The sequence below is a fragment of the Micromonospora sp. NPDC047756 genome (assembly GCF_055587245.1).
Genome location: NZ_JBVJGQ010000006.1, coordinates 1 through 56,915, shown reverse-complemented (window position 1 = coordinate 56,915; position 56,915 = coordinate 1). Strand labels below are relative to the sequence as shown.

General features: G+C 69.0%; 49 protein-coding genes and 1 pseudogene (1 of these 50 running past the window's edge). 23 read left to right on the top strand and 27 right to left on the bottom strand.

What is annotated here, in order from left to right; translation table 11 throughout:
• Both ACZ6NZ_RS20225 and ACZ6NZ_RS20220 read left to right on the top strand, forming a co-directional pair.
• A protein-coding gene (locus ACZ6NZ_RS20225; RefSeq protein ID WP_465859535.1) for a DUF418 domain-containing protein crosses the window boundary here: on the top strand, positions 1-757 show its 3' portion. It extends 431 nt beyond the left edge of the window; only the last 757 of its 1,188 coding nucleotides appear in the window; the start codon falls outside the window, past its left edge; the stop codon is at positions 755-757.
• Positions 758-766: 9 nt separating this feature from the next.
• On the top strand, positions 767-1,858 hold the full coding sequence (locus tag ACZ6NZ_RS20220) for a winged helix DNA-binding domain-containing protein (RefSeq protein WP_465859534.1): 1,092 nt from the start codon (positions 767-769) through the stop codon (positions 1,856-1,858).
• On the opposite strand, the gene ACZ6NZ_RS20215 is transcribed toward ACZ6NZ_RS20220, so the two are convergent.
• The 4 genes from ACZ6NZ_RS20215 to ACZ6NZ_RS20200 form a co-directional block, all read right to left on the bottom strand.
• Positions 1,855-2,313, bottom strand: a complete 459-nt coding sequence (locus ACZ6NZ_RS20215) for a DUF5990 family protein (RefSeq protein WP_465859533.1) — start codon at positions 2,311-2,313, stop codon at positions 1,855-1,857. The two genes, ACZ6NZ_RS20220 and ACZ6NZ_RS20215, sit on opposite strands and share 4 nt — an antisense overlap.
• Positions 2,314-2,327: 14 nt before the next feature.
• A complete protein-coding gene (locus tag ACZ6NZ_RS20210) occupies positions 2,328-2,978 on the bottom strand; it encodes a TMEM175 family protein (protein WP_465859532.1) in 651 nt (216 codons plus the stop codon).
• A 20-nt stretch (positions 2,979-2,998) separates the two neighbouring features.
• Positions 2,999-3,457: an MBL fold metallo-hydrolase gene (locus tag ACZ6NZ_RS20205; RefSeq protein ID WP_465859531.1), complete on the bottom strand. Its 459-nt coding sequence runs from the start codon at positions 3,455-3,457 to the stop codon at positions 2,999-3,001.
• A gap of 199 nt (positions 3,458-3,656) precedes the next feature.
• Positions 3,657-4,061, bottom strand: a complete 405-nt coding sequence (locus tag ACZ6NZ_RS20200; protein ID WP_465859530.1) for a nuclear transport factor 2 family protein — start codon at positions 4,059-4,061, stop codon at positions 3,657-3,659.
• A 67-nt stretch (positions 4,062-4,128) separates the two neighbouring features.
• On the opposite strand from ACZ6NZ_RS20200, the gene ACZ6NZ_RS20195 reads away from it, so the two are divergent.
• The 5 genes and pseudogenes from ACZ6NZ_RS20195 to ACZ6NZ_RS20175 all read left to right on the top strand — a co-directional run bounded on the left by ACZ6NZ_RS20195 (position 4,129) and on the right by ACZ6NZ_RS20175 (position 9,639).
• Complete coding sequence (locus ACZ6NZ_RS20195) at positions 4,129-4,665, top strand: TetR/AcrR family transcriptional regulator (protein ID WP_465859529.1); 537 nt, start codon at positions 4,129-4,131, stop codon at positions 4,663-4,665.
• 109 nt (positions 4,666-4,774) lie between these two features.
• The gene (locus tag ACZ6NZ_RS20190) at positions 4,775-5,476 is read left to right on the top strand and encodes a DUF4396 domain-containing protein (RefSeq protein ID WP_465859528.1); all 702 of its coding nucleotides are present in this window, start codon (positions 4,775-4,777) and stop codon (positions 5,474-5,476) included.
• Between the two features lie 176 nt (positions 5,477-5,652).
• On the top strand, positions 5,653-8,268 hold the full coding sequence (gene rph / locus ACZ6NZ_RS20185; protein ID WP_465859527.1) for a rifamycin-inactivating phosphotransferase: 2,616 nt from the start codon (positions 5,653-5,655) through the stop codon (positions 8,266-8,268).
• A gap of 120 nt (positions 8,269-8,388) precedes the next feature.
• Positions 8,389-8,595: pseudogene (locus ACZ6NZ_RS20180) on the top strand (serine hydrolase); the annotation flags it as partial.
• Positions 8,596-8,754: 159 nt separating this feature from the next.
• Entirely contained in the window at positions 8,755-9,639 is an 885-nt protein-coding gene (locus ACZ6NZ_RS20175; RefSeq protein WP_465859526.1) for a S41 family peptidase, read from the top strand.
• 89 nt (positions 9,640-9,728) lie between these two features.
• Here the strand turns inward: ACZ6NZ_RS20175 and ACZ6NZ_RS20170 are convergent, their stop codons facing one another.
• Positions 9,729-10,733, bottom strand: a complete 1,005-nt coding sequence (locus ACZ6NZ_RS20170; protein WP_465859525.1) for a hypothetical protein — start codon at positions 10,731-10,733, stop codon at positions 9,729-9,731.
• A gap of 185 nt (positions 10,734-10,918) precedes the next feature.
• Positions 10,919-11,251 (bottom strand): hypothetical protein, encoded by a 333-nt coding sequence (locus ACZ6NZ_RS20165; RefSeq protein WP_465859524.1) that lies wholly within the window; start codon positions 11,249-11,251, stop codon positions 10,919-10,921.
• 134 nt (positions 11,252-11,385) lie between these two features.
• Here ACZ6NZ_RS20165 and ACZ6NZ_RS20160 point away from each other — a divergent pair, with 134 nt between their 5' ends.
• From ACZ6NZ_RS20160 to ACZ6NZ_RS20135, 6 genes are all read left to right on the top strand, one after another.
• Positions 11,386-12,462: a glycoside hydrolase family 43 protein gene (locus ACZ6NZ_RS20160; RefSeq protein WP_465859523.1), complete on the top strand. Its 1,077-nt coding sequence runs from the start codon at positions 11,386-11,388 to the stop codon at positions 12,460-12,462.
• 110 nt (positions 12,463-12,572) lie between these two features.
• On the top strand, positions 12,573-13,106 hold the full coding sequence (locus ACZ6NZ_RS20155) for an RICIN domain-containing protein (RefSeq protein ID WP_465859522.1): 534 nt from the start codon (positions 12,573-12,575) through the stop codon (positions 13,104-13,106).
• A gap of 229 nt (positions 13,107-13,335) precedes the next feature.
• Complete coding sequence (locus tag ACZ6NZ_RS20150) at positions 13,336-13,713, top strand: DUF2089 domain-containing protein (RefSeq protein WP_357351411.1); 378 nt, start codon at positions 13,336-13,338, stop codon at positions 13,711-13,713.
• Positions 13,714-13,787: 74 nt separating this feature from the next.
• Positions 13,788-13,970, top strand: coding sequence for a hypothetical protein (locus ACZ6NZ_RS20145; RefSeq protein ID WP_465859521.1), 183 nt, complete (start codon positions 13,788-13,790; stop codon positions 13,968-13,970).
• Between the two features lie 13 nt (positions 13,971-13,983).
• A complete protein-coding gene (locus ACZ6NZ_RS20140) occupies positions 13,984-14,406 on the top strand; it encodes an SHOCT-like domain-containing protein (RefSeq protein ID WP_465859520.1) in 423 nt (140 codons plus the stop codon).
• Positions 14,407-14,665: 259 nt separating this feature from the next.
• Positions 14,666-15,337: a hypothetical protein gene (locus ACZ6NZ_RS20135; RefSeq protein ID WP_465859519.1), complete on the top strand. Its 672-nt coding sequence runs from the start codon at positions 14,666-14,668 to the stop codon at positions 15,335-15,337.
• On the opposite strand, the gene ACZ6NZ_RS20130 is transcribed toward ACZ6NZ_RS20135, so the two are convergent.
• Entirely contained in the window at positions 15,287-16,537 is a 1,251-nt protein-coding gene (locus tag ACZ6NZ_RS20130; RefSeq protein ID WP_465859518.1) for a DUF418 domain-containing protein, read from the bottom strand. The two genes, ACZ6NZ_RS20135 and ACZ6NZ_RS20130, sit on opposite strands and share 51 nt — an antisense overlap.
• On the opposite strand from ACZ6NZ_RS20130, the gene ACZ6NZ_RS20125 reads away from it, so the two are divergent.
• Together ACZ6NZ_RS20125 and ACZ6NZ_RS20120 are read left to right on the top strand one after the other, a co-directional pair.
• A complete protein-coding gene (locus ACZ6NZ_RS20125; protein WP_465859517.1) occupies positions 16,538-17,359 on the top strand; it encodes a TetR/AcrR family transcriptional regulator in 822 nt (273 codons plus the stop codon).
• Between the two features lie 160 nt (positions 17,360-17,519).
• Positions 17,520-17,753 carry a hypothetical protein gene (locus tag ACZ6NZ_RS20120; RefSeq protein WP_465859516.1) on the top strand — a complete coding sequence of 78 codons (234 nt, stop codon included), beginning with the start codon at positions 17,520-17,522 and terminating at the stop codon, positions 17,751-17,753.
• A gap of 33 nt (positions 17,754-17,786) precedes the next feature.
• On the opposite strand, the gene ACZ6NZ_RS20115 is transcribed toward ACZ6NZ_RS20120, so the two are convergent.
• Entirely contained in the window at positions 17,787-18,134 is a 348-nt protein-coding gene (locus ACZ6NZ_RS20115) for a GlsB/YeaQ/YmgE family stress response membrane protein (RefSeq protein WP_465859515.1), read from the bottom strand.
• Positions 18,135-18,274: 140 nt separating this feature from the next.
• On the opposite strand from ACZ6NZ_RS20115, the gene ACZ6NZ_RS20110 reads away from it, so the two are divergent.
• Positions 18,275-18,928 (top strand): hypothetical protein, encoded by a 654-nt coding sequence (locus ACZ6NZ_RS20110; RefSeq protein WP_465859514.1) that lies wholly within the window; start codon positions 18,275-18,277, stop codon positions 18,926-18,928.
• A gap of 4 nt (positions 18,929-18,932) precedes the next feature.
• Positions 18,933-20,171: a DUF6357 family protein gene (locus ACZ6NZ_RS20105; protein WP_465859513.1), complete on the top strand. Its 1,239-nt coding sequence runs from the start codon at positions 18,933-18,935 to the stop codon at positions 20,169-20,171.
• 213 nt (positions 20,172-20,384) lie between these two features.
• Here the strand turns inward: ACZ6NZ_RS20105 and ACZ6NZ_RS20100 are convergent, their stop codons facing one another.
• The 4 genes from ACZ6NZ_RS20100 to ACZ6NZ_RS20085 form a co-directional block, all read right to left on the bottom strand.
• Entirely contained in the window at positions 20,385-21,707 is a 1,323-nt protein-coding gene (locus ACZ6NZ_RS20100) for a TolB family protein (protein ID WP_465859512.1), read from the bottom strand.
• Between the two features lie 119 nt (positions 21,708-21,826).
• The gene (locus ACZ6NZ_RS20095; protein ID WP_465859511.1) at positions 21,827-23,071 is read right to left on the bottom strand and encodes a helix-turn-helix domain-containing protein; all 1,245 of its coding nucleotides are present in this window, start codon (positions 23,069-23,071) and stop codon (positions 21,827-21,829) included.
• On the bottom strand, positions 23,058-23,219 hold the full coding sequence (locus tag ACZ6NZ_RS20090) for a hypothetical protein (protein ID WP_465859510.1): 162 nt from the start codon (positions 23,217-23,219) through the stop codon (positions 23,058-23,060). Before ACZ6NZ_RS20090 ends, ACZ6NZ_RS20095 begins: the two co-directional genes overlap by 14 nt.
• Before the next feature lie 124 nt (positions 23,220-23,343).
• Positions 23,344-24,534: a helix-turn-helix domain-containing protein gene (locus ACZ6NZ_RS20085; RefSeq protein WP_465859509.1), complete on the bottom strand. Its 1,191-nt coding sequence runs from the start codon at positions 24,532-24,534 to the stop codon at positions 23,344-23,346.
• A 255-nt stretch (positions 24,535-24,789) separates the two neighbouring features.
• Between ACZ6NZ_RS20085 and ACZ6NZ_RS20080 the strand changes: the two genes are divergently transcribed.
• The gene (locus ACZ6NZ_RS20080; RefSeq protein WP_465859508.1) at positions 24,790-27,102 is read left to right on the top strand and encodes a hypothetical protein; all 2,313 of its coding nucleotides are present in this window, start codon (positions 24,790-24,792) and stop codon (positions 27,100-27,102) included.
• A gap of 174 nt (positions 27,103-27,276) precedes the next feature.
• On the opposite strand, the gene ACZ6NZ_RS20075 is transcribed toward ACZ6NZ_RS20080, so the two are convergent.
• From ACZ6NZ_RS20075 to glgX, 6 genes are all read right to left on the bottom strand, one after another.
• The gene (locus ACZ6NZ_RS20075; RefSeq protein WP_465860104.1) at positions 27,277-28,467 is read right to left on the bottom strand and encodes a helix-turn-helix domain-containing protein; all 1,191 of its coding nucleotides are present in this window, start codon (positions 28,465-28,467) and stop codon (positions 27,277-27,279) included.
• A gap of 228 nt (positions 28,468-28,695) precedes the next feature.
• Complete coding sequence (locus ACZ6NZ_RS20070; RefSeq protein WP_465859507.1) at positions 28,696-30,084, bottom strand: ATP-binding protein; 1,389 nt, start codon at positions 30,082-30,084, stop codon at positions 28,696-28,698.
• Complete coding sequence (locus tag ACZ6NZ_RS20065) at positions 30,081-32,309, bottom strand: ATP-binding protein (RefSeq protein WP_465859506.1); 2,229 nt, start codon at positions 32,307-32,309, stop codon at positions 30,081-30,083. The genes ACZ6NZ_RS20070 and ACZ6NZ_RS20065 overlap by 4 nt, the downstream gene beginning before the upstream one ends.
• 897 nt (positions 32,310-33,206) lie before the next feature.
• A complete protein-coding gene (gene treZ, locus ACZ6NZ_RS20060) occupies positions 33,207-34,931 on the bottom strand; it encodes a malto-oligosyltrehalose trehalohydrolase (protein WP_465859505.1) in 1,725 nt (574 codons plus the stop codon).
• Entirely contained in the window at positions 34,928-37,234 is a 2,307-nt protein-coding gene (gene treY / locus ACZ6NZ_RS20055; protein ID WP_465859504.1) for a malto-oligosyltrehalose synthase, read from the bottom strand. Before treY ends, treZ begins: the two co-directional genes overlap by 4 nt.
• A 1-nt stretch (position 37,235) precedes the next feature.
• On the bottom strand, positions 37,236-39,353 hold the full coding sequence (gene glgX, locus ACZ6NZ_RS20050; RefSeq protein WP_465859503.1) for a glycogen debranching protein GlgX: 2,118 nt from the start codon (positions 39,351-39,353) through the stop codon (positions 37,236-37,238).
• Between the two features lie 317 nt (positions 39,354-39,670).
• On the opposite strand from glgX, the gene ACZ6NZ_RS20045 reads away from it, so the two are divergent.
• Entirely contained in the window at positions 39,671-41,134 is a 1,464-nt protein-coding gene (locus tag ACZ6NZ_RS20045; protein WP_465859502.1) for a glycosyltransferase family 4 protein, read from the top strand.
• Between the two features lie 275 nt (positions 41,135-41,409).
• Positions 41,410-42,054: a maleylpyruvate isomerase N-terminal domain-containing protein gene (locus tag ACZ6NZ_RS20040; protein ID WP_465859501.1), complete on the top strand. Its 645-nt coding sequence runs from the start codon at positions 41,410-41,412 to the stop codon at positions 42,052-42,054.
• Between the two features lie 213 nt (positions 42,055-42,267).
• Here the strand turns inward: ACZ6NZ_RS20040 and ACZ6NZ_RS20035 are convergent, their stop codons facing one another.
• The 4 genes from ACZ6NZ_RS20035 to ACZ6NZ_RS20020 form a co-directional block, all read right to left on the bottom strand.
• Positions 42,268-43,551: a citrate synthase gene (locus ACZ6NZ_RS20035; protein ID WP_355009019.1), complete on the bottom strand. Its 1,284-nt coding sequence runs from the start codon at positions 43,549-43,551 to the stop codon at positions 42,268-42,270.
• Between the two features lie 232 nt (positions 43,552-43,783).
• Positions 43,784-45,868, bottom strand: coding sequence for a sulfatase-like hydrolase/transferase (locus tag ACZ6NZ_RS20030; RefSeq protein WP_465859500.1), 2,085 nt, complete (start codon positions 45,866-45,868; stop codon positions 43,784-43,786).
• Positions 45,861-47,288 carry a class I SAM-dependent methyltransferase gene (locus ACZ6NZ_RS20025; RefSeq protein WP_465859499.1) on the bottom strand — a complete coding sequence of 476 codons (1,428 nt, stop codon included), beginning with the start codon at positions 47,286-47,288 and terminating at the stop codon, positions 45,861-45,863. The genes ACZ6NZ_RS20030 and ACZ6NZ_RS20025 overlap by 8 nt, the downstream gene beginning before the upstream one ends.
• A gap of 17 nt (positions 47,289-47,305) precedes the next feature.
• Positions 47,306-47,455: a hypothetical protein gene (locus ACZ6NZ_RS20020; protein ID WP_165947858.1), complete on the bottom strand. Its 150-nt coding sequence runs from the start codon at positions 47,453-47,455 to the stop codon at positions 47,306-47,308.
• 200 nt (positions 47,456-47,655) lie between these two features.
• On the opposite strand from ACZ6NZ_RS20020, the gene ACZ6NZ_RS20015 reads away from it, so the two are divergent.
• Positions 47,656-48,501, top strand: coding sequence for an arginase family protein (locus ACZ6NZ_RS20015; protein ID WP_465860103.1), 846 nt, complete (start codon positions 47,656-47,658; stop codon positions 48,499-48,501).
• Positions 48,502-48,605: 104 nt separating this feature from the next.
• On the opposite strand, the gene ACZ6NZ_RS20010 is transcribed toward ACZ6NZ_RS20015, so the two are convergent.
• From ACZ6NZ_RS20010 to ACZ6NZ_RS19990, 5 genes are all read right to left on the bottom strand, one after another.
• Positions 48,606-49,913 (bottom strand): bifunctional glycosyltransferase family 2/GtrA family protein, encoded by a 1,308-nt coding sequence (locus ACZ6NZ_RS20010; protein ID WP_366611318.1) that lies wholly within the window; start codon positions 49,911-49,913, stop codon positions 48,606-48,608.
• Positions 49,914-49,915: 2 nt separating this feature from the next.
• On the bottom strand, positions 49,916-52,150 hold the full coding sequence (locus tag ACZ6NZ_RS20005) for an ArnT family glycosyltransferase (RefSeq protein ID WP_465859498.1): 2,235 nt from the start codon (positions 52,148-52,150) through the stop codon (positions 49,916-49,918).
• Positions 52,151-52,194: 44 nt separating this feature from the next.
• Entirely contained in the window at positions 52,195-53,694 is a 1,500-nt protein-coding gene (locus ACZ6NZ_RS20000) for a sensor histidine kinase (RefSeq protein ID WP_465859497.1), read from the bottom strand.
• A complete protein-coding gene (locus tag ACZ6NZ_RS19995; RefSeq protein WP_465860102.1) occupies positions 53,672-54,412 on the bottom strand; it encodes a response regulator transcription factor in 741 nt (246 codons plus the stop codon). The genes ACZ6NZ_RS20000 and ACZ6NZ_RS19995 overlap by 23 nt, the downstream gene beginning before the upstream one ends.
• Before the next feature lie 119 nt (positions 54,413-54,531).
• Positions 54,532-54,762 (bottom strand): hypothetical protein, encoded by a 231-nt coding sequence (locus ACZ6NZ_RS19990; protein ID WP_091408172.1) that lies wholly within the window; start codon positions 54,760-54,762, stop codon positions 54,532-54,534.
• Positions 54,763-54,963: 201 nt separating this feature from the next.
• On the opposite strand from ACZ6NZ_RS19990, the gene ACZ6NZ_RS19985 reads away from it, so the two are divergent.
• Positions 54,964-55,911 carry a serine/threonine-protein kinase gene (locus ACZ6NZ_RS19985; protein ID WP_465859496.1) on the top strand — a complete coding sequence of 316 codons (948 nt, stop codon included), beginning with the start codon at positions 54,964-54,966 and terminating at the stop codon, positions 55,909-55,911.
• Between the two features lie 220 nt (positions 55,912-56,131).
• Positions 56,132-56,557, top strand: coding sequence for an OsmC family protein (locus tag ACZ6NZ_RS19980; RefSeq protein ID WP_124819422.1), 426 nt, complete (start codon positions 56,132-56,134; stop codon positions 56,555-56,557).
• The last annotated feature ends 358 nt before the right edge of the window (positions 56,558-56,915 follow it).

Here is a 56,915-nt window from a genome sequence, read left to right as displayed (position 1 = left end):
GCTCGCGGTCCGGCGGATCGAGCCCCGTACCGCGCTGATCGTGGCGGCGACCATCATCGGCGGCATCGCCGTGGTGGTCGGGGTCGCCGCGGTCCTCGGCGCGACCCTGGTTCCGGACGAGGCGGCCGCGCTCACCGCCGGCGCGCGGTCCACGCTGGCTCTGGGCGGCGGCTTCGACGACGTTGTCCTGGAGCACCTTCGGTCGATGCCGGCGATGCTCGGCGGCCTCGCCGTGCAGGGCCCGCTGGCGTTCGCGGCGTTCCTCGTCGGCCTTGCCGCCGGCAAGCACCGGTTCCTCGCCACCGTGCCCGCCCACCAGGACCTGCTGCGCCGGTGCGAGAAGGTGGGGTACCCGGTCGGTCTGGCCGGCGCCGTCGTGTTCGCGGTCGGTGGGTCTACGGCGAACCTCACCGGACTGATGGTCAGCATCGTCACCGCGCCGTTCCTGGCCGCCGCCTACGCCGCGACCCTGCTGCGCCTGTTCACCCGGCGGCCCCGCCTCGCGGACGCGTTCGCGCCCGCCGGGCGGATGGCACTGACCAACTACCTGGCCCAGTCGCTGGTGTGCGTGCTCGTCTTCACCGGCGTCGGGTGGGGCCTGGTCGGCCGCACCTCGCCGGCCCAGACACTGCTGATCGCACTGGTGATCTTCGCGGGACAGCTGGTGGTCAGCTCGTGGTGGCTGCGACGGTTCCGGTACGGCCCCGTCGAATGGGCGCTGCGCGCCTGGACCCACCGGGCGCGCCGACCCAACTAGGGTCCTGACATGGTCGATCGCCACCAGGTGTTGAACTTCCGGGTCCGGGCCCAGCAACTCGACCGCGACGAGGGCACGCTCGCCGACACAGCGGTCCTGGACCTCGGGGTGCAGAACACCGGTCCCGACGGCGCGAGGTGGGCGCTGGCGGTACGCGGGGTCGACGTGACCGCGGTGTCCGACACCGACCTGGTCCTGCTGTGGACGGTGCGGGGCGCTCCCCACCTGTACCGCCGGGCCGACGTTGCGAAGGTGGCCGCGGCGGTCGAACCCTTCTCCGAGGCCGACGCGGGCAAGCGCGTCTACGACGCCGCGAAACCGTTGAGGGCCGCCGGCATCGACACCCTCGCGGCCCTGGACGAGGTCGCCGACCGGATGCGTGCCATCGTCAGCACGCCGACGGTCAAGGGGGACGTCTCCGGTCGCCTGGCCGCCCTGCTGCCCGAGCCCTATCTGCGGTTCTGCCGGGCGTGCGACGCCACGCACCTCTACGAGATGCCGTTCCGGCTCGCCGCGGTGCGGGCCGGAGTGGAGTTGCAGCTCGACACCTCACCCCCGGTCCTGCGGCGCATCACCGGGTTCCGGAAGGCAGCCGCCGCGGGTGACCGTTTCGACCTCATCCGCGCCTACCTTCGCCTGCTCGGTCCGGCCACTCCGAAACAGGTCGCCGACTACCTCGACTCCTCCGTGAAGGACGTGAAGGCGCACTGGCCCGCCGATGTGATCGAGGTGACGGTCGACCGCGAGGTGCGCTCATTACTGGCTGCCGATCAGGAGGCGCTGGAGTCCGCCGACGGCACCGTCACCCGACTACTCGGCCCGTACGACCTGTTCCTTCAGGCCAAGGACCGGGCAACGCTGGTGCCGGACGCCGCCCACGCCAAGGAGCTGTGGCCGGTGTTGGGTCGCCCCGGCGCCGTCCTGGTCGACGGCGAACTGGTGGGCACCTGGCGGCCCCGCAAGTCCGGCAGGACGTTCACCGTCGCCGTCCAGCCGTGGCAGCGGTTGTCGGAGGCCACGCGTCAGGCCATCACCGCGCAGGCCGAACGCCTCGCCGCGTACCGCTCCGTCTCCCTCAGTGGCGTCGACTTCGGTGGTTAGGCGCCGGCTACTCGTTCCAGAGTCCACGAGACGGCGGGCGGGTGCACCCGAGCGCAGACGGGTTCACCGGCGGCGTCGGTCAACCCGACCCGGCCGACCAGCGTTGCGTCGCCCTCGTGGGCGGCGCGCAACAGCTCGGTCGGCACGTCGGTGAACATCAGCTTCGCTCGGCGGAACATGGCGAAGCCGTCCGGGGTCACCGCGCCCCAGCTCAGATAGAGAAACCGCGCCCCGGGGCGGCCGTGCACCCAGGGGCCACCGACGTCGAGCGCACCGTCGACCTCGCGGCTGGACACCTCGAAGGACCAGGTGGCGCTGGCCGCGTCGGCCGGCACCTGGTCAACCACCTCGGCCTTGCGCTGCACCCCGACGTGTACGTTGCCCCGCCGCAGCGCGTCGGCCTCCGCACCGGGACGCCGACCTGGCAGATCGCTGCCGTCGATCCGGATCCGCATGGCACCGACTCTAGTTAGCCGGCCGGCTGCCCGGTGGTGTCGTTCTCGCCGTACTCGCCCCGGATGGGCAGGTAGTAGGCGGGCAGGAACCCGGCGATGATGGCGACGCCAGCGATCGGCACGAACGCGCCGACGAGGATGCCGGAGCCGATCCAGACCAGGGCGAGCGCGAAGCGGCGACCGATGGCCCGGGCACCGACGGGACCGAGGCCGGAGTCCAGCAGTGTGGCGCGGCGAAGGTGCGCCCACACGATGTTGAAGAGAGCCGCTGCCGTCCACAGGGTGCCGCCGTAGACGACCACCGACGCGCGCAGCCCCTGCTCCGCGCGCAACGCCTCGGCGAGCAGGGACGTGGAGAACGGCAGGAACGCGATGACCATCAGGAGCAACGTGTTGAGGAACAGCACCCCTCGGTCGACGTGCCGGACGCGGTCGAACATGACGTGGTGATTCACCCACACCTGCCCGATGAGCAGGAAGCTCAACGCGTAGGCCAGGTACGACGGCCACAGCGCACCGAGCCCGTGCACGAGGCGCCCGAAGTCGTCGGGCGGTTGGATCTCCAGCACGAGGAGCGTCACGGCGATCGCGAAGACACCGTCGCTGAAGGCCAGCAACCGGCCCGGGCTACGGGTGAGCCGTGGACTTTCCCTTTTGGGGGGCACGCCCAGAATTATGCAATAGGTCAGCTTTCGGGAGATGCGGCGCTGGCAGCTGTCCTGCTCAGGTAGGTCTCGGCCAACTGGCGAAGGCGCGTGCGGTCGAAGCTGTCCCCGTGCCCGGGGTGGACGACGGACACGTCGAGGTCGACGAGGACCTGCATGCTTCGCCGGTACGCGGCCACGTCGGAGTTCGGCAGATTGTCGATCAGGGCACCCTCGTAGATGATGTCGCCCGAGTACAGCGTTCCGGTGTGTTCCTCCAGCAGGGCGATGCTCCCGGGCGTGTGGCCGGGAAGGTGCAGCACGGTCAGCACCCGGCCGCCCAGGTCGATCCGGTCGCCGTCGTCGAGCAGACGGCGCAGGGTCATCGATGCGACGCGGTAGGCGGCCGGGTCGTAGTCGGGATCGGGCAGAACATCGATCATGAGATCCGGGATCTCTTCTCCGGCGCCGTCGATGCCCAGCTTGTCGAAGAGTTCCACCCCGTAGAGGCTGGCCGGTACGCCCGCTGCCAGGATCTCCGCCTCGGCCGTCCCGATCGTTGCCCCGCAACCACCAGAAGTTCGCCGACAACAGTTCGTTGACGTGCGGTTCCGAGACCCGGACGACGTCGCCGTCCACCTCGGCCCGCGTGTACCAGTCGACCATGACCGAGAGTGTGCCAGCGCGGAGATGCCTCTTCTATCCCTGACCAACGGCCTGGGCGATGGCGAGGGTGTGCTGATACTCGCGCCAGTGGGCCAGTTTGCCGCCCCGGGTCCGCAGCACCCCGATGAACGGCGCCGAGGCGGTCAGCCCGGTCGCCGTGTGGGTGCCGACCAGTTCGTATTCGACCACGATCACCTCGGGGTCAGCGGTCTCGTGCAGGACCACGTTGCGGCAGTCGTCGAACCGGACCGGGAACATCGCGCGACCGGCCCGCGTGTGTTCGAGGACCCGCTGCCTGCCTTCGATACGGGTCGGGCTGCCGGGGACGGCAAACGGCGTCTCGAGCACCACGTCGTCGGCGAGCGAGTCGGCCTCGTAGGTGGGCAGGTTCGCGAGCCACCGGGCGCGCATGCTGTCGAAGATCTCGCTTGGTGTCACGTCGTCCTCCTGGATAATGAGTCATGACTCGACTTGTCCGTTCAAGAATAATGAGTGGAGACTCACTTTGATAGAGGGGACATCCCTGCGTGCTGACGCGCAGCGCAACCGGGCGCGCATCCTCGACGCCGCCGAGGCGATCTTCGCCGAGTTCGGCACCCGCGCGTCCACCGAGGAGGTGGCCCGCCGGGCCGGCGTCGCCATCGGTACGGTCTTTCGGCACTTCCCCACCAAGGACGACCTGCTCGCCGCGATCATGAAGCGGCTGCTCGCGCAACTCGTCGAGGAGGCCGGAAAGCATGACCTCTTCACGTTCTTCACCCACCTGGTGGCGCAGGCCGCCGCGAAGAAGACGGTGGTCGACCTGCTCGCCGGGTCCGGGGTGGACATCCGGCTTGCCGACGCGGTGAGTCACCTGGAGGAGGCGGTGGGCAGCCTGCTGGAGCAGGCGCGGGCTGCCGGAGCCGTCGCCGACTCGGTACGGCTACCCGAGACGATGGCGCTGCTCACCAGCCTGTGCCAGGGCGCTCTGCATGGTGGGTGGGACCAGCAGTTGCAAGCCCGCACGCTCAGTGTCGTCTTCGCCGGCCTGGAGCACGACTGACCGCAGCGGACGGGGCCGGCCCGCTCCGGCCCGAGGCCGGGAACGCCCGAACCGCCGATCCGGACGAGTACGACATGAAAGACTCGCCCGGCTGGCGGAAGGGGCGGGGATGCAACCAACCTGGCTCGTGGCGCTCTCCTGGGCTTCGCTCGCGGTCGGCGTCGTCAGCTTCGCGGTCGTGCTGTCCGACACCTATCTGCGCGGGCACCGTCAGCCGGTCCGGGTCATGGAGATCGTCTGGCTGGTGACCGTCCTCTACATCGGCCCGGCCGCCGTCCGCCTCTACTGGAACTGGGGCAGGCCCGAGGCGTTCACCCGTCGCCGGCAGGAGGGGCAACCGCGACGGCCCCGCCGGGGCATCGTCGTCACCCACGTGTCCCGCTGCGGGGCGCACTGCGCCCTCGGGTTCATCGTCGCCGAGGTCGCCCTGTACGCGGTGAGATTCGACCCGGCCGAGGACCCGCTGTGGGTCGGCTACGGCGGCGACTACCTGATGGCGGTGACGATCGCCGTGCTCTTCCGGTACTTCGCCGGGCCGGGTCGCAGCCTCGGCAAGGTCTGGCACGCGCTGTCGAAGGTCGGCAGGATCGAGCTGCTGACCATAACCGCGTTCGAGGTGGCGCTGTTCGCGTGGTTGACACTCGCGCATCGGGTGGTCCTGCCGGAGCCACCCCTGCGGCCCGACAGCGCCACGTTCTGGTTCGCCGGTCAGCTCGGGCTAATCGCTGGCTTCATCGCGGCCTGGCCCACCGCCTCCTGGCAGCTCGGCCGAGGGCTGGACGTCGAGCCGCGCCGACTCCCCCACGACTGAGCGCCGGTCCCGCTCGGCCGACCCGCCACAGACAAACGGCAAGGAGATCACTCTCCCTGCCACCTCTAACGTATATCGCACCTGGGGGCTTGCCGCAAGACCCCGGTCGTGGCGCAGAATCAGCGGCCGGACCAGCACAAACGAGGTAACGGGGGCGCGACGTGGGTGTGTTGTCGATGGACGGGGACCGCAGCGACCGGGCACCACTGTTGGACCTGCGAGAGGTCGACGAGACGCAGGTGTCGGTGGTCGGCGGCAAGGCCGCGCACCTGGGCGCGCTGTCCCGGATCGACGGCGTCCGGGTACCGGCAGGCTTCTGCGTGACGACGGCGGCCTTCCGGAGGGTCATGGCGCAGACGCCGTCGATCGACGATCGGCTCGATCAGCTGTCGCGGTTGAGCCCGGACGACCGGGAGGCCATCGGCACGCTCAGCGCGAAGATCCGCCGCAGCGTCGAGGAGACACCGGTTCCGAGCGACCTGGCCGCGGCGATCACCGGCACGCTCGCCCGGTTCGGCGAGCAGGCCGCCTACGCCGTGCGGTCCAGCGCGACGGCGGAGGACACACCCACCGCGTCCTTCGCCGGCCAGCAGGACACCTACCTGAACGTGGTGGGGCCGGAGGCGGTCCTGCGGCACGTCAGCCGGTGCTGGGCGTCACTGTTCACCGAGCGGGCCGTCATCTACCGCCTGCGCAACGGCATCGACCACCGCACCGTTCAGATGGCTGTCGTCGTACAGCGGATGGTTCTTCCGGATGCCTCCGGCATCCTGTTCACGGCGGACCCGGTGACGGGCAACCGGAAGGTCGCGACGGTGGACGCCAGCTTCGGCCTCGGCGAGGCCCTGGTGTCCGGTCTGGTGAACCCGGACGTCTTCACGGTACGAGACGGTGAGGTGGTCGCCAGCACGGTCGCCGCGAAGGAGCGTGCCGTCGCCGCGCTGCCCGGCGGCGGAACGCGGGAGGTGGCGATCGACCCCCAGCGGCGGGAGCAGCCGGCGCTGACGCAGGCTCAGGCGCTGCGGCTGGTACGGCTCGGGCGACGGATCGAGGCGCACTTCGGCCGCCCGCAGGACATCGAGTGGTGCCTGGTCGACGACGACTTCCAGATCGTGCAGAGCCGGCCGATCACCACGCTGTTCCCCGTGCCCCCGGTCGGTGACCAGGAGAACCACGTCTACCTGTCGGTCGGTCACCAGCAGATGATGACCGATGCCATGCGGCCGTTGGGGCTCTCGATGTGGCGGTTGACGGCGATGGCGCCGATGCTGGAGGCCGGCGGGAGGTTGTTCGTCGACGCGACCCGGTTGCTGGCCTCCCCCGCCAGCCGCGCCGGCTTCCTGAAAATGGCGGGGCGCGACGATCCGCTGATGCGCGACGCGTTGGAGACTCTGCTCGACCGCCGGGACTTCGTTGCGACGCTGCCGGACCAGGCCGGTCCGGTTGGACCGACGACCGGCGGCCCGTCCACCTCGGGCGAGGCCGACCCGGCGATCGTGACCGAGCTGACCGAGCGCAGCGCGGCGTCCATCGCCGCCCTGCGACGCGACATCGCGACGGTGACCGGTACGGCGCTGTTCGACTTCCTGGATGAGGCGTTCCAGGAGCACAAGCGGGTCCTGAGTGATCCGTTGAACATGCGGGCGATCATGGCGGGCATGGAGGCCACCTGGTGGCTCAACGACCGGCTGCACGAGTGGCTGGGCGAGAAGAACGCCGCGGACACCCTCACCCTCTCCGCCCCCGGCAACGTCACGTCGGAGATGGGGCTGGCGCTGCTCGACGTCGCCGACGTGATCCGTCCGCACCCGGAGGTGGTGGCGTTCCTGCACGGTGTCGAGGACGGCGACTTCCTCGACGAGCTGCCGAAGGTCGAGGGCGGGGCCGAGGCGCGCGCCGCCATCGAGGCATACCTCGACCGGTACGGGATGCGCTGCGTCGGCGAGATCGACATCACCAGGCCACGGTGGAGCGAACGCCCCGCCACGCTCGTGCCCGTACTCCTCGACAACGTCCGGCTCTTCGAGCCGGGCGCGGCCCGGCGGCGCTTCGAACAGGGCCAACAGCAGGCGCGGCAGCGGGCACAGGAGGTGTTGACACGCCTGCGGGCGTTGCCGGACGGGCAGCAGAAGGCCGACGAGACCGCGCGGATGATCGACCGGGTGCGGGCCTTCATCGGCTACCGGGAGTACCCGAAGTACGACATCGTCAGCCGCTACTTCCTCTACAAGCAGGCACTGCTGGCGGAGGCCGAGCGGCTGGCGCACGCCGGGGTGCTCGCCGAGCCCGACGACGTCTTCTACCTCACGTTCCACGAGTTCCACGAGGTGGTCCGCACACATCGGGTGGACGCCGAGCTGATCCGGCAGCGTCGCGACGAGTTCCGGGCACACCAGGCGCTCACCCCGCCCCGGGTGCTGACCTCCGACGGTGAGGTCATCACCGGGGCGTACCGGCGCGACGACCTGCCGGCGGGCGCCCTGGCCGGTGTGCCGGTGTCCGCCGGGACTGTCGAGGGACGTGCCCGCGTCCTCCTGGACATGGCGCACGCCGACCTCGAAGCGGGTGACATCCTCGTCACGGCCCACACGGACCCGAGCTGGACGCCGCTGTTCGTCGGCATCGCCGGCCTGGTCACGGAGGTCGGCGGGTTGATGACGCACGGCGCGGTGATCGCGAGGGAGTATGGCCTGCCGGCCGTCGTCAGCGTGCTCGACGCCACCCGGCTGATTCGCGACGGGCAGCGGATCCGCGTGCACGGCAGTGCCGGGTACGTCGAGATCCTGCCCTGACCGGCGGCACCCGCAGGAGGAATGACATGGCGGTCCTGGTCCGGCATGTGGCGACAGTAATGGCCACGGTGGCGACAGTGCTGTCGCTGGCGGGGTGCAGCGGCGGCGACAACCGCGCTGGTCCGCGCCGGGGTGCCGGCCGGCTGGGTGGTCGGGGACAAGACCGGGACCGGCGGGTACGGCACCCGCAACGACATAGCGGTGATCTGGCCGCCCGACCGGGCCCCGATCGTGCTGGCGGTGCTGTCCAGTCGTGACATGAAGGACGCCACCCCCGACGACGCGCTCATCGCCCAGGCCACCCGGGTGGTCGTCGCCCAGCTGTGATCGCGAGGGCGCACCACCGCCGGTACACCGTGCTCCAGCTCTGGGTCCTCGTGCCGCTCTCGCTCGTCGTCCTTTCCGTGCGCGACGCACTCGCGCGGCGCAGGGCGAGAGTGACAACTCCCTCGTCATCAGGCGGTTCGCGGCCTACCCTGACCTGCCGTGCCCTCACACGAACAGATCATCGGACAGGCCCTGGATCGGATCGGGGCAGGCTACGTCTTTCCCGAGAAGGTCGCCGACATCGACGCCGCGATCCGGCGTCGTCTCGCGGCCGGCGAGTACCACGGCCTGGACGGGCCGGCGCTCTGCGAGACGGTCACCGCACACCTTCAGCAGGTGTGCCCGGACAAGCATCTGCGGCTGTTGTGGTCGGACCAGCCACAGTCGCTTGATCCAGCCGACGAGGACGGCGGGCGGGCGGCGTTCCTCGCGCTGCTCAGGGCGGAGAACCAGGGCATCCGCCGGGTCGAGCACCTGGACGGCAACGTCGGGTTCATCGACGTGCGGCGCATCGCGTACGCCGACGAGGGCGCTGCCGCGATCGGCGCGGCCCTGCAACTGGTCGCCCTCAGCTCCGCGCTCATCCTGGACCTACGTGCCTGTTCCGGCGGAGCACCGGAGGGAGCCGCGATGTGGTGCAGCTACTTCTTCCGCGACGACCAGGTGCACCTCAATGACTTCTACGAGCGGTCCACCGGCGCGACCCGCCAGTTCTGGACGTCCGCGCACCTTCCCGCGCCGCGCTACGTCGACCGCCCGGTGTACGTGCTGACCAGCGCGACGACGTTCTCCGGGGGCGAGGACGTGGCGTACACCCTTCGGGCGCACGGCCGGGCCGTCGTCGTCGGTGAGACGACACGCGGCGGCGCGCATCCCACAGCCCGCCACCCCGTCACCGCGCACATCCTCGTGACGGTGCCGACCGCCCGCACCATCAACAGCGTCACCGGCACCAACTGGGAAGGCGTCGGAGTGGTCCCCGACGTGCCGGTCCCGGCAGACCAGGCACTCGACACCGCGCTCAAGGCCATCGCAGGCGCATAGGCGCGGCTGCCGTTCGCGCGAACCGTGGGGACGTCGTCGCCGCAGTTTCGTGGTCCCGGCCGGCCGCACGCCGGCCGGGACCACTCCTGTCAGGCAGTCGCCATTCCTCGGGTGGCCAGCTCGCTGAGGGACGCGACGCCGTTGTCGCCGAGCACCTTGCGAGCCACGGCCGGCTCGTTCAGCTCGAACACCTCGACGAGGAGGGTCGGCGATCCGGACCGGCGGCGGATCCCGTCGATCTCCTGCCGGTCGGGGTTGAACGGCAGCGCCGGCCACTGGTCCGCGGTCGCCTGCCAGTCGGACGAGATGGCCGCGACCAGGCCGTCGAGCAGGGTCGCATAGTCCTCCGGGCTGATCGCCCGACCCAGCCCGTACCGCTCACGCAGGGCGAGGATCCCGGGCGGGGCCTTCTCTCCGGAGTAGCTGTTGTTGAGCCCGAGCCACCAGTGGGCGAAGTAGGTGCCCTGGTAGCCCTGGGCCAGGTAGCGCGACCCGTCGCGGTGCACCTCGATGATGAAGTTGTGCACCTGCGGGAACTGGCAGTCGAGCAGCAGGACGGTAGCGTCGCTGGCGGGCGTGGCGAGGAGCGCCTTTCTGAGCGCTTCGCCGCCGCCAGCCCCGTAGGTGTCGTGCGACAGTCGGGCCGGCTTGCCGCCCGCGGTGCGCAACTGCTCGCGAATCTGGAACGCCGCCATTCCGCAGTTGGCCCACCTGCGGCTCTCGTCGCGCAACGCGATCTGCGGGTCGCCGGTCCTGCCCGTACTTCCCACCGCCGCGTTGAGCTTCATCAGGTCGACCCCGTCAGTGGCCTGGTCACGACGCCGCTGAGCGCTGTCGGTGGCACGCGCGGCATCGCGCTGCGCGTAGCCGATCGCCGCGGTGACGGCCTCGGCCCAGGTACCGAAGCTCTGATCGGGCTTCAACGCGCTCTCCGACCAGTTGATCAGCGCACCGACCACCTCCCCCCGAAGGTCGGCGGGCAGGAGCGGTTCGATCCTGGCCAGGATGTCGCCGCACGCCTTTTCGTCGGTCTCCAGGTTGGGAATCTGACCGTTCGGTGGGTAGGCGTCCTTCTCCTCCGCGATGATCAGCATCCGAGCCTCCACTGTCCATTGTGTACCGGCTGCCCCCACGGCGAGCCGGTCTCCAGATTGGACCCTGCGTGAGCGGGCGAACACGTAACGTCGGACTTCCGTCCCGGATCGGGGCGCGCAGCGCGCGGTCGGCGACACGCTGTCGGAGGAGTGACCGGGGAGCCCGTCGCCGCGGCCCGTCGCCGCTACCGGGCGGCCTTGCCAGAGAGGGATCGCGGGTACCGGAAGGCGCCGAGCAGGGCGGTGACGAAGCCCGCCACCAGCAGGATCCTCACCACGTGGAACACCACCGCGTCGCCCGTGGAATCCGGCGGGAAGACGTCCTTGACGAGCATGCCGCCGCCCAACCCCAGCCCCAGGCAGACATGCATCGCGGCCCGCAGGCGTGGCAGGGGCTGCGGGCGACCGAAGATCCGGGGCGCGGCCACGCCTCCGCGGCTCCGGACGAGCAGCACGGCGGCAATGGCCAGGTTGGCCGCGGCGCACACGACGGCCAGGACCACGACCACGGTTTCCATGAGGCCAGACGCTAGCGCACCGATGCCCGCGAGCGTCGAGACCGGCTGGCGGAAACACTGTGGCGCGGCACCCTTTGCCCTAATCTATGACTGTCGATCGTTACCCGCCAGCTCCATTCGAGGAGAGGTATCCGATGGTGAACGTCGATAGCCGAACCCTTCCGCAATCCCTCTCCATCCTGCTGACCGTTGTGCTCGCGGCCGGCCTGTCCCTGGTCGGCGTCGCACCGGCGGCGGCCGGGCAGACCGGCCTGCGCGCCGCCGACCCGAGCGTGATCCGCGTCGGCGGCACCTACATTTCCGTACAGTCGGTCAACGGCGGGATCGCCGTGCGGCAGGCGGCCTCCCCCGACGCGCTGGCCGCCGCGTCCGCCCGGCAGGTCTGGACGGACAGCCGCGACCTCGGTGAGGTCTGGGCCCCGGAGATCGTCACCGATGGCGGGCGCTACTACATCTACTTCTCGGCCGGACGCGGCGCCGCCCACCGCATGTACGCGATCCACTCGGCGTCGCCGGCCAGCGGCTACACGGCCGAACGGCAGCTCGCGCTGCCCGACGGCAGGTGGGCCATCGACGGCAGCCTGTTCACCTTCAACGGGCAGCGGTGGTTCGTCTGGTCCGGTTGGGCCGGGGACACCAACATCGAGCAGAACATCTACCTCAGCCGGATGAGCGACCCGCTCACCCCGACCGGCGGCCGGTACGTCATCTCCCAGCCACGCGAGAGCTGGGAGCGCGTCGTCGGCAACCCGTTCATCAACGAGTCCCCCGAGGCGATCCGGGACCCCAACGGGCAGTTGCACATCGTCTACTCGGCCAACGGCAGTTGGAGCGACCAGTACTGCCTCGCCGACCTGCGGCTGCGCGCCGGCGGCGACCCGACGTACGTGTGGGACTGGTACAAGTCGAACGGCTGCCTGTTCGGCTCCAACCGGGCCACCATGATGGCCGGCTGGGACCCCACCCTGCATGTGAACGGGCCTGGTCACCACAGCTTCGTGCTGCTCAACGGCGACATCGCGACGAGCCCATCCGCCGGGCCGAGGTTCCCGCTGATGTACCACGGGGTGCCCAAGGGCACCGCGTACTCCTGGGCGAACCGCTACTGGTACACCGGCACCTTCTGCTGGTGGGGCAACACCACCTACCGCCGCGCCAATGTGCCCGGCCCAACGGCCGACACCGGGTTCAGCATCAAGTTCTTCGAGTGATCCGGACGCGTGGCCTGGCCCTTCACTGGCCAATCGGGGCCGATTGGTGGGCGTCGATGGTGATCGTCTAGCCTTGGCGTCTATCCACTGTGGATGACGGAAGGCTCTACATGAAGCGCAAGACGATGACCGGCCTCATGGCGGTGCTCACCATGATCGCTGCGATGCTGGTCGGCACCGGCAGCCCGGCGGCGGCCGCCTCCTCGGGCCCGTGGGTGATCCAGCCCTACACGAACGACTACTGCCTGTCGCCGGAGGCCTTCTCGTCCTCGCTCAACATCGTGGTCGACCAGCACCTCTGCGAGGGCGGGCCGAGCCGTAACTGGACCTTCACCACGACCAGCTCGGGCTACTACCGCATCTCGTTCAACAACGGGGGACGGTGCATGGCCGTCCGCGGTGCCGTGACCACCGAACGGGCGAAGATCGCCACGCAGGTGTGCGGCGACGCCCGCCTCAACGACCAGTGGCTGCCGATCAAGCTCTTCACCTCGGGGGGTGCCGACTACTACCAGCTCAAGAACCGGGGCACCAACAAGTGCATGGCGGTGGAGGGCAACTCGAGGTTGAACGGCGCCGACATGATGCAGTTCACCTGCTACACGACGTCGGAGAACCAGGCCTTCACCTGGGACCTCTGGTAAGAATCGCTCTTCGACCGCGGCGGGGCCCCTCCGGGTCCCGCCGCGGTTCCGTTTTCGGGGTCGAAGTCGAGAGATCGACCAGGGTCCGTGACGTCGGGGCGTCCTCGGAGTCGGGATACCCCGACGTCCGTGAAGGCGAGTGGATCGCGGGCGGCCCAAGGCCCGCGATCTTAATAAAATTAAGATCGACTTCTTGAAAGTTGATTATCCTTGGGTTGGTACTTCAGTTATGACAGAGCAGGCGATGGACTGGCAGGAACTCACCAGCCTGACCCGGGGGCAGCCGTTCGTCGTCGAGCGGGTGCGCCTGGCGAGCAACGGCGTGGCGATCGAAGGCGAGTTCGGGTTACCGCAACTGGCTCAGCTCAACGTCGAGGACCAGGTCTTCGTGACGGCGTTCGTGCGCTGCCACGGCTCGATCAAGGAGATGGAACGCATCTTCGGGGTGAGCTACCCGACGATCAAGTCACGGCTCAACCGGATCACGCAGATGCTCGACTTCGTCGAGACCGACCCGGCACCGTCACGGGCCGACATCATCGACAGGCTGCGTCGCGGTGAGATCACCGCACAGCAGGCGTTGGCCGAACTGGACGGCCGGTCGTGATGCCGCAGTTGGTGACCGTCAAGGTCGACCGTCCTGATCGTCGGCCTGTCCGGTTCTGGGTTCCGGTGCTCCCCGTGACCCTCGTACTCCTGCCGGTCGTGGTCCTGGTCGTCCTCGCGGCGATCGTGGCCTGCCTCGTGTTCCGCATCCGTGTGGTGCGGGCTCTCGGCACCGGTTGGCGCGTCATCTCCGCGCTGCCCGGCGCCCGCTTCGACATCGAGCAGGGCCGCACGGCCGTGCTCGTGGCCATCAGATAGGAGAGGTTCGCATATGACCGAACAACGCAAGGACATCCTCGACATGCTTGCCGCTGGCAAGATCACCGCGGATGAGGCGGAGCAGCTCATCGCCGCCCTCGAACGGGCCCAGGCACCGGCGGCCGCAGATCACGACGCCCGGCCGAAGGGCACGGTGAAGTACCTGCGGGTGATGGTGGACGCCACCGACAACCTCGAACCGTCACGGGTCAACGTGCGGGTGCCTCTGCAACTGCTGCGGGCCGGCGTACGGCTGGCGGCCCTGGTGCCGCCACAGGCCCTGGTCAAGGCCAACGCCTCGCTCAGCGAGTCGGGGGTGCCGATCGACCTGACCCAACTGAAGCCCGAGCAGTTGGAGGCGCTCGTGGAGCACCTCGACGACGTGACGGTGGAGGTGGACTCCCCCGATGCCACCGTGCGCGTCTTCTGCGAGTAGGCGCCGTCTGACGAAGACGGCCCCTCGAGAGGGTGCTGGAACACCCTCCCGAGGCTGCGCCCGCCGCAGCAGAGCACAGGTGAACTGCCAACCTGAAGTCTAGCCACGCCGGCACATCAGCGGAGGGACCACCCGGACGGGTGGTCCCTCCGCTGCGTCCCGCCGAACGGCTCGCATGTCGGCAATCCGTCGTTGTCGCGGCGTCGGGCAACTCCGTAGCGTCGCGACTACGAATCGATGCCCAGCGGAAGGACCCCTCGTGTCCGAACTCGTCGCTCCGCAGCTCGTCGTGAACAGCAGGATGATCTACTTCGGGTGGCTGCCGGCCGACCCCGGCGCGGTGGCCGCCCTGGTGCCCGACGGCCTCACGCCGGCACCGAACCACCAGGTCTTCATGAACCAGTACGTCGTCGACGACGCTGGGCAGACCTCCGGCTTCGGCGCGTACTCCCTGACGTACCTCGGACCGGATCTTTCCGGGGTCGACGCCCCCGACGGTGTCACGCCCGGTCGCTGGTGGACCCACTACGTCAATTCCAGCCCGACCGTCCGGGCCTACGCCGCCGCCCGCGGCGTGCCGGCGACCCCGGGCACCACCACCATCGAGGTACGCGGACATCGGCTGATCGCCACCACCGAGGCGGACGGTGTACCCGTGATCAGGACGACAGCCCGCGTCGGGCGCACCGGCGACGCCGTCAACCGGGGTCAACTGCGCTACCTCACCCGGCTCGACGGCAGGCTGCACAGCGGCAACTACCCGTTCGTGGCGAAGCCGGTCGACCCGTTCGCTGTCGAGTCGCTGGAGTTCCTCGAACCCGACCACCCCGTGTACGCGCTGCGCCCGGCCGACCCGCTGACAGTCGTCTGGGGTTTCTACTCACCGCACGCGTCGTTCGCCTACCCGGGCGGCGAGTCGGTGCTCGACTGACGGGACGCCGGCCTCTGCCGCCCGTCCGTTCGTCACCCGCCGTAGCGCCCACTCGGCCGGCCCGTACCGGTGATGGCGCAGCCACCACGCGCTCACCGCGAGCTGCGCCGCGAAAATCAGCAATGCCAGTCCGGTCGTCCCCGCCGGCGACACGCTCCCGGCCAGACCGAGCCCGATCCCGCTGAAGATGAGCAGCCCCAGCAACGACTGCCCCAGATAGTTGGTGAGCGCGATCCGCCCCGCCGGTGCCAGGGCCGACCGCACGAACCCGAACCGCGGGCTGTGCATCATCCGCAGCAGCGTGGCCACGTACGCGGCTGTCAGCAGCGGCGCGGTCGCCGCACTCACACCCACGGCCAGTGACTCGCCGTTGCCGCCGCCGAGCGCGTACGCGAGGCCGCCCGCGATACCCACGGGGAAGCCGATGAGCTGGATCCGCCGCAGCACCGGCTCGTGACCGCTGACGCCGGCGAGGAGCCGCCGTCGGCCGGCAACCATGCCGAGCAGGAACATCGCCAGCGCCGTCGGCCCCTGGAACGTCGCGGACTGAAGCACCAGCAGGGGGAGCCCGGAGAGGTGGTGACCGATGACGTCGCCCCATCCGCCGAGCATCGCGGCGGTCGCCTTCTCGGCGTTGGCCAGTGCCTCGGCTCGGGTGGGCAGGAACGTTGAGGAGTTCACGAAGAGCCCGCTGGCCAGCAGGCTCAGCAGCACGAGCCCGTAGAGCACGCCGGCGACGCGCAGCGCCGTGCGGTCGCGGACCCGGCGCATCGCGAGCAGGACCAGGCAGACCACCGCGTACGTCATCAGGATGTCGCCGCCGTACAGAAGCGCGGTGTGCAGGGCGCCGAGGACGAAGAGGCCAGCGGTCCGGCGCAGCATCCGCGGCGCGAACGCGGCGCCCGCGCGCCCCGCCGCGTCCATCTGCAGGGTGAAGCTGTATCCGAACAGGAACGAGAAGAGGATGTAGAACTTCATGTCGACGAACACCGCGGACAGGAACCGCGCCGCGTCGTCGAGGACCGACGAGAACGCCGGGTCCGTGATCAGGTTGCCCGGGTAACCGGAGGCCATGAAGGTGATGTTCACGACGAAGATCCCGAGCAGCGCGAAGCCGCGCAGCGCGTCGAGGTCGTGGAGGCGTTGCCCGGCGCACGGCCGGCTCGTCGTGGCGCCCATCGCGCCCGCTGACACGTCCATATGCTTCTTCTCCCCGTCCGGCCCGACGACAGCCTTAATATACAGGAGATACTATCCATGGGACACAATGCGCCGTCAATGGCCGACGACGTGCCCGCCGACCTGGCGCGGCTCTGGCGACTGCCGACGTCCGCACGCCGCGGCCGGCCCGCCGAACTCGACGTCGAGCGGGTCGTCGTCGCAGCGGTGGACCTGGCGGACCACCAGGGGCTGGACGGGGTGACCCTGCAGAAGGTCGCGCAGACTCTCGGCTTCACCAAAATGTCGTTGTATCGGCACGTGGGGTCGAAGGAGGAACTCGTCGAACTGATGACCGACCACGCCACCGGGCCCGTCCCCCGGCTGGACGCGAGCGTCTGGCGTGACGGCGTGCATCGCTGGGCGGAGGCGATCCGCGCCCGGTACGCCGAACACCCGTGGCTCGTGGAGGTGCCGATCGCCGGCCCACCCCGCGGGCCGAATGCCGTCGGCTGGATGGACGCGTTCCTGCGGGTCCTGCACGACACCGGCCTGGATCCGAGGACGAAGGCAGGCGTCCTCGTCGTCGTCAGCGGTTACGTGCGCAACGCGATCCTGCAGGGCCGGCAGATGGCGGCGGGCCGCAGCGGCACCGGGCTCAGTCAGGCCGACGTCGAGCAGAACTACGGGCGCGCCCTCGCCGCGCTCGTGCACCCGGAGCGATTCCCCGAGGCCGCGCCGCTGTTCGCGGCGGGCGCGTTCGAGAGCGAACCGGGCGAGGACCCGGAGGACCAGGATTTCACCTTCGGCCTCAACCTGATCCTCGACGGCGTCGAGGCCGCCATCGCGCGGCGCACGCCCTGAAGCGCATCACGCGGGGGCGGGCACTCCAGGACCTCGATCGAGTTCCCGGCGAACAGCTGAAAGAGCGCGAGGAATCTGCCCATCCGCGCATCGCAATGGCGGCCTGGTCAGGCCGCCGCGGTCCGCGCACGGGTTGCCCGCCGCTTGCACCGTCGTTGTGGTGAACGGCCTGTGGCTTGTCGGCGCGGGCCTCAACTACGCGCCACTGTCCCTGTACGCGATCGCACTGACGCGGCCGGGCGCCCTCGACGCCGAGCTGGCCGGCGTCGACATCAGCGGGGACCTGCGCCGGTACACGGTGCTTCAGCTCTGGGTCTTCGTGCCACTGTCGCTGGTGGCCTTCGCCATCCGTGACGCGTTCACCGGGCGTAGGACGCGGCCGACCTCCCCCTGACCGCCCGAGCGGGCGGCGGGCACGACCCGGCGGTCAGGACTCGCGCTTGGCCTTGGTGCGACGGGTCCGCCGGCGCGGGGTGTCGTCGCCGCCGGCCAGCCGGGTGAAGGTGAGCATGTTCGCCAGCGCCACGGCGACGACCGCGAGGCCGACCTGGATCGCGAGCACGACCCAGTCCCAGCGCAGCACCCACACCTGCACGTTGGCTTCGTCGTCGATGTCGAGCGCCCTGGCGACCACTGTGCCCAGCACCGCCGAACCGACGCCGATGACGAACGTGGCGAAGACACCGATCCGCTGCCGCCCCGGCAGGATGAGTCGTCCGAGCAGGCCGACGAGGGCGCCGATGAGCACCGCGCCGAGATAACCAAATACCAGCATTGCTGTCTCTCCCCTCCAGCAGTGCCGAGATACATGCCCGGATCTCACGTTGCCGGAAACCCCGCCCCGATCAGGGCCGTAGGCATGTCACCCCGACCCACTACGCTGGCGGAACTTTCACCCCTGAACGAAGGAAACTCATGGCTCGCCCCTACAAGCCCGGCCCGAAGCAGTTCGTCTTCGCTGGCGGTGACGGCAACGATCAACACGTCTCGGTGGGCGACCCGCAGGAGGCGTACGTGGCGTTCTCCGCGTTCTTCCGGGGCCGAGAGTCCGACACGTACACCATCACCGACGAACCGGCGAAGCAGCGTCTGGTGCTCATGCCCAGCCTGGGGGTGATCTCCCGGATCACGGAGGCGGACCACCAACGGTCGGAACACCTCCGGGTCGACCGGCCCAACCGCTACCTGCCGAGCGCGATGCTGTTCTTCGAGCGCGGATTTGCCGGCCTCGACCACTTCGGCCAGTGGCTTCCCGATCTCGCCGACCTCGACGCGTCACCGGAGGCTCGGGGTGCCGCCCGCGCCGCCACCATCACGACGGAGGCAGCGGCGATCGACGAGGTGGGCCGGATCTGGGCGGATTCCGGCTACGTCGACCCGACCGACAGCTACTACATCTTCTTCGACTCGCAGGACATCGACGACGACCGGGCCGACCGAGCCGAACTGCTCCAGTTGATCGAGTTCCTCGGCCTCGAACGGGTCGACGCCCCGGCCGAGGCCGCCGGGGGCGAAGTCTGGGTGCGCGCCGACCCACGCCTCGACGCCCAATGCGAACAGTGGTCGTGACGGGATGAAAGACATCGTCTTCACACGGCACAGCGGCTGGATCCCGACCGTGATCCGCGAGGCCGATGAGCTGAAGCTGATGCTCGGCGCCGGGGCCGACGCCAACCACGAGCCCCGCACGTTCACGATCCCGATCACCGAAGCCCATCTCGCGGTGATCCGGGAAGACCTGGCCCGGCACCTGCTGCTGTGGAGTGCGGTCCTACCGCTGTGCCATGCAGCGGGGACCCGGGGCCAACTCGACCAGGACGCCGCCGTCGCACTCCTGAACCCGATCCTGCTCGCCCCGCCCGCAGACGTCGACGCGCTGTTTCGGCGCATCCCCTGGGACCAGAGCCGGCTCGTCGCCCACGGTGCCACCATCCGTCTCCTGGAGCGCGGTCAGGTCTGCGAGGCGATGCGCACGGCGACGGAGGCGGCGAACGAGAAGCGTGCCCAGGAGCATCACGCGGTCCGCCGCCGTGCCGAGCGGGGGATGGTCCTCGGGCCACTCGACGCGCAGATCCTGCGCTACACCGGCCAGTACCTGCACGGCGCGACGATTCCGCGGCGCAACCCCGATGCCGTCGACCCCGCGCTGCTGCCCCAGGTCATGCGGGTGATCGCCGCCGCCGAGCAGGCGTGCGCCGGGATGCGGATCGGTCTCGACCCACGACGGGGACACCGGGCCACAGACAAGCGCGACTGGAAGCGGATGGAGGCGACCGTCGACGCGGCCGTGCGCCGCGCGTACCCGGAACTGGTTGATGACGCGGTGCGGACGGTGACCTTCCTGATGTGCTCGGAGGCCGCGGGCCGCGCCAGGAGCGCGCCGCCGGAGGACGACGACTCTGGTGCGGGTGCGACGAAGGCGGCCCTGACCTTCACCGACGACAAGGGCGGCGAGAAGAAGTGGCTACGGGACGGCCCGCGCAGCGCCTCCGCCGAGTTCTGGGAGTTCGTCGCCGACCGCTCGGCCGGCGACAACGAGGTGTTCACCATCGAGGACGAGGAGATGGGCGAGGGGATCCAGCTGCAGTTCTACTCGGACTGCATCGCCCGGATCACGACCGTGCGACAGGGTGAAGCCGGGGCAGACCCGGAGTACCGGGTCGAGTACAGCCTGGTCGACGGGATGGTTGGCTACCGGCACCTGGTGAGCCTTTTCGTCAGCGGCGGTTGCGCCGCACTCGACCAGCACAGTCCCTGGATGTCAGATGCCGCCGAGTTCGAACGCGCGCGTCGTCAGCGCAAAGCCGGGTAGCCCCAGGGCCCCCGAGGCACATCACGAAACCTGGTGTGCACCGTGATCGCTATTCAATCGAAGAACCCCCGCCAGCTCTCCCTTGCCAAGGAATTTCGATCTTGTGGGAGGGCGATCCTTCACAGCACGCAGAGGGTGCGTCGGGCATGCCACCGACCGGGACCGCACGGTCGGCAGTGACCGTCGTGGTCCGAGGCAGCGAGCTCTTGTTGGTCAGCAGTTGCGCAGGCAGCGCACGAAGAGGTGTTCGTGACCGTCGCCCGGGTCGACCCCCAGGTCGGTCGCGCTGGACCTGAAGACGATCCGGCTGCCGTTGGCAGAGGTGACTCCGTCGAAGCTCTCACCGTTGCCGGTCGCCCCGGCGGCGGTGGTGCTGCTCACCGCCGTCGTCCGACCGGTGTTGAGGTCCCGCACGAAGACGTCGCTGCCGACGCCGTTGCCGTCGCGGGGAACGAGGTCAGAGGCGGAGGAGTAGAAGGACACGTAACGACCGCCGGCCGCCAGTCGACCGGACGTGCTGTAGTTGTTGCCCGCGCCCGCGCTTCCGCGGCTGGCGCTCACCAGCACTGTGGCGTCGGCGATCAGGTCGCGGACGTAGACGTCGCCGGCCTCGTTGGTGTCCGCCAGCACGTACGGCTCGTACGACTCCCATGACACCTTGGTGCCGTCCCTACTGATGCTCGGGCTCGATCCACTGCGGAATTCGCCCTCGGTGGCCGGCAGGTTGGCCCGGACCGTCTCGCCGGATGACAGGTCGTGAACGAAGACGCCAGCGTTCGTGCCGCCATCGCCGACCCAGTCGCCGTACCCGCTGAACGCCACCCGCCGCCCGCTGCCCGAGATGACGACCTGGAACGCCGAGAGGTTCGTGCCGCCGTCGGCCTGCAGGCTGACCCGTGTGGTCCTGCCGAGCTGCGAGTCGTGGACGTACGCCACCTGCCCGTAGAGCCGGAGGCCCTGGTCGTCCAGGTCGCCGGTGAACGAGGTGACGATGAACGCGGCGTAACGGCCGTTGTCGGAGATGGTGGCACTGCTGCTGATGCCCCGAATCTGCCGCCCACCCGCGAACTCGCTGGCCCGACTGGTCAACAGGGTCTGGCGGTCGTGCACGAAGACGTCGACTTCGTTGTTGGTGTCGCCGGGCACAAGGTTCGACGCGTACGACGTGAAGGCCACGTACCGGCCGTTACCGGAAATCGCTGCGGTGTAATCGGCCCCGTTGTTGGCCGGCTGCCCGTCCAGGCCACCGCTGACCAGGGTGGTGGTGCCGGTCTCCGTGTCGCGGACGAAAATGTCCGTGTTCTCGTTCGTGTCCCCAGGGACGAGGTTGTCCGAGGTGGAGGCGAAGGCGACGTACCTGCCGTCGTCGGAGATGTCCGAGCCGCCGACCCCGCCGTTGCCGGGGGTGCCATCGGTTGCCGCATCGACCAGGGCGATCGCACCCGGCTCGGCCGCGACAGCGGGCACCGGCATCAGAAGCAGGGCGGACACGCCGGTGACCGCCACCAGGGCACGGACCGATCGAAGGGTACGCATGGCCGCAGAGCCTAGCGAGCCAGGGCCGCCGATGATGTCCCGTGACGGCATCGCGGTGAACTGACAGCACCCTTCGGCCGGTTGACGCGCACCGGTCAGGGCCGCGCTCCTCGGGACGGTCACCGGGTCAGGCCGACCAGCGTCGCCAGTCGCGCCACACCGGCCGGCGCCGGCTGCGCGCGGGCGACATCCGCGATGACGGTACGCGCCGACGCCCGGCACCGAACCTCAGCCGGCGCGACACTGTCCGCGTCCACCAGGGCGCGCGCCGCCCCGCGCACGTCGCCCAGGTGCAGGTACGCCCGCGCGACGTCGACCAGGTACGCACCCCGATACTCGGCCGGCAATCGCCGCCACCCCTCCCGCCGCACGACGCTTGAGTGCCCCCGTAGCGCCTCTGCGGCGTCACCCCGTTGTGCCGCAATGAGAACCCGGGTCAGCTCGATGGCGACCGGCCCAAAGCATGTGCGGTACGTGTCGTCGTACCCCCTCAGGCTGGCGGCGACCCCCGCGGCCCGGTCAATCAGCTCGTCGGCGCGGCGGTGCTCGCCGCATCCGGCGGCGGCCAATGCCCCTTGGACCAGCAACGTCCCACCCACCGCGCTCCCCCGGTGCTCGCCCTGACCTCGAAGGCCTTCTTGGCCTTCGTGATCAAGAGGTTTGGGGGCGATTTGATCTCCAGAAGTGCCGCAAACCTCTTGATCACCGCAGGAGGTCGAGGGTGGAAGGACGCGGTTGGCGGCGGGGAGCAGTGCGGCCAGGGCCAGGGGGTCGCGGTTGGAGGCGCGGAGCGCCTGGCCCACCGAGATGGCCGCTGCCGCCGCGAGGAACCTGTCGTCGCCGGCGGCGGTCATCGCACGGTCGGCGGCCAGCCAGGCGAGGTCGGCCTCGCCGAGCTTCACCAGCAGCGACGACGTGATCCGGTACGCCTGCACCAGCACCTCTGCCTTCTGCGCGGCCCGAGCGGCGTCGAGCAGACCCGGCACCACCCGCACCAACTGCCCGTAGTGCGCGTGCTGGTAGGTCAACCAGGCATGCCCCACCTGCCGTCGCAGCTCGTCCGTCTGCGGTGGAGCCTGCGGGATGTCGTAGCGGGCGAGTGCGGCCCGGATGTCGTCCACCCCGTCCGGCGTGCCCGCCGGGGTGCTCCGCGGCTGGCCGAGCAGCACCTCCGGGTCGACCCGCAGGACGTGGGCCAACTCCTGGATCACCGAGTACCGGTCCAGGGTGCGTGCACCCCGCTCGATCTTGTCCACCCAACTCTTCGACCTGCGCAACCGGTCGGCAAGCATCTGCTGCGTCATCGACCGCCGCACCCGCCACCGGGCCACCCGACGACCGATCGGGACGTCATCGTTGGTCACGCCGCCACCGCCGGTCCGGGACCGCGCGGGTCGTGTCGTCAACGGGTACGCGTTCCGCCTCGGCCTGGGCCAGGAGGCGCTGCTTGGCAGCCTCCCGCTCGGCCGCCTCACTGTTGTGCTCCGGAGCGTTGTCGTCCCGACCGCTCATCCCCGCCTCCTCCGGTGGAGGCCCAGCAGCTCAGGATCGACCGTTGCCGCGCTAGGCCCTCAGGACGTACTCACGTCCCAAACCGGACAGTAAGGCGGATTGGTGATGTAGTGATTACTGGCAGTTATGCGGCCAGGTTGATGCCGATACGGCCGGCTAGCAGGCGCAGCTCGTCGGGGATGGCTCGGCGCTGGGCGCGCTGGGCCAAGCTGACCACGGCATCCCGAGCGAGAGGGTTGATGGCGAAGGGGATCGGCGCAGCTCGCTCAGCCTGGACGAAGGCGGCAAGTGCCTCAACGTCTCGGCGACCGCCGTCCGCCAGGGCACGACCGAGGTCGAGCCAGTAGGACTGCTGGCGGATCGACGCTGCCAGCACCTGGGGTCGCACCGTCCTCGACAGCTCGATAACTCGGCCAGATTCGCCCTGCTCGGCGGCGATGGACATCTCCCACAGCCCGACGTTCGTTGGTCCGAAGCCACAGCCGTTGAAGCCGGCACCGTCGGCCGGATCTCCGAGGGTTGCCGCCTCGCGGGCCGCCTCTGCGAGGTGGTCGCGCGTCACGTCCAGGCGCCCACTCACTGCCGAGGTCAACGCAGCGGAGAGGTGGAGCTGACCGAGCATCTGTCGGACTCGTTCGTCGGCAGCGTCGGCTTGAAGTTCGGTCAGGGACCGGTCAGCAGCGCGGGCCGCTACGGCTGCAGACTCGATCGGCAGGCTCTGCGCGTAGGCGAACCGAGATGCGGCGATCCAGGCTGGATCTGCGGCGTGCTCGGCGACCGTCCCGGAGAGCCGGGCAGCGTTAAGGGCCAGGTGGCGGTATCCGAGGTTCCGCAGGCAGGTGGCGGCCTGGTAGGCCACCTGGACGAGCGCGGTTCCGCCCACGGCAGCGGCTTCAAGCAGCAGGTTGGGGAGCAGACGAGCCATAGCTGGGTAGTTGCAGGACGTACGGAGCTGTTCGGCGCGAGCGATCTCGGCGGTCAGCCGATCCGGTGTGTAGGTCGACGGGCGGCGCTCGCCATCCTCGATCTCGATCAGGGCGGACCAGATCGCTGGCACGTACTCGGCGGCGCTCTCACGGGCCGGATCGCCGGACTCGGTGCCCTGACCGAGCAGGTCCGCCACCGTGACCTGGAGGGCGGCAGCGAGCGCGACCAGAGTGGAGCGACGGTCGATCGTCTTCCGACCCGACTCAACCTGCGACACGTACGACTGGGTGACGCCAGCGAGCCCAGCGAGGACGGCCTGAGTCATTCCGCCACGGCGCATCCGCCAGTACCGGATTCTGGCACCGATGGTGTCCGGCTTCCTCGACATGCCTTCTTACTCTCTGGTAGCGGACCGGGATAACCGCCACGGACTCCCACCCCGGCATGGTCGTACCCTACACCGGCACAGGTGGCAGTGGTGATGCTGACTGCCTGAGGACGTTCTCCAAAGGCCATACATCGGATCGCGCGGCATCCGTCAGCACCGACCGATGTCGCTACAGATGCCAACGTCGCGCGGTGGGTGTGTCGGCTTGGTGACTACCCAGCCGAAACTAAGCGGTCAATCCTGTAGGTAAGGGCGATGCCTAACCTTCGCGAAGGTGAGCCCGAACAGTATCAGGCGGACGACATAGAGCAAATGACTGATGATCCGGAGCAGACGCCAGCCGATGACCGCGGCCGCTTCCTCCGACTGAAGGACGCGGCCTGGACTGCCGCTTACGTTGCGCGCGACTTAATCGTATGGGCATTCGAGTTCGCCTCCGCAATGAAAGAATACGAGGAGGAGTGGACGGAGAAACGCCGGCAGCGCCGACACGAACTTTTCACCAAGAGGGTCGTTTCCGAAATTCTGACCATGGCAGAGTTTTCCCACTCCGTAAGAGTTCACGGGTCGGCCTCCTTCGTCTCTTCGTACCTCAAGCAGCATGAAGGAGAAACTCTCCAGCACCATGCGGACCGCTACGAGGAGCTTCGATCCCAGGTGCGCCTGTGGACACTGCTCGTCTTGTGTCCTGCGACATACTTCTTGCTAGTCGGCCACGGGCTACCTGGTCTTTGGGTCGAAAACGATCGAAAATTTTCCTCGGAATTTCCCTCAACTCGCTGGCTAGAGGAGCTTCTCGACCCGCTGGGCACGGAAGGTGTCATTGCTGCCGGGTCGGCGCTGACCATTCTTATAGCGACTGCACTATACGGCACGTATGTTGAGATCCGAAGCCACTTTTCAAGGTATCCACGCGTTAGGACAGAAGCGAAGTGGGCCCTACTTCCGCATGTACGGGTAGCGCTCAACGCTTGGTCAGACCAAGAATCTCCCACCGAACTCAAGTTCGAGCAAGCCCCGGCCTTGAGTTCGTCCGCGGATCGCCAGTATCTAATCGAAAGGACAGAGATTGACCGTATCGCGACGTTAGTTCAGGAGCTGGGAGCCTCGGCTGTTGCAATTAGCGGCCCTCGTGGTGCCGGCAAGAGCACCTTGCTTCAAAGCATCGCGAGCAGCGATTACTTACGGGGCAGCCTTTGTATCTCACTAGAGGCTCCCGCTTCCTACGTGGCCAGAGACTTCGTCATCACCTTGTATCGACAGATCTGTGAGCACGTAATCTCGACGGTGTCCGGGATGACCGACTCTCCATCGAGGAAAGCCGGAAGGGTCCTATTTTCCGGAGTTCGAATACTGCTCGGATCCCTTGTGATCACGGTTGCATTAACCCAGTGGCGGCCAGCCAGGCCATTCCTTGGGTCTCACATTGATACACAACTCGCTCCCGAGAATTTGTTACAGGCAGCCAGCTACTCCGCTCTACTTATTGCGCTATATGTACTGGTCGGCAAGCTGCGCCCGTATCGGGGCCTGGCAGGAGCAACCGAATTGGTTGAGCGAGCAATTCGCGAGGAAGAACGCCTTCGCTTCCTTCAGAACGTATCCGTCGAGCGCACAGGTACGCTTAAAGCGAAAGTCGGCCTCGAGTTAGGTCGAAAACGCACAAGGCAACTTCTGGAACAGCCCGCCTCCCTGCCCGACCTGGTTCGCTCCTACAGGTCTTTTGCGGAGGACTCTTTGATTTGGTGGAGGCGCTTCTGGAAATCGGGCCATCTCGTCATAATTATTGATGAGTTGGACCGGGTTACTGAAGTTGAAGCCGCAGAGCGCTTCATTAACGACGTGAAGGGCATATTCGGAATCCGAAATTGCACGTATCTCGTTACAGTATCCGAAGATGCACTATCGCAATTTGAGCGCAGGATGGTAGGAATTCGACCAGTGTTGGACAGCACTTTCGATGAGGTCGTAAGGTTACCAGTGCTCGATTTTGTTCAGTCGAAGGAATTGCTCGAGCGCAGACTAGTTGGACTTCCTCACGCTTTCATAGCATTGTGCCATTCACTCAGCGGCGGAATTCCGCGGGATCTAATACGCGCCGCCCGGACCCTTATTGATCTTCGCCGAACTACCCGGCAAGTTGACCTCTGCAGGCTCACCCACGAAATCGTTCTTCAAGAAATCGGGCGCTTGAAATCCGGCTTGATCGGTCGCGTCAACAACGACCTGGCCGGTTCGGCAGCATTTCGTCTGCTCCGAGTGCTGGCGGATCCTGAGTGGCCAGCGCCAGACGTGGCTTATGTGCTGCGTTCCGCGTCTGAACTTATTCAGCAAGGGGAAGATGCTGAGGATGACGAGCGCGTCTCCACAGAGCTTGGCGTGGCACTGTACTACTATGGAACAATTTTGCAGGTCTTTGTGGACTTCGAGATCGACTCCATCAAGGATTTCGATCGTCTAGCTAAATCGGCTCAGTCGTTAGCAGTGGCGCGGAGCGTTATGCCTGCAAGTGTAGAGCTAGCTTACGTACACTTACAGAGACTTCGCGAGGAAGAGTGCCTTGATTAGGTAGGGAAGGGTCGGGCGCACCAGGCCGCCGAACTGGCCTGCAAACTCAGGCACAACGGGCCCAACCCAAGACCCCATTCGCGATCGGATCCAAGATCCGCCACCCGGATTACTCGTTCATGGCTGCATGGACGAAGCACTAGGGAGGAGTGGAGCTGCGGTTATTAGTCGCAGTTATGCAGCCAGGTTAACGCCGATGCGGTTGGCGAGCAGGCGCAACTCTTCGGGGATGGCCCGGCGCTGGGCCCGCTGAGCGAGGGTCACCACGGCATCCCGAGCGAGGGGGTGAATGGCGAACGGGATGGGTGCGGCTCGCTCGGCCTGGACGAATGCAACGAGGGCTTCGGGATCCCGACGACCGCCGTCCGCGAGCGCTCGCCCGATGTCGAGCCAGTAGGCCAGCTGGCGATTCGACGCCTTCAGCACCTGCGGCCGGATCGCCCTGGACAGCTCTATCACCTTGCCGGACTCGCCCTGCTCAGCCGCGATGGACATCTTCCAGAGCCCAACGTTGGTCGGACCGAAGCAGCAACCGTTGAAGCCACCTCCATCGGCTGGATCGCCCAGACCTGCCGCCTCGCGCGAGGCTTCGACGAGGTGGTCACGGGCGACGTCCGGGCGAGCATCCACGGCGGAGGCCAGCGCGGCCATCAGGTGGAGTTGACCAAGCATTTGCCGCACCCGGACGTCGGACGCGTCTCCCTGAAGCTCCATCAGCGACCGATCAGCGGCCTTGGCTGCGAGGCGTGCGGACTCGATCGGCAGGCTTTGCGCGTAGATGAACTGGGACGCGCCAATCCAAGCCGGGTCCTCGGCACTCTCAGCGGCGGCAACCGATACGCGGGCAGCATTAAGTGCCAAGTGGCGGTAGCCGAGGTGCCGAAGGCACGTGGAGGCCAGGTAGGTGACCTGGGCGAGCGTCGTCCCACCCACGGCGGCGGCTTCAAGCAATAGGCCCGGAAGGAGACGTGCCAACGCCGGGTAGTTGCACGCATTGCGAAGTTGGTCGGCGCGGGCGATCCCGGCGGCTAGTTGGTCGTTGGTGTAGGTCGACGGGCGCCGCTCGCCGTCTTCGATCTCTATCAGGACCGACCAGATCGCCGGCAGACACTCGGCGGCGCTCTCACGGGCCGGATCGCCCGGCTCAGTACCCTGTCCGAGCAGGTCGGCCACCGTGACCTGGAGTGCGGCGGCAAGAGCGACCAGAGTTGAACGGCGATCGATGGTCTTTCGACCCGACTCGACCTGCGAGATGTAGGACTGGGTGACGCCAGTGAGCCCCGCGAGAACCGCCTGGGTCATGCCCCCGCGGCGCATACGCCAGTACCGGATTCTGGCACCGATAGTGTCCGGCTTCCTCACCATGCCGACGGCCACCCCCAGGAAGAGGAGTCGATTGCGACGCTAAGCCGCTACCAGCGCACGGTACACCGCAGAGCACCGAAGTAGTGACGCTGAGCGGCCCTGTGGGCCTACCCGCGTGGCGCGTCATACCAGCCAGCACGCCATCGCTCGGCGATAGTTCAGCCCGCAGCCGGCCACGCCGCAGAACCGCGCCTCGGGGTGCCTCATATTGAGCTGCTGGGCCCACGATCAAGCATCCACAGTTCGCTGTTTCTCATGAGACAATTTCCGGGCACTAGCTTCGAACCGTCCGATCGCTTCTATGACTTCATTGGCGAAAATTCGGCATTGCGCTCGCTGGGCTTCATCTAGGACTTCGGGGCGCCCATGAGCGAGAGGTGCCCGGTATTGAGATAGGCCGACCAGAACACCTCTCCAGTAAACTTTGTCATTCTTTTCGAAGATTTTTTGGAAATGAGTCCACTCGGCCTGGACGACCGCCCAAAGATCGCCCGGATATGTGTAAGAAAGCCACGGGGCCTGCCGCGAAAACATCTTTTGGTCGCGCGCCATCTTATCCAGAGCCTCACTCCTTGCACGGGCGATGGCCGGACTCTTTTTCGCCACCAGCTTTGGCCAATCACTGCCATATGCCTCCAGCATTTGGGCTTCGATTACGGCTCGCAATCGCACTTCGGCTTGACCAAGCACGCCCCACGGATCCAGACTCCAAGTGCGTTGTCTTAACGCATTGCGGAAGACTTCCTGATTGGATAGGGCGACTTGCTCTGCAGGATTATCACTATCTTGCAGGGGAATTATGCCCAGAAGCGCTAGTTCTTGCTTCTCGAATAACATGTCCTCAATTATTGGACCTAGCACAAATTGGGCGGCGGCGTCAACCAAACCAATTTCGCTTAGGTAGTCGATTACTCTCAATAATAGCTTCGACCGCTCGAGGTCAGCAGCGCGCCCCGGATAACGGTCAGGCCGAACTGTCAGCCAGTACTTCACGAGTGCCGGGTGACCTCCGGACCACTTCAGGCACTCGCCAGCTTCGGTCAAGCTAATACCTTTTGCATCAGGCACGAAAGAGTCTATATCTTCGACGGAGACACCACCCAGGAACTCCGTATAACAAACGCTGGCGAGCGTCGAAATTCCGCTAACTTTCGCTTCGATAGACGGTAGAGATCTTCGTGAGAGAATAAGGGCAGTACAAGGCAACGTTTCTGGACGATGAACAAGCTCACGAAAAAGCAGTAAGAATTCCTGCCCGTCGTCAAAGTGCAAAACTCGATCAAACTGATCTAGAATAAGCATCACATGGCAGCCAGCTTGCTCAATTTGCAGCCGCGCCGCCTTCCAAGCCGCATTCGTATGCGATGGAGAAGAAGTTCGAGCTTCGCGCCGCGATTTAGGTGAAGTTAAGTTGGCTATCTCATGAAAGAGTTCTCGCCCAGACATGACCGTCGAGAGGTCCACCCGCACAACATGAGCCTGATTGCCGTCGAGGTTGGAAATGACGCGATCTGAGATCCAGGACTTTCCAGAACCTGGACTGCCATGCAGTGCAACGTTTGCCGGAGCACTAAGTAGTGCGCATACTCGTTCGGGAAGATCTTTCCGGGAAGTCAAGATGCCCTCCGCCTGAGATAGTCGGCATACAGCAAGACGCGAATCGCAACGCCAGCTTCCGTCTCGCGAATAACTCCACGCATCCGAAGGTCCTCGAGCGCCTTCATTTGTCTTGCTTCGAGTTGCAGTACCTCAATAGAGATTGGGTGATTCTGACTTCCAGAAAGGAGCGCAATCCTCCGAAGCACTTCCGTCGCAAGGCGTGAACCGTCCTCTTCATCTTCCTCGGTCATGGCCGAAAGCAAAGAATGGGTATTATCAGCGCTAACTAGGCAGTCGAACTTATGACGCTCGATGCAGTCATTGCCCGACAAGAGGCTCTCGACCGCCTCCTCGACATCGCTTTGCGTGATATTCGGCCGTCTCCGCGAGTTTACGAATTCGATAATACGGTCACAAAGTATTTGCGTGAAGAAAGGATGACCGTCAGTATAGGTCGCGATCGTGCTTAAAGCATAGCCCGAATATCGACTAGCATTTTGTGACGTCCGCACAGGGACATCAGCCAAGGCCTGAGTTTCCTCAAGGCTTAAATAACCCAACCTACGGGTAGTCATTACACTAAATTCATTGGGATAAGACTCGAGAAATCTCGGCATAGTGTCTTGCCCCACCAACAAAGCAGAAAAGAGGCGGGCCTCCAGAATCCCCTTGAGCTGCCGCATGAAGTCTCGAAGTTCGTTGTGCTCGCGTGGCTCCATTCCGCGCCGCCGTAAAATCTCATGCAGATACGTGAACTCGTCTACGACGACTACAAACGGTGTCGTCGAAAACCCCGCCTTTCGGAGCACAGCTCGACCTGCTTCTCGAGCCCGCTGCAAACTTCGAAGCGGACGCCGCTCAATCGTTGCCGCGTCTGGCCAGCGCGCCAGGAGCGGATCCGATAGTTCAGCTGGCAACTTGCGGTCCAATTGCTGACGGAATTGATCAAGTATTTCCTCAACGAAGTCAACCGTCATACTTCTTCGATCGATTGTCCCCATCGACAGACTGGCAACCACTGCCCCTCGTTCAATCAAGCGGAGCTTAACCTGCTCTAGGACACTTGACTTGCCGGTGCGCTGCTGTCCGTACAGGGCGTAGCACATTCCTCCTGGGAGCTTTGCCAACTCCCTGACAAACTCTTCAATCAGGTCTTTTCGACCGAAGAACATTTCACGTCTTGAAACAGGAAGGCCGCCAGCATAGGCCCGGAATGGATTGGCAATTTCCTGGTGCTCTTCTTTGCCATGAATTTTGACAATAAGAGTTTGCCTAGGCGTTTCCAGAACAACGCCACCGGGTCCGATGAAAGTCAGGTGTGCATCAACCCGAACCTCGGTCCTGGACCCCTGCTTCCTGTTATCTCTCATCCTCGCCGTCAGGATGGGCGATTCTCCGGCTCGCAATACTTGAACAGACGGAAGACCGCCGATCACCTTCAAACTTCTAAACTTATCGAGAATCAGTCGAACGTTGCGTACACTGGGCGAAGGTTGATCGAGTGACACCCGGACAGGAAGCTCGAACTCATTGTCGTTGCCACGGGTCACATTTACCGTATCCTGCGTCAGGATCCGCGGCGCGGAGCCTCCTCGTTCCGCTAAAGCCTCTGAGTGCCCCCGCTCAATATCTATCAGCGCCTGAAAAATTGCGTCGAGAGCCGCCGGTAGCGTTCGTGCGCGACCCTGATGGCCGCGACCCTCTCTTACGCTCTGTACAGCATTTACAAAACTAGCTCTCGCTTCAAATCCTGAGGCTTCAGCCTCATCTCCAGATTTTAGTAAGCAGAGGAGATTTTGAGCAACTTCAACGACAGCTCTCGCTCGTTGTTGGTTGACTGTTGAAGTGATGAAACGCTGATCTTGGGAAAGACGCGCTAAGATCAGTTCCGTCCGTTTTACGAGATCGAGTTCTAGGTTTGCAAGATCAAGTGCCTCCTGCAGTCCTCGTGCGATTGCACCTTGGCTACGATCAGAGATCGGGCCCTGGCGGGGTTCGGGCTTCGAGGAAACTCCCTGCCGAGGGGCGAGCCGCCGCAATCGACGCTCGACTACGGGCTCCCGCGCCTTGGCCGATGTAATAACTCTCATCGGGACTGTGATCTCTCGACCATCACCCCTTTTCAATGTAATCTCGGCATTGGCAACCCTTACAACCTCAGCCACCAAAGAGTAGGAAGAGCGCGTCCCGGCGAGCTCCACGTCATAGCTAACTCCGACTTTTAGCTTATTATTAGACTCCAAGATCCCACACTTCCTCGCAAGCCTTAGCGTCGATCGCTCCGCATGCGCGCCGCTCTAAGGCGCGAAGACCCTACGGATGTACTCAACTCCACAAGGCCTCAGGCGTCAATACCGTCATTCGCAACGCTCGGCCGAACGAGATCGCGCTTCGCGTCTGCTTTGAGGCTCTGACGATGTGCGGTGCCGTTGACGGGGGCAGCGGCAGCCAGCGGTTGCACAGGCTCAAGTGCGCCGAGCGACCCCGCCATGCGCGGCAGCGCCATGCCTTCTTGGCCGCGCTTGAGGTCGACCTTCAGGTGGCGCTAGCTGTTCGCGCACGCCCAATTGACGAGCTAGCCGGCGGGGTCGAAGTCGGCCAACGCGCCATGTCGGCGTAGCGACATGGGTGGCAGACGTACCCCTTTTCGGGCTGCAGCCTAACGAAGAGTTGTTGAACGCTCGGACGATCGGCAGGTCGAGAGTTGCGACGAACGGACGTCTCGTCCGGCCAAGGAGCTGCGCTGTCATGACCCAACCATGGAGCACAGTGTCGGGTTTCCGACTCAGTCAAGCCTCTCAGAGTCTCACTGCCATGCCGGAGTTGCCTGCTGTAGGTTCGCAGATCTAGTTCAACGGGCTCGGTCAAAGTCGACGGCTTCGGCACTCACTGAACCGTCATCTTGTATTTGGAAGTGTCTAATGACGAAGTTTCGTCCAATGCGGGTTTACGGACGCATTTCAGGGGCGCAGCTCAACGCCTAGCTCTGGCGCGGGCATTCTAGACCGAGAAAGTTGGACAGACTTCTGGGGCTCCGCATCCAGTGTCGAAAAAGTTCGACATCCCCGTCCAGCATCGGACTTGGCTTTGGACGCGAGTGACGCCGCCTCAACCAAGGTCTATTATTTGATTCGTATTGACTAGAGCGCCACGATCGCCGCAGTCTCCGCCGGCAGCTGGATCCGGTCCCGCATCACTGTGACGCCCTCCCCCGTGGCCAGGAGCACCCGCCGCGCCACCCCAGGCAGCGACACCCCCTGCCCCCGCCCAGCAAAGTTCGCCACCACCAGCGTGTCCCCCCGCCGCATCACCAGGAACTGGTCCCCGTGCTGCACCGACACCTCGTGCAGCCGAGGATCCGACAGGTCCGAGGTCGAGCGCCGCAGAGCGATCAACCGCTGGTAGAACGACAGCATCGACGCATGCTCAGGCTTGTCCAGCTCAGCCCAGTCCAACCGCGACCTAATGAACGTCTCCGGGTCCTGCGGGTCCGGCACGTCCCCCTCCGGCCACCCATGCGCCGCGAACTCCCGCCGCCGCCCCGTCCGCACCGCAGAAGCCAACTCCGGCTCCGGGTGCGAGGTGAAGAACTGCCACGGCGTGGAGGCAGCCCACTCCTCCCCCATGAACAGCATCGGAGTGAAGGGCGCCGTCAACAGCAGGACAGCGCCGACCCGGAGCAGCGCAGGCGAGAGAGAGGCCGAAATCCGATCCCCGGTGGCGCGGTTCCCGATCTGATCATGGTTCTGCAAATAAGCAACGAGCCGATGCCCAGGGACGCGGGAATCCAGCGGCCGCCCGTGGTGCCGGTTCCGGAAGCTGGACCAGGTCCCCGCGTGGAAGAACCCGCCGGTCAGCACGTCCGACAGCGTCTCCAACGAGCCGAAGTCGCCGTAGTAGCCCTGCCGCTCCCCCGTCAGCAGCGTGTGCAGCGCGTGGTGGGCGTCGTCGTTCCACTGGGCGTGCAGGCCGAACCCGCCGGCCTCCCGGGGCGTGATGAGCCGCGGGTCGTTGAGGTCCGATTCGGCGATCAGCGACAGCGGTCGCCCGAGGTGCGTCGACAGCGACTCGACCTCGATGGCCAGCTCTTCGAGCAGCGGCACCGCCCGGGTGTCCGGCAGCGCGTGCACGGCGTCCAGGCGTAGGCCGTCGACGTGGTAGTCGCGCAGCCACATGAGCAGGCTGTCGATGATGTAGCGGCGTACCTCGTCGGAGTGCGGGCCGTCCAGGTTGACCGAGCGGCCCCAACTGTTGCTCTGCTCGGCGAGGTACGGACCGAACTGCGGCGCGTAGGCCCCGGAGGGCCCGAAATGGTTGTAGACAACGTCGAGGATCACCCCCATCCCGCGCGCGTGGGCGGCGTCGACGAACCGTTTCAGGCCGTCGGGGCCGCCGTAGGGCTCGTGGGGGGCGTACCAGCAGACGCCGTCGTACCCCCAGTTGTGTTCGCCGTTGAAGGCGTTGACCGGGAGCAGCTCGATCAGGTCGACGCCCAGCGAGACGAGGTGGTCGAGGCGGTCGATGGCCGCGTCGAAGGTGCCGTCCGGGGTGAAGGTGCCGATGTGCAGCTCGTAGAGGATGCTGCCGGGCAGCTGCCGGCCCGTCCAGGAGGAATCACTCCACTGGAACGCAAGATGGTCGTAGCGGCGGCTGGGCCCGTGCACTCCCGCAGGCTGCCACGGTGACCGGGGGTCGGGCAGTGGGGTTTCGTCGTCGTTCAGCAGAAAGGAGTAGTCGGGGCCGGCGTCGGGCACGTCGACCTGCCACCAGCCGTCGGCGGCGGCGTGCATCTCGTGGTCGGTGTCGCCCTCCAGGCGCAGTCGCACCCGGGTGGCGTCCGGTGCCCAGACGGAGAATTCGGTCATGAAACGGCCTCCTCGGCAGCGGTGGGAGGAGCCAGCAGAGCAACGGGGTAATCGGCCAGGAGGGTGTCCAGCGGCGTCTCTCCGCCACTGTAGACCCGCCCGGTGAACAGGTCCTTCATCTCGTGAACGGGAAGTGACAGGGCTGTGTCACACCACCCGCCGGCGCGTGCCAACCCGAGCGGCAGTCGGGTCGCCACGGCGATCACCCCACCCCGGTCGAAGGCCACCGCGTGCCGGCTCACCGGCCCCTGCGCCGGGACCGGCCGGTAGGTGGTGAACAGCTCCGGGTGCGCCCGGCGCAACCGCAGGGTCCGCGACACGACGAGCAGCTTCGCCGCTCCGTCGGTGTCGACCGGGGGACGCCAGCCGCCGTCGATGCGGGCCAGCATCTCTCGGCGTACGTCGAAGTCGACCGGGCGGCGGTTGTCGGGGTCGACCAGGGAGTTGTCCCACAGCTCGGTGCCCTGGTAGGTGTCCGGCACGCCGGGCATGGTGAGTTGGATGAGCTTCTGCCCCAGCGAGTTGCACCAGCCGGCCGGGGTGATCGCGGCGGCGAGTTCGGTCAGCTCGTCGTGCAGGCTCGGGTCGTCGTACATCCGGTCGACCACGTCGTGCAGCGCCTGCTCGAAGGCCGGGTCCGGGTCGGCCCAACTGGTCGAGGCCCCGGCCTCCCGGGCGGCCTTCTCCACGTACGCGTGCAGCCGCTCGCGTTCGATCGGCCACGCGCCCACGGCGGTCTGCCAGAGCAGGTGGGCGAACGCCGGGTCGGGCAGCGGCGCGTACTCCATCCAGCTCTTGACCTGCTCCGCCCAGCGGCCCGGCAGTTCGCTGAGCACGGCGAGGCGGGCGCGGACGTCCTCACCCCGTTTGGTGTCGTGGGTGGAGATGGTGGTCATGCTGGCCGGCCAGCGGACCTGTTGGGCGGTGGCGAAGCGGTGGAACTCCGCGGGTGGCACGCCGAAGCGGACCGGGCTGTCGCCGACCTCGTTGAGCGCGACGAACCGGGTCCACCGGTAGAAGGCGGTGTCCTCCACGCCCTTGGCCATCACCGCGCCGGTGAGCTGCGGGAACCGCATACCCAGCTCGTCGTCGGGGTTGCGCAGCCGGCGGGTCACCTGGTCCAGGGCGCCGACCAGGTCGGGGCGGCGGCGACCCGCCTCGGAGCGGGCGGCGGCCAGCAGCCGGGCGCCGTGCGGCGGGTAGCCGCGGTAGACGGCGAAGGCGGCGGCCAGCTCAGCGAGCGCCGTGCGGGCCTGCTCGGTGGGCACCTCGGGGGCAAGGGCGGCCAACCGGGTCAGCTCGGCGGCGAGCAACTGGGTGGCGGCGGCCATCTTGGTGGAGTGGGTCAGGTTCTCCCAGGAGATCTGCTGGCCGTTGAGATGGGTGTCCAGCACGGTGAAGTCGCCCTCGGCGTCGATGTCGATGAAGAGCCCACCGACCATGGCCAGGGCGTCGTAGCCGGTGGTGCCGTCCACCGGCCAGTCCGGCAGCTCCTCGCCGTACTCCAGGATCTTCTCCACCACGAGCCAGGCGTCCGGCGCGGCCTCCCGCAGGCGGGCTAGGTAGCCGGCCGGGTCGCGCAGACCGTCGGGGTGGTCGACGCGGATGCCGTCGACCTCCCCGGCGGCGGCCCAGCGCAGGACCAGCTCATGGGTGGCGGCGAAGACCGCCGGGTCCTCCACGCGCAGGCCCGCCAGGCCCGCGATGGCGAAGAACCGGCGGTACGTCAGCTCGGCGTCACCGCGCCGCCAGGAGATCAACTCGTAGTGCTGCCGGTCGTGGACCTCCCGGGCGGTGCCGTCGCCCGTGCCGTCGGCGACCGGGAAGCGGTGCTCGTGGTAGCGCAGCTCCCCGTCGACGAGCTTGAGGTCGTCCAGGGCGGCCGGGTCGTCGGCCAGCACCGGCAGCAGCAGCCGGCCCCGGTCCCAGTCGATGTCGAACCAGTCGGCGTACGACGAGTCGCGCCCCCGGCGCAGCACGTCCCACCACGCCGGGTTGGCTGCCGGGACGGCGACTCCGGCGTGGTTGGGCACGATGTCGACGACCAGGCCGAGCCCCCTGTCACGCAGGGCGGCCAGCAGCCGCTGCCGGGCGGCCTCCCCGCCCAGTTCCGGGCTGACCGCCCGGTGGTCGACCACGTCGTAGCCGTGCTGCGAGCCGGGGGTGGCGGTCAGCAGCGGGGCGCTGTAGAGGTGGCTGACGCCGAGGTCGTCCAGGTAGTCGACGATCGCGGCGGTGGCGTCGAGGTCGAAGCCGGGACGGACCTGGATCCGGTAGGTGGCCTCGGGAGGGGTGGCCGGCATGTCAGATCATCCTCTCCAGCACGACGAGGGACCGGTCCGGCACCCGGATGGTGCCGCCCGCGCTGATCACCGTGGCGTCGTCCGGCTCGGGTTCGGCGGTGCTGATCACCCGTTCCCACTTCTGGCCGTACTCGCTGCCGGGCATGGTGAAGTCCAGTGGCGCGTCGTGGGCGTTGAAGCAGAGCAGGAACGACGCGTCGTGGTGCTTCTGGCCGTACTGTCCCCGCTCGCGGATGCCCTCGCCGTTGACGAAGAGCGCCACCGAACGGCCGAAGTCGTTGCCCCAGTCCTCGCCGGTCATCTCCCGCCCGTCCGGGGTGTGCCAGGCCAGGTCGGGCAGCGGCTCGTCGATGCCGCGCCCGTTCACCGGCAGGCCGGTGAAGAATCGGCGACGCCGGAACACCTGGTGACGTTTGCGGAACGCGGTGAGCGTCTGCACGAACTCCAGCAGCTGCTCGTCGACGTTGTCCCAGTCGACCCAGGACAGCTCGCTGTCCTGGCAGTAGACGTTGTTGTTGCCGCGCTGGGTGCGGCCCAACTCGTCACCGTGGCCGATCATGGGCACGCCCTGCGACAGCATCATGGTGGCCAGGAAGTTACGCCGCTGCTTGGCCCGCAGCGCGAGGACCGCCTCGTCGTCGGTGTCGCCCTCGACCCCGCAGTTCCAGGAGCGGTTGTGGCTCTCGCCGTCCCGGTTGTCCTCGCCGTTGGCCTCGTTGTGCTTGTCGTTGTACGACACCAGGTCGTTGAGGGTGAACCCGTCGTGCACGGTGACGAAGTTGATGCTGTGGAACGGTCGGCGGCCGTCGTCCTGGTAGAGGTCGGCGGAGCCGGAGATGCGCGACGCGAACTCGGCGAGGGTGGCCGGCTCGCCGCGCCAGAAGTCCCGCACGGTGTCGCGGTATTTTCCGTTCCACTCCGTCCACAGCGGCGGGAAGTTGCCCACCTGGTAGCCGCCGGGGCCGACGTCCCACGGTTCGGCGATCAGCTTCACCCGGCTGACCACCGGGTCCTGCTGAACCACCTCGAAGAAGGTGGAGAGGCGGTCCACCTCGTAGAACTCGCGGGCCAGGGTGGCGGCGAGGTCGAACCGGAAGCCGTCGACGTGCATCTCGGTCACCCAGTAGCGCAGCGAATCCATGATCAGTTGCAGCGAGTGCGGGCTGCGCACGTTGAGGCTGTTGCCGGTGCCGGTGTAGTCGACGAAGTAGCGCCGGTCCTCCTCGCTGAGCCGGTAGTAGCTCGGCGCGTCCACGCCCTTGAAGCTCAACGTCGGCCCGAGGTGGTTGCCCTCGGCGGTGTGGTTGTAGACCACGTCGAGGATGACCTCGATGCCGGCCGCGTGCAACGCCTTGACCATGCCCCGGAACTCCTGCACCTGCTGGCCGAGGCGGCCCAGCGCCGAGTAGCCGTGGTGCGGGGCGAAGAAGCCGATTGTGTTGTAACCCCAGTAGTTGCGCAGCCCCAGGTCGACGAGGCGGTTGTCGTGGATGAACTGGTGCACCGGCATCAGCTCGATCGCCGTCACCCCGAGCCGGGTCAGATAGTCGATCATCGGCGGGGAGGCGATGCCCGCGTACGTGCCGCGCAGCTCCTCCGGGATGTCCGGGTGCCGCATGGTCAGCCCCCGCACGTGCGCCTCGTAGATCACCGAGTGGTGGTAAGGGGTGCGCGGCGGCTTGTCGTTGCCCCAGTCGAAGTACGGGTTGACCACGACCGACTTCGGCATGAACGGCGCCGAGTCGGTCTCGTTCATCCGCTCCGGGGCGTCCATGTCGTAGTCGTAGACCGCCGGGTCCCACTGGACGTCACCGTCGATGGCCTTGGCGTACGGGTCGATCAGCAGCTTGTGCGGGTTGCAGCGCAGCCCGTTCGCCGGGTCGTACGGGCCGTGCACCCGGTAGCCGTAGCGCTGCCCCGGCTCGATGCCCGGCAGGTACGCGTGCCACACGTACGCGTCCACCTCGCGCAGCTCGACGCGGCGCTCCGCGCCGGTGTCCCACTCGTCGAAGAGGCACAACTCGATCCGCTCGGCCACCTCGGAGAAGATGGCGAAGTTGGTGCCCATCCCGTCGTAGGTGGCGCCCAGGGGATACCGCTCGCCCGGCCAGACCTGCATGTCGCTCCTTCAACCCATGGTGATGTGCGCACCGGCCGAGACCGCCCGCGCGCGCCAGCAGGTAGTGCCCCCGACCCGGGCGCGCCAATCCATCCTTCCAGGCGCTGCCCGGAAACCACCCGTCTGAGCGGGCAACACCACTCGGGTGTCCTCCGTCACGATGACCCTTTTCGAGGTGCGTTCTCGGGCCCGATGGACTTTCCTTGATCCGGGACAAGCGTTCGCGCGTGCCCGCCAGGCCCTCGGCCACCCCTTACACCTCTCACTCCGCCGCCACCGACGCCGGCGCGCACCACCATGCATGGACGGAGATTGATGTGACGACCCTGCGGGTCGACGAGCAGCTCGCTGCCACCAAGGACCGGGCCCACCGGCCCACCCTGACCTCCCGGCCCCAGCTCCCGACCCAGCCCGGTCTTCCCGCGCCGTCCGGCCTGTCCGCGCAGCCCGGCGCGGTCGTGCCGGCGCAGCCCGGCCCCGGGGTGCCCCCGCAGACCCGTCGCATCCTCATGCTGTCCTGGGAGTACCCGCCGGTGCTCGTCGGCGGCCTCGGCCGACACGTGCACGCCCTGTCGGTAGCCCTGGCCGCCGCCGGCCACGAGGTCACCGTCGTCACCCGGCACAGCGAGGGCGCACCGCTGGAGGAGTACGCCGACGGCGTGCGCATCCTGCGCGCCCCCGAAGACCCGGTGACCTTCCCCCTCGCCACCGACTCGCTGCTGGCCTGGACGATGGCGTTCAACCACACCCTCACCCGCACCGCCCTGCGCGCCACCCAGGCCGGCTCGTACGACGTCATCCACGCCCACGACTGGCTCGTCGCGCACACCGCGATGACGTTGCGCGACCACCTGGACATCCCGCTGGTCAGCACGATCCACGCCACCGAGGCCGGCCGCCACCAGGGCTGGCTCCCGGAGGAGATGAACCGCACCATCCACGGCGTCGAGCAGTGGCTCAGCAGCGAGTCCAACCGGGTGATCGTCTGCTCCGGTTACATGCGCGACGAGGTCAACGCGCTGTTCGGCGTACCGGCCGGACGGGTCGACGTGGTCGCCAACGGCGTCGAGCCGCACCGCTGGCAGGTGCCCGCCCGCGCCGTGGCCGCCGCCCGCGCCCGTTTCGCCGCGGACGGCCCGCTCGTCACCTTCGCCGGCCGCCTCGTGTACGAGAAGGGCGTCCAGCACCTGATCGCCGCGCTCCCCCGACTGCGTGAGCGGCACCCCGGCCTGCGGGCCGTGATCGCCGGCGACGGCCCGTACCGTGCCGAGTTGGAGGCCGAGGTGCACCTCCGCGGCCTCGGCGGCATGGTCACCATGCCGGGCTTCCTGGGCGGCACCGACCTGCCGGCGCTGATGGCCGCGTCCGACTGCTTCGCCGTGCCGAGCATCTACGAGCCGTTCGGCATGGTGGCCCTGGAAGGGGCCGCCGCCGGCGCTCCCCTGGCCGTCGCCGCCACCGGCGGCCTCGGCGAGATCGTCGAGCCGGGCGTCACCGGGATGACCTTCCGCCCGCACGACCCGGACAGCCTCGCCGACGCCGTGGACGCGCTCCTGTCGGACCCCGACCGCGCCCGCGTCATGGCCCGCAACGCCCGCCGGACGGTCCACGACCAGTACGGCTGGGCCGCGATCGCCCAGCGCACCGCCGCCAGCTACGCCGCTGCCATCCAGCACGACGCCGCGTTCACCGCCGAGCGCGCCGAGCAGCGGATGTCGCAGGGCCGCGCCCTCCCGGCGCTTCCCGAGGGCAACCTGCTGGCCGCCGCCGGCCTGCGCTGACCCAGCCGGCCTGGTCTGGGCCCGGCCCGGTCTGGGCCCGGCGCGGTCTGGGCCCGGCGCGGTCTGGGCCCGGCTCGGCTCGGTCTGGGCCCGGCGCGGTCTGGGCCCGGCGCGGTCTGGGCCCGGCCCGGCCCGGTTGATCGACTCGGTTTCCTTGAAGTCGGGGTGTCCCAGTGCCGGGGACACCCCGACTTCCTGCAACGCGAGTCGATCTCGCCCTTTCGGGCGCGCCTCGCCGCTCGGCGCTCGTCGGTGGGGCCTGTCAGAATGTGCGAATGTCTCGTCCTGCCGACGCCCTGGATGCCAGCTTCCCGGTTGCCGCCTCGATCGCGCTGGACCTGATCCGTCGACCCGAGGTGTCGGAGCAGTGGTCGCTTCCGAGTGTGCTGCCGCACCTGTCCATCGGCGGCCTGGCGTGCCACCTGGGGCGGCAGGCGGTCCGGGTGGCGGAGCTGCTGCCGACGCCGAGCGACCTGCCGGTGCTGGAGTCGGCCGACGACCACTACGAGCGGGCCGCGTGGGTCAGCGAGGGAACCCCGGACGAAGCCTCGGTCGCCGCGAGCGACGACGAAGCCGACGCGACCCGAGGCCCCGCCGACCTGCACGCCCGATCCGCCGCCGCGCTGGAGGAGGCGGGCAACCTGCTGGCGCGCGGCGCGGTTGAGGACGTCGTACCGATTCCGTGGCAGGGCTGGGCCCTGCGGCGCGGTGACTTCCTGCTCACCCGCCAGTTGGAGATCGTGGTCCACTCCGACGACCTCGCGGTGAGCGTCGGCGTGCCCACACCGGAGTTCCCGGCGGAGGTCTTCGACCCCGTTCGCGACCTGCTGGTCCGCCTGGCCGTCCGCCGCCGTGGTCAGTCCGCGCTGATCAGCGCGTTGAGTCGCAGCGAGCGGGCGCAGGACATCTCCGCCTTCTGACCCCGCCCCGGCCGACAGTCAACCGTGATCGACTCGGGTCCCGTGAAGGCGCGGTATCCCAGCGCCGCCGATGCCCCGACTTTCAGGAAACCGAGTCGATCAAGCCAGGACCCGGCGGGGCCGACCGACATGTCGCGACCGAGAAGAAGCGACACGCGACAGGCCGCCGACCCGGAGGGGTCGACGGCCTGCTGGTGAAGCGAGGAGCGGAGGTCAGCGCTCGTTGAAGGGGACGTAGTCCCGCTCGGCGGAGCCGACGTAGACCTGCCGCGGACGGCCGATCTTGGTCTCCGGGTCGTTGATCATCTCGCGCCACTGGGCGATCCAGCCGGGGAGCCGGCCGAGCGCGAAGAGCACCGTGAACATCTTGGTCGGGAAGCCCATGGCCTTGTAGATCAGGCCGGTGTAGAAGTCCACGTTCGGGTAGAGCCGACGGGAGACGAAGAAGTCGTCGGCGAGGGCGATCTCCTCCAGCTCCATGGCGATGTCCAGCAGCGGGTCGGGCTTGGCCATCCGGCCCAGCACGTCCTGCGCTGCCTTCTTGACGATCGCCGCCCGCGGGTCGTAGTTCTTGTAGACCCGGTGGCCGAAGCCCATCAGCTTGACGCCGTCCTGCTTGTCCTTGACCTTGCGGACGAAGGACCGGACGTCGCCGTCGCCGGCGTGGATCTGCTGGAGCATCTCCAGCACCGCCTGGTTGGCGCCGCCGTGCAGGGGGCCGAACAGCGCGTTCACGCCGGCCGAGACCGAGGCGAACAGGTTGGCGTTGCTGGAGCCGACCAGGCGGACGGTCGACGTGGAGCAGTTCTGCTCGTGGTCGGCGTGCAGGACGAAGAGCATGTCCAGCACCTTCGACATCACCGGGTCGACCTCGTACGGCTCCGCCGGCACGCCGAACGTCATCCGCAGCAGGTTGTCCACGTACCCCAGCGAGTTGTCCGGGTACAGCAGCGGCTGGCCGATGGACTTCTTGTACGCGTACGAGGCGATGGTGGGGACCTTCGCCATCAGCCGGACCGTGGAGATCTCCACGTGCTCGGAGTCGAACGGGTCCAGGCTGTCCTGGTAGAAGGTGGACAGGGCGCTCACCGCGGACGAGAGCACCGCCATCGGGTGGGCGTCCCGGGGGAAGCCGTCGAAGAAGCGGCGCATCTCCTCGTGCAGCAGCGAGTGCCGCCGAATCCACTCGGTGAACTCGGTCAGCTGCTGCTCGGTCGGCAGCTCACCGTAGATGAGCAGGTAGGAGACCTCCAGGAAGGAGGACTTCTCGGCCAGCTGCTCGATCGGGTACCCCCGGTAACGCAGGATGCCCGCGTCGCCGTCGATGTAGGTGATCGCGGATGAGGCAGCGGCGGTGTTGACGAAACCGGGGTCGTACGTGGTCATCCCGGTTTCCTTCAGCAGCTTGCTCACCCCGACACCGGCGGGGCCCTCGACCGCAGGATGCACCGGCATCGACAGCTGCCCACCGGGGTGATCGAGCTTGACTTCCGTCATGTGGTTCCTCGCTTCGCCGGCAGATCTACGTTGAATTGCCTTCGCTTCTACCGTAATTGCGGCTCGGGGGACAACGCCCGCCGTGGTTCGGCGGTGAGGTATGCGTCACCCGATTCCCGACCGGGCGGCCGGGAAACCCGGTATCCCGCCAGACGGGACCGGACCGGGCGGGGGCCCGCAAGCCGAGCCGGATCAACCCGGCACCCAGGCCGGACCGGACCCGGAAGCCAGGTCAGGAGAGGGTGAGGCGTCGCAGCGTACCGTCCGTCGCGACCTGGAAGACGTCGAGCCGGTTGGTGCCGGCGTGGAACAGCGTGTCGTCGGCGAGCAGCGCGGCGAACCGGCGTCCGCCGGGGTCGGCCGGCACCACCGGGACGACGGCCCCGATGCGGCCGTTGACGGCGACGGCGAGGAGGGTGCCGTCCGGGATCCGGTCCGGGACGTCGCCCCAGACCAGTGCCGGAAGGGTGCCGGTGTCCGGGTCGGTGGCGGTGAACGCCGCGAGGTCGGCGACCCGGGCGCTGCCGGCGGCGGGGGCGGCGCGTACCTCGGTGCCGACCAGGGGGTGGGGTGTCGGCAGGGGTGGTGGGGCAGGCACGCCACCGGGAAAGGTGACCGGCTCGCCGGGGCGGTCGTAGAAGTGTTTCGTGCCGTCGGTGCGGGGGGCCTGCCGGGCGGAGCGCCCGTCGACCCGCCAGGGCAGCCGGATGCCGGCCTCGTCGGCCACGGTCGGCAGCAGGTCGACGTGTTCCCAGTTGCGGTCGTCCACCCGGCCGCTCTGTTGCCGGGGTTCCTTGACGAACGTCGGCACCCAGGCGACCTCGCCGGCGGCGGCCTTGATGGCGTCCATGCCGCGGCCCTGCGCGCCGGGGCGGAAGCTGACCCCGTGGTCGGCGGTCACCACGACGAGGGCCTGGTCGTAGAGGCCGTTGGCGCGCAGCGTCCGCACCGTCTCGCCGATCAGCCGGTCGGTGTAGCCGAGCTGGGCGAGGTGCCGCGCCCGGGCCAGGTCGACCCAGCCGGCGCCGTCGTTGGGCAGGTCCTCGGGGGCGTCGTAGCGCGCCCCGGACGGCAGGTACGCCCACGGTGAGTGCGGCATCAGCAGGTGCAGGAAGTGCAGGGTGGGCCGGGCGGTCGGCTTCAGCCCGGCCAGGAAGCTGGTGAACCGGGCCGGTTGGTTGTCGTCCAGGCTGTCCCAGCGGAACTTCGGGTCGGCCGGCACCGGTTCGGCGGCGTCCAGGCCGGCCTCGGCGCGTGTCTGCTCGCGGTAGGAGTCCTCCGGGTCGACGGCGCTGTCGGTGGGCCCGGCGACCCGGCCGAGCAGCTTGCCGGTCTCCCGGACCAGCACGCCGAGCCCCTGCTCCGGGGTTACCGGCTGCTCGCAGCGGCTGGGTGGGCAGAGCCGGGTGATGCTCTCCTCGGCGCGGATGTCGTACAGGCCGCCGAAGGCGGTGAAGATGTTGTCCGGGTACTGCGAGTAGTGCGGGGCGACCGGCTTGGCCGGGTAGCGGCCGGTGAGCATCGCCGGCAGGGCGTTGGGCGTCCACCCGCTGACCCCTGTCGAGTTGCGGTACCAGGTGGAGCCGCCGGCCAGCTCGGCGAAGTGCGGGTACCGCCCGGCGTCGATCTTCCCGTCCGCGCCGAGCAGGCTGACCAGTGGCAGCTCGTCGAGGATCAGCATGACCACCGGCGGGTGCACGGCCGAGCCCTGCGCGGTGCCGGCCGCGCCGCCGTCGCCGCGCGGCAGGACGACCGCCGAGGTGGGTGAGGCGAGCAGGAACAGCGCCACGAAGGCCACCGGGCCTGCGGCGGCCAGTCGCAACACCCGGCCCGGCGCCCGCCACCGCCGGTGCGCGGCCGCGCCGGCGGCTCCGACCAGCACGGCAACCAGCAGCAGCGGTACGCCCCGAAGCGGCGTGACGTGTCGGCCCACCTGCACGGCGAGGGCGGCGACCAGCAGCCCGACCAGCCCGGTGTGGGTGACGGCGCGGGCGGTCCGGCCGGCCAGTCGGCTCAGCGCGCCGAGCAGCGCCACCGCGGCCGTGGGGAGCACCGTCACCAGGGTGAGCAGCAGCAGGATCTGGGCCGGGTCGGCGCGGTGGAAGAGGAAGAAGTCGGGGCTGCGGCCGAGCACGTCCAGCAGCGGTTGGGTGACCACGAGACCGACCAGCGCGGCGATCTCCAGCACCCGTGCCAGCTCCCCGCGCCAGCCCCGTACCTCCTGCCGCGACAGCACGCCCGACGAGCCGGCCGGGGCCGGACCGGCCGCGCCGGCCGGGGCCGGTCCGGGCTGGTCGGCGGCGACCGGTTCAGCCACCGATCACCGTTCGGTAGAGCGTGCGGGTGCCCGAGGGCAGTTCCAGCCGGTCGGTGATCCGTCCCCGGGCGGCCAGCAGCGCCTCGAAGGTGTCGCGTCGGTAGTCCGGGAAGAGACCGGCGGGCTTGTTGGCCAGCAGCCGGGTCGCCATCGGGTCCTCCGGGTGGACGAACTCCACCACCACCGCGCCGCCCGGCGCGGTCAGCCCGGCCAGCCAGTCGATGACCTCCGGCAGCGGCACGTTGCGCCCGATCGCCAGGTGGTGCACCACGGCCAGGGCGAGCACCACGTCGGCGGACGCCCGCTCGGCGAAGCCGGCCCGCTCGACGCCCCGCCAGCCGCCACCGGGCGAGGGGTCGGCCAGATCCAGCACCAGCGGCAGGATGCGGCGCTGCCCCTCGGAGCGCAGCTGTCGGTACAACTCGTCGACGACGGTGGGGTCCTGCTCGACGGCGACCACGTAGTCGGCGTGCCCGGCCGCCAGCCGGGAGTACCGGCCGTCGTTGGCGCCGAGGTCGAGCACCAGCCGGGGGCGGGCGCCGGCGGCCACCGCCACGGCCACGAACTGCTCCTTCGCCACCCGGTCGCGAGCCGAGTAGCCGCAGGTGCGTTGGTAGTCCGACCAGTGGCTCTCGGGCGGGCGGCGGTCCAGCTTGCGGACCAGTTTCTCGATGCCGCGGACGGTGGCGAGCAGCAACTCCCGGGAGAAGCCGGCGGCCCGCAGTTGGTCGCGTACCTCGGTGGTGCTGGCGGCGGCGTTGCGTTGCTGCATGGCCCCGTGCAGGTGCAGGTGGGTCAGCACGCCGGGGCGCAGCCGGCGGGTCCCGGTGAACAGCGGTCGCAGCTCGTCGGCCTCGATGCCGTCGACCCGGGCGCGCAGCCACGGTTGGAAGTCGACGCCCAGGTGGGCGGTGAGCAGCAGCGGGTAGAGCACGGTCTGGCAGAACTGCCGGTAGCCGGCCCACGGTTCGCCGTCGCGCACCGGTTCGAAGGAGCCGATGTCGATGAAGACCGGCTCTGCGCCGCGCCACTGGAGGTTGTAGGCCGAGCCGTCCTTGGTGGTGAAACCCTCGCCGAGCGCGGCGGTCAGGATCTCCAGGTGCAGCAGGGCGGCGTCGCGCAGCATGCTGAACGACCACTCGTACGGGTGGGAGACGAACGGGATGCGCTCGTGGCGCAGCACCGCCGCCCACGGTGCGCCAGCGGCCGGCACCAGGGTGGGCGGTGCGTCCTCGGTGGCGCAGACCTTGCGCGCGGCGACGAGCGCCGGAAAGAACGTGCTGCCGGTCAGTGCCCGCCAGTGCTCGGCGGCCTGGGGGTCCAGCCCGCGCAGCACCTCGTCGCCGACGTGGAAGACCCGGTTGGCGGGGTCGCGGAAGGAGGCCGGCTCGGGCCGTACCTCGGTGGGTGAGATCGCCATCGTCGGGGCTGGTCCGCTCAGCGCTGGTCGGTGGGTTGCCGGCGGAACCGGTCGACCAGTCGTCGCCAGTAGAGTTTCGCGGCGACCGCGGCGCCCGCCACCCCACCGACGACCGCCTGCACGATCAGGCTGCCGGACCCCGCGTCCAGGTAGGCCAGATGTTCCACCGATCGCTCCTTGCCCTCGCCGCCTCGACACCGGCGTCCAGGGCGTACACCGATGAGGCTTTTGACCCAGAAAGCCGGACTTGTCCCTCACCGTACGCCGCTGGTCGTCGCCGTCGCCGGCACATCGGCGTACTCCCAGCCGCACCACAGAATGCGGCCGGGACGGCCGCCCGCGCCGGTACGCTGCGGACGTGCCCTGGATGATCGTGGACGCGCCGCTGGACTCCTCCGGAGGCGGGCGCGGCGAGGAGCGGGCCCCGACCGCGCTGCGCCGCGCCGGCCTGCGCGAGGCCCTGGCCGCCGACGACGACGGGCAGATCGACGAGGCGCGGTTGCGCGACCCGAACCGCGACCCGGTCAGCGGGGTGATCGGCGCGGCGGGCCTGGTCCGGGCCGGCGGCGCCATCGCCGCGCGGATCGGCGCGCTGGTCGCGGACGGCCACCGACCACTGGTGCTCGGCGGCGACTGCGCGATCCTGCCCGGCATCTGCCGGGCCCTACCCCCGGCGACCGACCTGTGGTTCGTCGACGCCCACCCGGACTTCCTCGACGGCACGACCTCACCGACCGGTGAGGCCGCCGACATGGACCTCTCGGTGGTCACCGGGTACGGCCCCGCCGCCGTCGGCCCCGGCGGCGTCCTGATCGAGCCCGGCCGCGTCCACCTGCTCGGACACCGCCCCGCCACCGACGAGAGCAGCCGGGTCGAGGCGGCCCGGATCGACCCGGCGATCCACCAGATCAACGCCGCCGAGCTGCTGCGCCGGGGCGCGGCGACGGTCGGCGCGAGCCTGGCCGCCGACGGCGACGGACCTGCCTGGCTGCACCTCGACCTGGACGTGGTGGACCCGCGCGACCTGCCCGCGGTGACCTACCCCGAACCGGACGGCCCGCGCTGGGCGGATCTGATCGCGTTGGTCACGCCGCTGGCCCGCGCCGACCGGCTGCTCGGGATGAGCGTGACCGACCTGAACGTCGACGAGGACCCCGACGGGCGGCACACCCGACGCGTCGTCGAGGTCCTCACCGAGATGCTGGTCGGCTGACCCCGCCCCGCCCCGCCCCGCCGATCTTGCACTTCCGGTGGTCATAGCGCGCCTTTTGCGCACTCTTGTCAGGACAGGAAGTGCAAGATCGACGAGGGGTGGGGCTAGCGGTGGTGCATGCCGAGGCGCAGCAGCACGAACCGCAACACTGTGGCGGCCAGGTTCGCGGCCACCAGCACGGCCAGCTCCACCGACCGGCCCGGCACGGCCGAGACGGCATGGAGTACTGCCAACGCGCCGCTGGTCAACGCCAGGCCGAGGGCGAAGGCCAGCAACCCCTGCGCGTGATGCCGGGCGGCGTGGCGGCGTCCACTGATGCCGAACGTCAGCCGCCGGTTCGCGGCCGTGTTCGCCACCGCGGTCACCAACAATGCCAACAGGTTCGCCGGCTGCGCGCCGAGCAGGCCCCGAATGGCCACAAACAGCAGCAGGTACGCGAGCGTGCTCGCCACACCGACCGCCGCGAACCGGACCAGCTGCCGGGGCAACCCGACCGGCAGCTGCCCCGGCAGCGCCGAGCCGGGCTCGGTCCCCGACCTGGTCAGCGGCGTTCCGCCCGCCTGCACACGGAGCCCGGTCAACGGCGTCTCGCCCGATTGCGCTCGCCGCCCGGTCAACGGCTCCCGGCCGAGTTGCGCGCGCAGGTCGGCCAGAGGCAGCGTCCCGGTCAGCAGCGCCCGGCCCAGCCGACCCACGCCGCGCAGGTCGGCCAGGGCGGTGGCGACGATGTCCACGCGGCTGTCCGGGTCGTCGATCCAGTCCACCGGCACCTCGTGGATGCGCAGCCCCGCCCGCTGGGCCAGCACCAGCAGCTCCGTGTCGAAGAACCAGCCGGTGTCGCGCACCACCGGCAGCAGTTCCATGGCCACGTCGGCCCGGATCGCCTTGAACCCGCACTGCGCGTCGGAGAACCGCGCCGCCAACGCACCGCGCAGCAGCAGGTTGTAGGCCCGGGAGATCACCTCCCGTTTGGTGCCACGCACCACCCGGGAGGTACGCGCCAGCCGGGTGCCGATCGCCAGGTCGGAGTGGCCGGAGATGAGCGGCGCGACAAGGGGTAACAGCGCCGCCAGGTCGGTGGAGAGGTCCACGTCCATGTACGCCAGCACCGGCGCTGACGACGCCGACCAGGCGGCCGACAGCGCTCGCCCCCGCCCCTTGGCATCCAGGTGCAGCACCTCGACGCCGGGCAGTTCAGCGGCCAGGCCGTCGGCCACCTTGAGGGTGTCGTCGACGCTGGCGTTGTCGGCGACGGTGATCTGGAACGGGTACGGGAAGTGTGCGCTCAGGTGGGCGTGCAGTCGTCGTACGCACGGCCCGAGGTCGACCTCCTCGTTGTGCACCGGGATGACCACGTCCAGCACGGCGGCGGTGGGTCGTGCCTGGATGGCGGGCCGTGGTCCGCCCAGCATCGTCACGACGCCCCCGCAGGGGCGCTGAGGTCGTAGAGGGTGACCCCGTCGACGGTCTGCGCCGTGAACGTCTCCGCGACCCAGGCGGCGATCTCCTGGGAGGCCGCGCTGCCGCCGTTGGCCCGGAAGCCACCGCCACCGACGAAGTAGTGGACCTTCCCGTCGGCCACGTAGCGCTGGAACTGCGCCAGCGTCGGTGACGGGTCACTGCCGTTGAACCCGCCGATCGCCATCACCGGGTCACCGGTGGCGAGCTGGTAACCGGACGCGTTGTTCGAGCCGATGGTCGCGGCCACCCACGTGTAGTCCGCGCTGTCGCGCTCCAGCAGCTCGCGCAGTGCGGCGCTCGGCTCACGGGCGTCGAGCAGCCCGCCCATGCCCCCACCGGCCGAACGCCCCTGCCCGCCGGTGGCGCCGGGGCCCTGACCGCCCGGGAAGCCGGGTGCGCCGTTACGACCACCGCTCGGGAAGGCGGGCCCCTGACCGCCATTGCGGCCGCCGTTCTGCCCGCCACCGTTCTGGCCGCCACCGTTCTGGCCGCCGCCGGGGAACTGGCCGCCGCCCGGGAAGCCGCCCGGGAACTGGCCGCCGCCAGGGAGTTGGCCGCCGGCCGGCAGTTCCATGCCGCCGGGCGGTCGCCCGCCGGGGAAGCCGCCCCGGCCGAATCCGCCCGCCACGAACGGGCCGGCGCTCGGGATCGACCCGGTGTGCGGGGTCGCGGCGGTCTGCACCGCGTACGCCACCGGGCCGGCGAGGGCCGCCGCCGCGCCCAGGCCCAGCACCACCGGCACCAACCGGCGGGGCAGTCGGGTGACGAGCAGGAGCAGCACTGCGCCGACCAGGCCGGCGACGAGCACAGTCGTCCGCAGCCACGGGCACCAGTCGGGGCTGCGCCCGAGCAGCACCCACGCCCACCAGACGGTGACCGCGAGGGTGCCGGCGAGGGTCGCCGTGGCGGCCAGCGGACTCCACCGCTGCCAGCGCGTGCCGCCAGCGTCGCCGGGCGCGGGCCGCAGTCGGCGGTGCCGCCAGAGCAGCGTCACACCGATGCCGACGAGCGCGCCGATCGCCGGTGCGAGCGCCACCGTGTAGTAGGCGTGGAAGATCCCGGACATGAAGCTGAAGATCAGGCCGGTGACCAGCAGCCAACCGCCCCAGAGCAGCAGCCCGGCCCGGGTGCGGTCGGTGCGGGCCGCCCGCCCGGCCAGCAGCAGACCGGCGACCAGCAGGATCAGCGCGGCCGGCAACAGCCAGGAGACCTGACCGCCGATCTCGCCACCGAACATCCGCAGCACGCCGTTCTGCCCGGAGAACGGGCCACCTCCGCCGCCCGGCCGGGGGCCACCACCGCCGACGCTGCCGACCTCCTCGCCGGTGATCCGGCCGAGTCCGTTGTAGCCGAGGGTCAACTCCAGGATGCTGTTGCCCTGCGAGCCGCCGATGTACGGGCGGGCACTCGCCGGCACCACCTCGACGAGCGCCACCCACCAGCCGGCGGAGACCACCACCGCCAGCCCCGCCAGCAGCAACTGCCGGACCCGCCGCCACCGGCCGGTCGGCGCGGCCAGCAGGTAGACGCCGGCGAAGACCGGCACCACGAGGAACGCCTGCAACATCTTGGTGAGGAAGCCGAAGCCGACGAGCACACCGACCAGCACGATCCACCGGGTGCTTGCCGTCTCCAGCGCGCGCACGGTGGCGTACGCCCCGGCGACCAGCAGCAGGACCAGCAGCGCGTCGGGGTTGTTGAACCGGAACATCAGCGTCGCCACCGGGGTGACCGCGAGGACCGCGCCGGCGATCAGAGCGGCGGCCGGCCCGTACCAGCGCTTCACCGTCGCGTGGAGCACGCCCACCGAGGCGACCCCGCAGATCGCCTGCGGTACGAGCATCGCCCAGCTGTTCAGCCCGAAGATCCGTACGGACAGGGCCATCAGCCACAGCGACGCGGGTGTCTTGTCGACGGTGATGGAGTTGGCGGCGTCCGACGAGCCGTAGAGGAACGCCTTCCAGCTCACCGAGCCGGCCTGCACGGCCGCCGCGTAGAACGAGTTCGCCCAGCCCGACGCGCCCAGCCCCCACAGGTAGAGCAGACCGGTGGCCAGCAGCAGGATCACCAGCGCGGGCTGGGCCCAGGCCGGCGGGCGGCGCGTCTGCGGCGAGTCCTCGTCGGGGCGGGCGTCCGTCGGCGGCTCGGGTGCGGCGGGCGCCGTCGGCAGGGTCTTTGTTCTGTCCATGCGGCCAGCCTCGGGGGCCAGGCTGGCGCGACCCCGTGCGCAGACTATGCGTCAGCTGTGGGATTCGGCAGCCGGACGGTGAACACCGTCCGACCGGGACGGCTCTGCACCGTGACCGCGCCGTGGTGGGCTTCCACCACCGCCGCGACGATCGCCAGGCCGAGGCCGGTGCTGCCGTGCGCGCGGGACCGGGAGCTGTCGCCCCGGGCGAACCGCTCGAACATCTCCGGTTGCAGCTGCGCCGGCACGCCCGGCCCGTCGTCGGCGACGGTGAGCACGGCACTGGCGGCGTCGACGGCAAGGGTGGTGGTGACAGTGCTGCCGGGCGGGGTGTGCACGCGGGCGTTGCTGAGCAGGTTCGCCACCACCTGGTGCAGCCGGGCCTCGTCGCCGGGCACCCGGATCGCCACCTCGGGCAGGTCGAGCTGCCAGCGGTGTTCGGGGCCGGCGACGTGCGCGTCACTGACCGCGTTCACCAGCAGAGCGGTCAGGTCCACCGGTTCGACAGCGAGCGGCCGGCCGGTGTCGAGGCGGGCCAGCAGCAGCAGATCGTCGACGAGGCTGGTCATCCGGGTGCTCTCCGACTCCACCCGGCGCAGCGCGTGCGCCACGTCGGGGGGAACCTCGTCGCGGCCACGGCGGGCCACCTCGGCGTAGCCACGGATCGCCGCGAGCGGCGTCCGCAGCTCGTGGCTGGCGTCGGCGACGAACTGGCGTACCCGGGTCTCGCTGGCCTGCCGGGCGGAGAGCGCGTCGGCGACGTGGCCCAGCATCCGGTTCAGCGCCGCCCCGACCTGGCCGACCTCGGTGCGGCTGTCGGTGTCGGCGGCCGGGACCCGGACGGCGAGCGCCACCTCCCCACGGTCCAGGGGCAGTTCGGTGACGCGGGTGGCGGTGGCGGCCACCCGGTGCAGCGGTCGCAGGGTCGCCCGCACGATCAACGCGCCCGCCACGCCGGCCAGCAGCAGCCCGACCGCGGCCACCCCGGCCTGCGCGGCGACAAGCGCCCAGATGGTCTCCTGGACACCGGAGAGGGGGATCGCGACGACGCGTACCCGGCCTTCCCAGTACCGGCGGGCCACGGCCCGGTAGTCACCGCGATCGCCGAGGTCGACGGTGCGCGGTCTGGCGTCGACCGGCAGGTCGGCCAGGACGGCGACCTCCCCCACCTGGACGGGCTGCGGGTCGGGAAACTCGTCGGAGACGCTCCTGGTCAGGGTCCGGGCGCTGGTCACGCGACCGTCGGTGATCTCGGCGACCACAGTGCCGGACGGCAGCCCGGGTGGGATGCCCGGTCCGTCACCGGGGAAGGCCGGCCGCCCCGGACGGTCGCCCCGCATGGCCGTCGCGGGGGCCAGCTGGGCGTCGAGCCGGTCGATCAGGAAATGCCGCAGCGCCACGGTGGTCAGGCCCCCGATCGCGACGCTCACCAACGCGAGAAGCGCGAGCAGGGCAAACACCAGTCGGGTACGCAGGGAGCGCCCGGCCAGCCACCCACGGGCGGCGCGCAGCCGGCGGCGCCTACTCGGCGGGTCTGAGGACATAACCCGCGCCGCGCAGCGTGTGGATCATCGGTGCCCGGCCGGCGTCGATCTTCTTACGCAGGTACGAGATGTAGAGCTCCACCACGTTGGCCTGGCCGCCGAAGTCGTAGTTCCACACCCGGTCGAGGATCTGCGCCTTGCTCAGCACCCGGCGCGGATTGCGCATCAGGTACCGCAGCAGCTCGAACTCGGTCGCGGTGAGGGTGACCAGCTGACCGGCCCGGCGGACCTCGTGGCTGTCCTCGTCGAGGCTGAGGTCACCGACGGTCAGCACCGCCTCCTCCTGCGCGGCGATCGCCAGCCCGGAGCGGCGCAGCAGCGCGCGCAGTCGGGCGATCACCTCCTCCAGGCTGAACGGTTTGGTCACGTAGTCGTCGCCGCCCACGGTCAACCCGGCGATACGTTCCTCGACCGCGTCGCGGGCGGTCAGGAAGAGCACCGGCACGGAGGGGGCGTGCTCGCGCAGCCGGCGCAGCACCTGGAAGCCGTCCAGGTCGGGCAGCATCACGTCGAGCACCACGGCATCCGGCTGGAACTGTCGGGCGGTGCTCAACGCCGCCATGCCGTTGCCGGCGGTGCGGACCTGCCAGCCCTCGTAGCGCAGGGCCATCGACAGCAGGTCGGTGAGCGTGGGTTCGTCGTCGACCACCAGAACCCGGACGGGTTCCCCGTCGGGGCGACGCAGCTCGATCCGGCTCGGCGCGGCCTGCCCGTTCATGACCATGGGCCCCATGGTGGCCGCCACGCCTGTGCCGCGCCCCTGCGGAAGCTGTGCGCGAGCTGTGCGGGCGGGCCGACGCGACGCCGGCGACACCACCGGTCAGCCCCGCCTCGTGGTCACTCGGACACCCCGTACGCGTCGGTGCGCACGAACCGCATGCTCCAGCCGCCGGCCTCGTCGGGCCGGTCGCGTTCGTAGAGGTGGTCGGGGCCGGGCTGCACCGGCCCGGTGCCGTCCGGGTGGCGCATGATCCAACGCTGGGGTGGGGCGCCGTCCGACCCGGCCGGCAGCAGCCGAACCAGGCCGTCCGCGGGCCCGCCGACGAAGCGTACGGTGACCTCGCTCATCGCGGCGCCCCCTTGGGTGACCGTTCCGGCACACTCGGTGACGCCGGCTCTGGCTCGCAAGCTACCGCACCCACCGCTTCGGCGCAGCGAGGTGTGCGGGGCCCGCGTGCCCCGAACGGGCCTCGGTTTGCCCAGTTCGGGGGGCGGGTACCGCGATCGGAGCAACCCGGCCGTCGGCGGGGCGAGGACGAGGAGCGGTCGATGCGGATGCTGGACGAGCGGTACCGGCTCGAACAGCGCATCGGAGTGGGCGGGATGTCCGAGGTGTGGCGCGCCTACGACCAGGTGCTGGACCGGCCGGTCGCGGTGAAGCTCATCTCCCCCGGCCGCGACGATCGGGACGGCCCGGTGGACCGGATCCGGGCGGAGGCCCGGTCGGCGGCCCGGCTGGAACACCCCAACGTGGCGAGCGTGCACGACTTCGGCACCTCCACGACGTGGCCGGGCCGACCGGTGCCCTACATCGTCATGGAGCTGGCCGAGGGTGAGACACTCGCCGTGCACCTGCGCGCCGGGCCGCTGGACTGGCAGATCGCGGTGCGGGTCTGCGCGGAGGTCGCCGCCGCGCTGGCCGCCGCGCACGCCGAGGGCATCGTGCACCGGGACGTCAAACCCGCCAACGTCATCCTCACCCCGGCCGGGGTGAAGGTGCTCGACTTCGGCATCGCCATCGCCGCCGGAGAGGCCGACCCGATGCCGACCGGCATGGTGCTCGGCACCCCGGCGTACCTGGCGCCCGAGCAGCTGGACGAGGCGCCCGCCACCCCCGCCGCCGACATGTACGCCCTCGGCGTGCTCCTCTACTACAGCCTGACGGCCCGCCTGCCCTACCGCGCTACCACCTCCAGCGAGTTGCTCGTCGCCCGCCGGTGTCAGCCCCCAGAGCCGCTGCCCGACATTCCGGGGCTCCCACCGGAGGTCGCCGAGCTGTGCCACTCCTGCCTCGCCGACGACCCCGAGCAGCGTCCGACCAGCCTGGTCGCCGCGCTGCTGCTGGCCGAGGCCGTGGACGCCCGGGTGTACGTGCCGATGACGATCCCGACGACCCGCCGGCCGGCCTCGACGTCGCCGTGGACCGAACGGGCCGCCGCGGAGGCCACCGAGGCGGTGGCGCTGGTGGACGAGCCGAACCTGCCCGCCGGGCGCTGACGGCGCGACCCCGCGGCATCTCGCCGGGCGGGGCCCTGCGGCGTCTCGCCGGCCGCAGCCCCGCGGCGTCTCGCCGGGCGCGGCCCCGCGGCGTCTCGCCGGGCGCGGCCCCGCGGCGTCTCGCCGGGCGCGGCCCCGCGGCGTCTCGCCGGCCGCGGCCCTGCGGCGTTTCGCCGGGCGGCGAAGGGGTAGCCGGCTGGTGAGCGACGGGAGAAACGCGATGCCGGATCAGAGTTCCTGGCTGCGTGAGGCCACAGCGACCGCCGAGGGCGGTCACGTACGCACCGACGATGGCGGGCTCTCCACCGCGCTGGCCTCACCGCTGGCGCCGCACTGCACCGGGCTGACCCCGGAACAGTTGCTGGCCGCGGCCTTCGCCTCCTGCCTGCACCACGCGGCGGTGGAGGTGGCCGGGGAGATCACCGACGAGGCCCACACCGTGCAGGTCCGCGCGGAGGCGAAGCTGGGGCGGGACAACGACGGCCGGTACCGGGCCGATGTCCACGCGGAGATCTCCTCGGCCGGGCTGAGCCGAGATCAGCTGGCCGACCTGGTCGAGTACGCCGACCGGCTCTGGCCGTTCTCCAGCAGCGACGCCAGTCGCCACCGCCTGACCGTCACCCCAGCCGAAAACGGCCGCCACTGACCCAGGCCCCAGCCACCCCGCACCCACACGCCCCACCGGGCGCGGCACGGACGGCCTCAGTGCCACCCGTGGCACTGACGGCCTCGGTGCCACCCACCGGGCGCCGACCTAGCGCCCTCGCACGCCCCACCGCGCCGACCTTGCACACGCGCCCCATCGCGCCGATCTTGCACACGCGCCCCATCGCGCCCCGTCACGCCCCATCGCGCCGATCTTGCACTTTCGGTCGCCGGAATGAGGGATATGCCCCTTATGCCGCGACAGAAACTGCAAGACGCTTCTATGTACGTGGTGATCGGTTCGGCTGGTTGCCGCTAGGTTCGGCGTCGATGATTGCTTGGGTGGCTCATTGCCGATC

Coding starts and splice junctions, on each gene's coding strand:
- ACZ6NZ_RS20190 (WP_465859528.1), top strand. CDS start 4,775: ATGCAACCAACCTGGCTCGTGGCGCTCTCCTGGGCTTCGCTCGCGGTC.
- ACZ6NZ_RS20010 (WP_366611318.1), bottom strand. CDS start 49,913: ATGCTGGGCGGACCACGGCCCGCCATCCAGGCACGACCCACCGCCGCC.
- ACZ6NZ_RS20220 (WP_465859534.1), top strand. CDS start 767: ATGGTCGATCGCCACCAGGTGTTGAACTTCCGGGTCCGGGCCCAGCAA.
- ACZ6NZ_RS20040 (WP_465859501.1), top strand. CDS start 41,410: ATGTCTCGTCCTGCCGACGCCCTGGATGCCAGCTTCCCGGTTGCCGCC.
- treY (WP_465859504.1), bottom strand. CDS start 37,234: ATGCCGGCCACCCCTCCCGAGGCCACCTACCGGATCCAGGTCCGTCCC.
- ACZ6NZ_RS20110 (WP_465859514.1), top strand. CDS start 18,275: ATGGCTCGCCCCTACAAGCCCGGCCCGAAGCAGTTCGTCTTCGCTGGC.
- ACZ6NZ_RS20115 (WP_465859515.1), bottom strand. CDS start 18,134: ATGCTGGTATTTGGTTATCTCGGCGCGGTGCTCATCGGCGCCCTCGTC.
- ACZ6NZ_RS20150 (WP_357351411.1), top strand. CDS start 13,336: ATGACAGAGCAGGCGATGGACTGGCAGGAACTCACCAGCCTGACCCGG.
- treZ (WP_465859505.1), bottom strand. CDS start 34,931: ATGACCGAATTCTCCGTCTGGGCACCGGACGCCACCCGGGTGCGACTG.
- glgX (WP_465859503.1), bottom strand. CDS start 39,353: ATGCAGGTCTGGCCGGGCGAGCGGTATCCCCTGGGCGCCACCTACGAC.
- ACZ6NZ_RS19995 (WP_465860102.1), bottom strand. CDS start 54,412: ATGAACGGGCAGGCCGCGCCGAGCCGGATCGAGCTGCGTCGCCCCGAC.
- ACZ6NZ_RS20100 (WP_465859512.1), bottom strand. CDS start 21,707: ATGCGTACCCTTCGATCGGTCCGTGCCCTGGTGGCGGTCACCGGCGTG.
- ACZ6NZ_RS20005 (WP_465859498.1), bottom strand. CDS start 52,150: ATGGACAGAACAAAGACCCTGCCGACGGCGCCCGCCGCACCCGAGCCG.
- ACZ6NZ_RS19990 (WP_091408172.1), bottom strand. CDS start 54,762: ATGAGCGAGGTCACCGTACGCTTCGTCGGCGGGCCCGCGGACGGCCTG.
- ACZ6NZ_RS20085 (WP_465859509.1), bottom strand. CDS start 24,534: ATGTCGAGGAAGCCGGACACCATCGGTGCCAGAATCCGGTACTGGCGG.
- ACZ6NZ_RS20130 (WP_465859518.1), bottom strand. CDS start 16,537: ATGGACGTGTCAGCGGGCGCGATGGGCGCCACGACGAGCCGGCCGTGC.
- ACZ6NZ_RS20025 (WP_465859499.1), bottom strand. CDS start 47,288: ATGGCGATCTCACCCACCGAGGTACGGCCCGAGCCGGCCTCCTTCCGC.
- ACZ6NZ_RS20125 (WP_465859517.1), top strand. CDS start 16,538: ATGCTTCTTCTCCCCGTCCGGCCCGACGACAGCCTTAATATACAGGAG.
- ACZ6NZ_RS20000 (WP_465859497.1), bottom strand. CDS start 53,694: ATGTCCTCAGACCCGCCGAGTAGGCGCCGCCGGCTGCGCGCCGCCCGT.
- ACZ6NZ_RS20160 (WP_465859523.1), top strand. CDS start 11,386: ATGGTGAACGTCGATAGCCGAACCCTTCCGCAATCCCTCTCCATCCTG.
- ACZ6NZ_RS20080 (WP_465859508.1), top strand. CDS start 24,790: ATGCCTAACCTTCGCGAAGGTGAGCCCGAACAGTATCAGGCGGACGAC.
- ACZ6NZ_RS20090 (WP_465859510.1), bottom strand. CDS start 23,219: ATGAGCGGTCGGGACGACAACGCTCCGGAGCACAACAGTGAGGCGGCC.
- ACZ6NZ_RS20140 (WP_465859520.1), top strand. CDS start 13,984: ATGACCGAACAACGCAAGGACATCCTCGACATGCTTGCCGCTGGCAAG.
- ACZ6NZ_RS20075 (WP_465860104.1), bottom strand. CDS start 28,467: ATGGTGAGGAAGCCGGACACTATCGGTGCCAGAATCCGGTACTGGCGT.
- ACZ6NZ_RS20015 (WP_465860103.1), top strand. CDS start 47,656: ATGATCGTGGACGCGCCGCTGGACTCCTCCGGAGGCGGGCGCGGCGAG.
- ACZ6NZ_RS20215 (WP_465859533.1), bottom strand. CDS start 2,313: ATGCGGATCCGGATCGACGGCAGCGATCTGCCAGGTCGGCGTCCCGGT.
- rph (WP_465859527.1), top strand. CDS start 5,653: ATGGACGGGGACCGCAGCGACCGGGCACCACTGTTGGACCTGCGAGAG.
- ACZ6NZ_RS20155 (WP_465859522.1), top strand. CDS start 12,573: ATGAAGCGCAAGACGATGACCGGCCTCATGGCGGTGCTCACCATGATC.
- ACZ6NZ_RS19985 (WP_465859496.1), top strand. CDS start 54,964: ATGCGGATGCTGGACGAGCGGTACCGGCTCGAACAGCGCATCGGAGTG.
- ACZ6NZ_RS20035 (WP_355009019.1), bottom strand. CDS start 43,551: ATGACGGAAGTCAAGCTCGATCACCCCGGTGGGCAGCTGTCGATGCCG.
- ACZ6NZ_RS20105 (WP_465859513.1), top strand. CDS start 18,933: ATGAAAGACATCGTCTTCACACGGCACAGCGGCTGGATCCCGACCGTG.
- ACZ6NZ_RS19980 (WP_124819422.1), top strand. CDS start 56,132: ATGCCGGATCAGAGTTCCTGGCTGCGTGAGGCCACAGCGACCGCCGAG.
- ACZ6NZ_RS20165 (WP_465859524.1), bottom strand. CDS start 11,251: ATGGAAACCGTGGTCGTGGTCCTGGCCGTCGTGTGCGCCGCGGCCAAC.
- ACZ6NZ_RS20170 (WP_465859525.1), bottom strand. CDS start 10,733: ATGCTGATCATCGCGGAGGAGAAGGACGCCTACCCACCGAACGGTCAG.